The sequence below is a fragment of the Parasutterella secunda genome (assembly GCF_023336895.1).
Taxonomy (GTDB): domain Bacteria; phylum Pseudomonadota; class Gammaproteobacteria; order Burkholderiales; family Burkholderiaceae_F; genus Aphodousia; species Aphodousia faecalis.
In genome coordinates this window covers 1-57,671 of sequence record NZ_JAMBLT010000002.1, presented here as the reverse complement: position 1 = coordinate 57,671, position 57,671 = coordinate 1, and the positions used below count along the sequence as shown (strand labels likewise).

Annotated in this window: 48 protein-coding genes (1 of these 48 running past the window's edge); 27 read left to right on the top strand and 21 right to left on the bottom strand. The window is 46.7% G+C overall.

Annotated elements, in window-relative coordinates; genetic code table 11:
* Nucleotides 1-1,311 carry the 3' portion of a glutamine-hydrolyzing GMP synthase gene (gene guaA / locus M3080_RS02955; protein ID WP_022472618.1) on the top strand. 255 nt of this gene lie to the left of the window's left edge, so 1,311 of the gene's 1,566 nt are visible here — the last part of the coding sequence; its start codon lies off the left edge, out of view; the stop codon is at nt 1,309-1,311.
* A 1,052-nt stretch (nt 1,312-2,363) separates the two neighbouring features.
* On the opposite strand, the gene M3080_RS02950 is transcribed toward guaA, so the two are convergent.
* Together M3080_RS02950 and M3080_RS02945 are read right to left on the bottom strand one after the other, a co-directional pair.
* Complete coding sequence (locus tag M3080_RS02950) at nt 2,364-3,758, bottom strand: ATP-binding protein (RefSeq protein ID WP_249091825.1); 1,395 nt, start codon at nt 3,756-3,758, stop codon at nt 2,364-2,366.
* Nucleotides 3,755-4,441, bottom strand: coding sequence for a response regulator (locus tag M3080_RS02945; protein WP_249091824.1), 687 nt, complete (start codon nt 4,439-4,441; stop codon nt 3,755-3,757). Before M3080_RS02945 ends, M3080_RS02950 begins: the two co-directional genes overlap by 4 nt.
* A 165-nt stretch (nt 4,442-4,606) precedes the next feature.
* On the opposite strand from M3080_RS02945, the gene M3080_RS02940 reads away from it, so the two are divergent.
* Together M3080_RS02940 and M3080_RS02935 are read left to right on the top strand one after the other, a co-directional pair.
* Nucleotides 4,607-4,990: a YgiW/YdeI family stress tolerance OB fold protein gene (locus M3080_RS02940; protein WP_249091823.1), complete on the top strand. Its 384-nt coding sequence runs from the start codon at nt 4,607-4,609 to the stop codon at nt 4,988-4,990.
* A gap of 25 nt (nt 4,991-5,015) precedes the next feature.
* Entirely contained in the window at nt 5,016-5,729 is a 714-nt protein-coding gene (locus M3080_RS02935) for a TIGR00266 family protein (protein WP_249091822.1), read from the top strand.
* A 71-nt stretch (nt 5,730-5,800) separates the two neighbouring features.
* Here the strand turns inward: M3080_RS02935 and M3080_RS02930 are convergent, their stop codons facing one another.
* A complete protein-coding gene (locus tag M3080_RS02930; protein ID WP_249091821.1) occupies nt 5,801-6,874 on the bottom strand; it encodes a linear amide C-N hydrolase in 1,074 nt (357 codons plus the stop codon).
* Between the two features lie 170 nt (nt 6,875-7,044).
* Between M3080_RS02930 and M3080_RS02925 the strand changes: the two genes are divergently transcribed.
* The gene (locus tag M3080_RS02925) at nt 7,045-8,349 is read left to right on the top strand and encodes an amidohydrolase (protein ID WP_249091820.1); all 1,305 of its coding nucleotides are present in this window, start codon (nt 7,045-7,047) and stop codon (nt 8,347-8,349) included.
* A 188-nt stretch (nt 8,350-8,537) separates the two neighbouring features.
* Entirely contained in the window at nt 8,538-9,791 is a 1,254-nt protein-coding gene (locus M3080_RS02920; RefSeq protein WP_249091819.1) for an RNA-guided endonuclease InsQ/TnpB family protein, read from the top strand.
* Nucleotides 9,792-9,830: 39 nt separating this feature from the next.
* Here M3080_RS02920 and M3080_RS02915 read toward each other — a convergent pair whose 3' ends face one another.
* Together M3080_RS02915 and M3080_RS02910 are read right to left on the bottom strand one after the other, a co-directional pair.
* Nucleotides 9,831-11,273 (bottom strand): lyase family protein, encoded by a 1,443-nt coding sequence (locus M3080_RS02915; protein WP_249091818.1) that lies wholly within the window; start codon nt 11,271-11,273, stop codon nt 9,831-9,833.
* A 23-nt stretch (nt 11,274-11,296) separates the two neighbouring features.
* Nucleotides 11,297-11,710, bottom strand: a complete 414-nt coding sequence (locus tag M3080_RS02910; RefSeq protein WP_249091817.1) for a hypothetical protein — start codon at nt 11,708-11,710, stop codon at nt 11,297-11,299.
* 91 nt (nt 11,711-11,801) lie between these two features.
* Here M3080_RS02910 and tadA point away from each other — a divergent pair, with 91 nt between their 5' ends.
* The 3 genes from tadA to M3080_RS02895 are packed head-to-tail and all read left to right on the top strand — an operon-like array spanning nt 11,802 to nt 15,478.
* A complete protein-coding gene (tadA, locus tag M3080_RS09355; RefSeq protein ID WP_249091816.1) occupies nt 11,802-12,662 on the top strand; it encodes a tRNA adenosine(34) deaminase TadA in 861 nt (286 codons plus the stop codon).
* Complete coding sequence (locus tag M3080_RS02900) at nt 12,655-13,575, top strand: S66 peptidase family protein (RefSeq protein WP_022472316.1); 921 nt, start codon at nt 12,655-12,657, stop codon at nt 13,573-13,575. The genes tadA and M3080_RS02900 overlap by 8 nt, the downstream gene beginning before the upstream one ends.
* Nucleotides 13,576-13,588: 13 nt before the next feature.
* On the top strand, nt 13,589-15,478 hold the full coding sequence (locus tag M3080_RS02895) for a hybrid sensor histidine kinase/response regulator (protein ID WP_249091815.1): 1,890 nt from the start codon (nt 13,589-13,591) through the stop codon (nt 15,476-15,478).
* Here M3080_RS02895 and M3080_RS02890 read toward each other — a convergent pair.
* Nucleotides 15,475-16,131 (bottom strand): response regulator transcription factor, encoded by a 657-nt coding sequence (locus M3080_RS02890; protein ID WP_022472318.1) that lies wholly within the window; start codon nt 16,129-16,131, stop codon nt 15,475-15,477. The two genes, M3080_RS02895 and M3080_RS02890, sit on opposite strands and share 4 nt — an antisense overlap.
* A gap of 138 nt (nt 16,132-16,269) precedes the next feature.
* Between M3080_RS02890 and ccsA the strand changes: the two genes are divergently transcribed.
* Both ccsA and M3080_RS02880 read left to right on the top strand, forming a co-directional pair.
* Nucleotides 16,270-17,028: a cytochrome c biogenesis protein CcsA gene (gene ccsA / locus M3080_RS02885; protein WP_249091814.1), complete on the top strand. Its 759-nt coding sequence runs from the start codon at nt 16,270-16,272 to the stop codon at nt 17,026-17,028.
* Nucleotides 17,028-17,216, top strand: coding sequence for a hypothetical protein (locus M3080_RS02880; RefSeq protein ID WP_249091813.1), 189 nt, complete (start codon nt 17,028-17,030; stop codon nt 17,214-17,216). The genes ccsA and M3080_RS02880 overlap by 1 nt, the downstream gene beginning before the upstream one ends.
* 192 nt (nt 17,217-17,408) lie before the next feature.
* Here M3080_RS02880 and M3080_RS02875 read toward each other — a convergent pair whose 3' ends face one another.
* The 6 genes from M3080_RS02875 to M3080_RS02850 all read right to left on the bottom strand — a co-directional run bounded on the left by M3080_RS02875 (nt 17,409) and on the right by M3080_RS02850 (nt 25,427).
* Nucleotides 17,409-19,346, bottom strand: coding sequence for a peptidase U32 family protein (locus M3080_RS02875; RefSeq protein ID WP_249091812.1), 1,938 nt, complete (start codon nt 19,344-19,346; stop codon nt 17,409-17,411).
* Nucleotides 19,343-20,101 carry an ankyrin repeat domain-containing protein gene (locus M3080_RS02870; protein WP_249091811.1) on the bottom strand — a complete coding sequence of 253 codons (759 nt, stop codon included), beginning with the start codon at nt 20,099-20,101 and terminating at the stop codon, nt 19,343-19,345. Before M3080_RS02870 ends, M3080_RS02875 begins: the two co-directional genes overlap by 4 nt.
* 2 nt (nt 20,102-20,103) lie before the next feature.
* Complete coding sequence (locus tag M3080_RS02865) at nt 20,104-20,865, bottom strand: TatD family hydrolase (protein ID WP_283162526.1); 762 nt, start codon at nt 20,863-20,865, stop codon at nt 20,104-20,106.
* 57 nt (nt 20,866-20,922) lie between these two features.
* Entirely contained in the window at nt 20,923-22,755 is a 1,833-nt protein-coding gene (locus tag M3080_RS02860) for an AMP-dependent synthetase/ligase (protein ID WP_249091809.1), read from the bottom strand.
* Nucleotides 22,756-22,906: 151 nt separating this feature from the next.
* Entirely contained in the window at nt 22,907-24,754 is a 1,848-nt protein-coding gene (locus tag M3080_RS02855) for an AMP-dependent synthetase/ligase (protein WP_249091808.1), read from the bottom strand.
* Between the two features lie 397 nt (nt 24,755-25,151).
* On the bottom strand, nt 25,152-25,427 hold the full coding sequence (locus M3080_RS02850) for a hypothetical protein (RefSeq protein ID WP_249091807.1): 276 nt from the start codon (nt 25,425-25,427) through the stop codon (nt 25,152-25,154).
* Nucleotides 25,428-25,792: 365 nt separating this feature from the next.
* On the opposite strand from M3080_RS02850, the gene M3080_RS02845 reads away from it, so the two are divergent.
* The 3 genes from M3080_RS02845 to M3080_RS02840 all read left to right on the top strand — a co-directional run bounded on the left by M3080_RS02845 (nt 25,793) and on the right by M3080_RS02840 (nt 28,834).
* On the top strand, nt 25,793-27,817 hold the full coding sequence (locus M3080_RS02845) for a ribonucleoside triphosphate reductase (RefSeq protein WP_283162525.1): 2,025 nt from the start codon (nt 25,793-25,795) through the stop codon (nt 27,815-27,817).
* A 17-nt stretch (nt 27,818-27,834) separates the two neighbouring features.
* Nucleotides 27,835-28,008: an anaerobic ribonucleoside-triphosphate reductase gene (gene nrdD, locus M3080_RS09270; protein WP_022472328.1), complete on the top strand. Its 174-nt coding sequence runs from the start codon at nt 27,835-27,837 to the stop codon at nt 28,006-28,008.
* A 79-nt stretch (nt 28,009-28,087) separates the two neighbouring features.
* Nucleotides 28,088-28,834: an anaerobic ribonucleoside-triphosphate reductase activating protein gene (locus tag M3080_RS02840; protein ID WP_249091806.1), complete on the top strand. Its 747-nt coding sequence runs from the start codon at nt 28,088-28,090 to the stop codon at nt 28,832-28,834.
* Between the two features lies 1 nt (nt 28,835).
* Here the strand turns inward: M3080_RS02840 and M3080_RS02835 are convergent, their stop codons facing one another.
* On the bottom strand, nt 28,836-29,645 hold the full coding sequence (locus M3080_RS02835; RefSeq protein ID WP_249091805.1) for an MBL fold metallo-hydrolase: 810 nt from the start codon (nt 29,643-29,645) through the stop codon (nt 28,836-28,838).
* A 216-nt stretch (nt 29,646-29,861) separates the two neighbouring features.
* Between M3080_RS02835 and rpsF the strand changes: the two genes are divergently transcribed.
* From rpsF to ahpC, 12 genes are all read left to right on the top strand, one after another.
* A complete protein-coding gene (gene rpsF / locus M3080_RS02830; protein ID WP_022472332.1) occupies nt 29,862-30,266 on the top strand; it encodes a 30S ribosomal protein S6 in 405 nt (134 codons plus the stop codon).
* A 42-nt stretch (nt 30,267-30,308) separates the two neighbouring features.
* Nucleotides 30,309-30,602, top strand: a complete 294-nt coding sequence (locus tag M3080_RS02825) for a primosomal replication protein N (protein ID WP_022472333.1) — start codon at nt 30,309-30,311, stop codon at nt 30,600-30,602.
* Between the two features lie 2 nt (nt 30,603-30,604).
* Nucleotides 30,605-30,877 (top strand): 30S ribosomal protein S18, encoded by a 273-nt coding sequence (rpsR, locus tag M3080_RS02820; protein WP_022472334.1) that lies wholly within the window; start codon nt 30,605-30,607, stop codon nt 30,875-30,877.
* A 20-nt stretch (nt 30,878-30,897) separates the two neighbouring features.
* Entirely contained in the window at nt 30,898-31,347 is a 450-nt protein-coding gene (gene rplI / locus M3080_RS02815) for a 50S ribosomal protein L9 (RefSeq protein ID WP_249091804.1), read from the top strand.
* Between the two features lie 181 nt (nt 31,348-31,528).
* Nucleotides 31,529-31,711, top strand: coding sequence for a hypothetical protein (locus tag M3080_RS02810; protein ID WP_249091803.1), 183 nt, complete (start codon nt 31,529-31,531; stop codon nt 31,709-31,711).
* Between the two features lie 5 nt (nt 31,712-31,716).
* Nucleotides 31,717-33,627: an autotransporter domain-containing protein gene (locus M3080_RS02805; RefSeq protein ID WP_487369338.1), complete on the top strand. Its 1,911-nt coding sequence runs from the start codon at nt 31,717-31,719 to the stop codon at nt 33,625-33,627.
* Between the two features lie 173 nt (nt 33,628-33,800).
* Nucleotides 33,801-35,849: an autotransporter outer membrane beta-barrel domain-containing protein gene (locus tag M3080_RS02800; RefSeq protein WP_249091801.1), complete on the top strand. Its 2,049-nt coding sequence runs from the start codon at nt 33,801-33,803 to the stop codon at nt 35,847-35,849.
* Between the two features lie 130 nt (nt 35,850-35,979).
* Entirely contained in the window at nt 35,980-37,389 is a 1,410-nt protein-coding gene (locus M3080_RS02795) for an amidohydrolase family protein (RefSeq protein ID WP_249091800.1), read from the top strand.
* A 98-nt stretch (nt 37,390-37,487) separates the two neighbouring features.
* Nucleotides 37,488-39,746 (top strand): autotransporter outer membrane beta-barrel domain-containing protein, encoded by a 2,259-nt coding sequence (locus tag M3080_RS02790; protein WP_249091799.1) that lies wholly within the window; start codon nt 37,488-37,490, stop codon nt 39,744-39,746.
* A 174-nt stretch (nt 39,747-39,920) separates the two neighbouring features.
* Nucleotides 39,921-41,288, top strand: a complete 1,368-nt coding sequence (gene dnaB, locus M3080_RS02785) for a replicative DNA helicase (protein ID WP_249091798.1) — start codon at nt 39,921-39,923, stop codon at nt 41,286-41,288.
* Nucleotides 41,289-41,292: 4 nt separating this feature from the next.
* Nucleotides 41,293-41,784, top strand: coding sequence for a DUF456 domain-containing protein (locus tag M3080_RS02780; RefSeq protein WP_249091797.1), 492 nt, complete (start codon nt 41,293-41,295; stop codon nt 41,782-41,784).
* Nucleotides 41,785-41,915: 131 nt separating this feature from the next.
* Nucleotides 41,916-42,479: an alkyl hydroperoxide reductase subunit C gene (ahpC, locus tag M3080_RS02775; RefSeq protein WP_249091796.1), complete on the top strand. Its 564-nt coding sequence runs from the start codon at nt 41,916-41,918 to the stop codon at nt 42,477-42,479.
* Between the two features lie 52 nt (nt 42,480-42,531).
* Here ahpC and recD read toward each other — a convergent pair whose 3' ends face one another.
* From recD to M3080_RS02745, 6 genes are all read right to left on the bottom strand, one after another.
* Nucleotides 42,532-44,361, bottom strand: coding sequence for an exodeoxyribonuclease V subunit alpha (gene recD / locus M3080_RS02770; protein ID WP_249091795.1), 1,830 nt, complete (start codon nt 44,359-44,361; stop codon nt 42,532-42,534).
* 14 nt (nt 44,362-44,375) lie between these two features.
* Nucleotides 44,376-44,828: a phosphatase domain-containing protein gene (locus M3080_RS02765; RefSeq protein ID WP_249091794.1), complete on the bottom strand. Its 453-nt coding sequence runs from the start codon at nt 44,826-44,828 to the stop codon at nt 44,376-44,378.
* 1 nt (nt 44,829) lies between these two features.
* Nucleotides 44,830-48,303, bottom strand: coding sequence for a UvrD-helicase domain-containing protein (locus M3080_RS02760; RefSeq protein WP_249091793.1), 3,474 nt, complete (start codon nt 48,301-48,303; stop codon nt 44,830-44,832).
* Entirely contained in the window at nt 48,300-51,773 is a 3,474-nt protein-coding gene (locus tag M3080_RS02755; protein ID WP_249091792.1) for an exodeoxyribonuclease V subunit gamma, read from the bottom strand. Before M3080_RS02755 ends, M3080_RS02760 begins: the two co-directional genes overlap by 4 nt.
* A 17-nt stretch (nt 51,774-51,790) precedes the next feature.
* Nucleotides 51,791-52,777, bottom strand: coding sequence for a helix-turn-helix transcriptional regulator (locus tag M3080_RS02750; RefSeq protein ID WP_249091791.1), 987 nt, complete (start codon nt 52,775-52,777; stop codon nt 51,791-51,793).
* 116 nt (nt 52,778-52,893) lie between these two features.
* Nucleotides 52,894-54,066 carry an MFS transporter gene (locus tag M3080_RS02745; protein ID WP_249091790.1) on the bottom strand — a complete coding sequence of 391 codons (1,173 nt, stop codon included), beginning with the start codon at nt 54,064-54,066 and terminating at the stop codon, nt 52,894-52,896.
* A gap of 205 nt (nt 54,067-54,271) precedes the next feature.
* Here M3080_RS02745 and M3080_RS02740 point away from each other — a divergent pair, with 205 nt between their 5' ends.
* The gene (locus M3080_RS02740; RefSeq protein ID WP_249091789.1) at nt 54,272-55,054 is read left to right on the top strand and encodes a ZIP family metal transporter; all 783 of its coding nucleotides are present in this window, start codon (nt 54,272-54,274) and stop codon (nt 55,052-55,054) included.
* 52 nt (nt 55,055-55,106) lie between these two features.
* Here the strand turns inward: M3080_RS02740 and M3080_RS02735 are convergent, their stop codons facing one another.
* Entirely contained in the window at nt 55,107-56,711 is a 1,605-nt protein-coding gene (locus M3080_RS02735; protein WP_249091788.1) for a PhoH family protein, read from the bottom strand.
* Between the two features lie 10 nt (nt 56,712-56,721).
* Nucleotides 56,722-57,186, bottom strand: coding sequence for a peroxiredoxin (locus M3080_RS02730; protein ID WP_249091787.1), 465 nt, complete (start codon nt 57,184-57,186; stop codon nt 56,722-56,724).
* 87 nt (nt 57,187-57,273) lie between these two features.
* On the opposite strand from M3080_RS02730, the gene M3080_RS02725 reads away from it, so the two are divergent.
* The coding region (locus tag M3080_RS02725; protein WP_249091786.1) for a CrcB family protein at nt 57,274-57,671 on the top strand (398 nt) is incomplete at its 3' end.

Genomic DNA, 57,671 nt, shown 5'->3' with positions numbered 1-57,671 from the left:
CAAACCATGGCTCAGCAATTGGGTGGTAAGGTGGAAAATGTCGGCAAGCGTGAATTTGGCTACGCCGAAGTGAAAAACCACAACAATTCCGAATTGCTCAAAGGCATCGAAGATACAAAGAACGAAGCCGGCGAATCCATCATGAAGGTGTGGATGAGCCACGGCGATAAAGTCACGCAGTTGCCCGAGGGCTTTAAAGTGATGTGCTCAACGCCTTCTTGCCCCATCGCCGGTATGTGTGATGAAACCCGTCACTATTATGCGGTTCAATTCCATCCTGAAGTAACTCATACGCTTCAAGGCCGTCAAATCCTCAACCGTTTTGTTCTCGATATCTGTAAGGCAGAGCCTTCCTGGATCATGGGTGACTATGTGAAGGAAGCTGTTGAGCAGATTCGTGCACAAGTTGGTGATGAAGAAGTTATCTTGGGTCTTTCCGGTGGCGTTGACTCTTCGGTGACCGCTGCGTTGATTCACAAGGCTATTGGCAAGCAATTGACTTGTGTGTTTGTTGATAACGGTTTGTTGCGCAAGAATGAACGCGAACAAGTTCGTGAAACATTTGAAAAGAACATGGGCTTAAAGCTCATAGTGGTTGATGCCGTTGACCGCTTTATGGGTGAATTGGCCGGTGTCACAGATCCTGAACAAAAGCGCAAGATTATCGGTCGACTCTTTGTTGAAGTTTTCCAAGAAGAAGCCGCCAAGCTCCCCAATGCCAAGTGGCTTGCTCAAGGTACGATTTATCCTGATGTGATTGAATCGGCCGGTGCTAAGACAAAGAAAGCAAAGACGATTAAGAGTCACCACAATGTGGGCGGTTTGCCAGATACTCTGCATCTGAAACTTCTTGAACCGTTGCGCGGTCTATTTAAGGATGAAGTCCGTGAATTGGGCGTTGCTTTAGGTTTGCCGGCTGAAATGGTTTATCGTCATCCCTTCCCAGGTCCGGGCTTGGGTGTTCGTATTTTGGGCGAAGTCAAGAAGGAATATGCCGATCTTTTGCGTGAAGCCGATGCGATTTTCATTGAAGAACTTCGTAATGCAGGTCTTTATGACAAGGTCAGCCAAGCCTTTGTGGTTTTCCTTCCTGTCAAGAGCGTGGGTGTAATGGGCGACGGCCGTACTTACGAATGGGTGGTCAGCTTACGTTCTGTTGAAACGAGCGACTTCATGACGGCGCGTTGGTCTCATTTGCCCTACGAGTTATTGGGTAAGGTTTCCAATCGTATCATCAATGAAGTACGCGGTATCAACCGTGTTTGTTACGATATCAGCGGTAAGCCGCCTGCCACGATTGAGTGGGAATAGGCTGGGAGTAATTCCGCCTGAAAATAAGGGATTGGTTTCTATCATGGATTCCAATCCTTTTTTTATGATTTTTTTTTAACGGTCTTCTTTGTATTTGATCAAAACTTAATAGACTTTTTGTCGATATGCTTAGCTGTCCGCTTGAGCGAGGGAGGAGCTCAAGCGAGGGATTGACCGTTTCCCGGTGTCGGTCAATCATCGTTAGGAATAGTTCCTAACGGTTGATAACAAAGCCGGAAAAACTAACGCCCTGAGGGTCGAAACACAGGGCGTTGGAGGCAAGAGATGAAGCTGTTAAAGAAATCATCTCATGCCGACATGATGCCACGAGTTGAAATTAAATTCAACATCAATGTGCAATTTATTGTACATAAATTGGTGTATGGATTTGTGTTGATTCTCTGGTTAATCGTGTCCGCATGGCCGTCATAAATTGACGAAAAAGGACGAGGTTTATAAAAGCCTCGTCCGTCATGTGAAGAGGTCCTAACTGATACATTAAATTTCTCCAAACACAGAAACGTTTCTTCAGCAACACTAACCTTAACTTTGTCTTTTGGATCGTTTTCGTCAAAACACTATCGTTTAATTTCTCGCAAAAACAGAAAAAGAGGCCTCGATAAAAGAGTTCAGCCCCTCTAACACAGTTGTCTTTGTATTTGATCAAAACTTAGGAGATTTTTTGTCGATATGCTTAGCTATCCGCTTGGGTGGGGGGAGGCGCTCCGAGCGAGGGATTGACCGTTTCCCGGTGTCGGTCAATCATCGTTAGGAATAGTTCCTAACGGTTGATAACAAAACCGGAAAAACTTACGGCCCGAGTGCTGGAACACTTGTGGGCCGTAGGAGGTGTGAGATGAAACAGTCAAAGAACTCATCTCATGCCGACATGATGCCACGAGTTGAAATTAAATTCAACATCAATGTGCAATTCATTGTACATAAACTGGTGTTTGGATTTGTGTTGATTCTGTGGTTAATCGTGTCCGCATGGCCGTCATAACCTGACGAAAAAAGGGCGGGAATTTTCCCGCCCCTCATGCGTGGATAATCTATATTTGTAATGTCACCATTAGCCCTTTTTGATCGCTTTCTGCCAGTGGATTGGCATCATTGAGTGTAATTCGCAACCCATTGCGTTCTGCTAGTGTTTTTACAATAGCCATTCCCAAGCCTGTCCCGGTTTCGCCGGTGCCGAGTACTCGATAGAAAGGATCAAAGACTCGTTCTCGTTCTTCTTTGGGGATTCCCGGTCCATTGTCGTGAATGTTCATCTTGAAAGGAGTAAGAGACTCCAGTTCAATGGTAACCGTTGAACCTTCTGGGCAATACTTCACGGCGTTTTCAATTAAGTTTCTCAAAATACTGAAAAGGTCATCCTCGGCAACATCAACGGTAACATTGCCCTCCTGATCGTATTCGTCAAAACCCAACACTTCAATTTCAATGTTTTTCTTTTCAGCATCAGCCCAAATTTGCTCAATGACAGCAGCAACCGTTTCGGATAAGACGGCTTTTTTCTCGTTATTTTTCACAGATTGTATTTGAGCTCGTTTTAATGAAAGAAGCTGAGAAACCAATCGAGTTGCACGATCAATGCTGATTCGCAGATCTGCGAGCTGCTTTTGGGCTTGCTCATTCATCGTGGCTTTTTCCAGCCGTTCAGCCTGAAGTGAAAGGGCTGCCAACGGAGATCTAAGTTCGTGAGCAGCGTCGGCAACAAAGCGAGATTCTCTTTGTCTTAGTTCATCAATTCGGAATAAAACGCCATTAAATGCATCAACCATTGGCAGCAACTCAGTAGGCAATCCTTGTGTGTCAATTGGAGTTAAGTCATCGGGTTGACGGCGGTTGATTTTGGAGGTTAGTGCGTGAATGGGTTTCATTGAATACCATAAAACGCCGGCCAAAATAATAAACAATGCAAAAGATAAACCCAGTAGCGGAAGAGAAGCCGCTAATGCTGTTTGACGGGCGATTTTCTCAATTTCTTTCATTCGCTGGGCAACAGCAATATGTTGTCCGCCTGAAAGAGTGCGAAGATAAAGTCGGTATTCTGTGCCGGAAATAAAAAGTGTTTGTGCGCCGTCATAAAGGTCCTGATCAAAGACGGCTCGAATGGTTTGACCGCCTTTGTGAAGCGTTCTGACCAGTACGGTTGAACCGGCAGGAGCGATGGCTTGAGGGGAATCTTCATCCAGTGTGAACCAGTCCTCAAAGTCATCATCATCCATCCACAAAGCACTGGGATGTTTGCTGGAAATATCCAATCGAGCCAAAACGCCTGTTACCTCTTCCAATAGGTCGTCTTGTTCATCACAAGCCTCGTTATAAGACAAGGTAAATAAAGACGCTGCGGCCGCCAGACTCATGATGAGAGCTGCCGTGCCTGCCCAAACTAACAGTCGTTTGACAAAACCGTAATTTTTTGGCTGAACCGGACTCATTGCGAGGATCCTTTCTCTACCATCCAACCCAATCCCCGGACATTTTTAATAACACTTGGTCCCAGTTTTTTTCTCAATGAATGAATCAAATATTCGACGGCGTTGCTTTCCGGTTCCTCTCCGGGCTCATAGATACGCTCTTCAATGCGTCTGCGGGAAAGGATTGTGCCGGGTCTGGCCAACAGAGCCGCCAAAAGCGCGTATTCGCGTCTTGATAAGACAATGGGGGTTGAGTCGCCAGCCACCGTAGCGGTTTTTTCAGAAACATTGACGGTGACCAGACCGTTTGTTAAAGCATTTTCTGTTGTTTGGTTTTTGCGTCTCAAAACAGCACGGATTCGGGCAAGAAGCTCACTCATATGGAAAGGCTTAACCAGATAGTCATCCGCTCCGGCATCCAGTCCCTCCAGTCGATCATCCAATCCGTCTCTGGCAGTGAGAATAATCACCGGGATATTTTTCTTCTGTCCTTCTGCATTAGCTCTCAGTGTGCGCAACACCGTCATACCGTCTACTCCGGGTAAGCCCAGATCCAATAGCAAAAAGCCGTACTCATTGACAGAGAGCATCATTAAGGCATCGCGACCATTGGCGACCTGTTCGACGGTATACATCTCGTCGCCTAATGCGCCTTTAATAGCCTGCGCGATCATCGGATCGTCTTCAACCAATAAAATTCTCATTTCAGAACCTCACACATAGTTTTTATTGTAGGTGAGTCAGGCCGAAGGTGTGAGTGATTTTGCATTTGGTTGCTCTGACTTAGGAACGGCTAAGTTTTCTCTATGTTTGCTCTAAGTTTAACCAGGTACACTTGCGGGCAAGATAAAAAAGTTTTCGGAGAAATTATGAAAAAAACAGTCGTTGCAGTTGCGCTTTGTGCTTTGGCGATGCCATTGGCTGTGTTGGCACAATCGCCTAGCGGTTTTAATGCAACGCCATCGGCTCAGCCCCAAGGCTTTGCGTTGACTACATTGAAATCTATTGAAGAGGTCAAGCAAAATAGTTACGACGAACAGTTGGTTGTTTTGCGCGGGCGATTTACCCGTCAGGTCAGCCATGATAAGTATGAGTTTACTGATGAAAAAGGTAACACGATTGTGACTGAGCTCGATGATGACAAGAATTGGTCACACGTGTCAAAAGATGCCCTTATGGATATTTTGGCTGAGGTTGACCGGGATCATTGGAAGGTAGAGTTGGAAGTGCTTGAGGCCAAACCGGCTCGTTAAGTCTAAGTTTTTGTGGAACAAAAAAATGCGTTTTGAAATTACCGGCAGTGTTGATCCGCTTTTAAGCGTTACCCTTGAGAAGGGCGAAAAAGTTTTGGCTGAATCCAATGCAATGGTGGCGATGGATGGCGATTTGAGTCTTAAAGGACGAAGCCGCGGCGGGATCATGAAGTCTTTGGCTCGAAAGCTTTTAAATGATGAAAGCTTTTTCCAACAATATGTGGAAGCCGAAAAAGGACCGGGGAGTGTGTTGTTAGCTCCGAATATTCCCGGTGACATTCGTATTTTGGATGTCGGAGAACGTCAATACATGGTTTCTGACGGTGCCTTTTTGGCAGCCACCGAAGAGGTGGAACTTGAGGTTAAATCCCAGGGTTTGGGACGCGCGTTTTTGGGTGACTCGGGGGGCTTTTTCGTGATGGCCACAGACGGTCGCGGTCAGATTGCGGTTTCAGGCTTCGGTTCCGTGCGCGAACTTGAAGTCAAGGAAGGACAATCCTTAATTGTGGATAATGGCCATCTGGTAGCTTGGGACGCTTCCCTTGACTATGAATTGAGTTTAAATACTTCACATTCCGGTCTTTTCGGCAAATTGGTCAATAGTCAAATAACCGGTGAGGGGATTGTGTTGAAATTCCGCGGTCAAGGAAAAGTGATAGTGTGCTCGAGAAATAAGGGCGGATTTATTGATTGGATTTTTGCCCAAGAAAAAACCGACAAAGCAGTAAAAAATGATTAACTCGCACAAATTCCGGCAGCGATGACTGCCGGAATTTGTTGCTGGTTCAATTTATTTCGTGGTGATTTCGGTTAGCGAATGACTACTTTTTCTATCGGCTCGCTTTTAACTTTATCAATCGGGAGATTTTGATAAGTTACCTGTCCGAAGTTAATCGTTTTTAAGTCGACGCTTCGGATGCGGGCGTTATTCATTGTTTTGTAATAAATCACCCCGTTGGTCATATCGGTTGCACTGCTCCACTGAGTGGCAGAAAGCAGTCCTATGGGGTTGGCTTTATTTTCCTCTTCCAAACCGATCGGAATTTCAAAGGCGTTTAAAATTTTGAAGCTGTACAAAACAGTTTCATCGGCGCTCTTCAGATTAGGAGCCGTGGATACCATGAAAGCAGCCCGGACGAAACGAGAGGGAGGGGTGATATCACCGGGCAGACCAAGTAAGCCGCTGCCGATGCCGGGTGAGCGAAGAGCGGTTCCGTTCCAATCAACCGGTGCCACCGTTCCGGCTTTAAGGTTGATGTAATTATTTAAGTTCGTCATTTGCCAATCAAATCCCGGTGAATTGGTCAGCACTCCCAGAGGGTTATCGAAAATCTTCATTTCCCCGTTGACAATTTCAACAACAATCTGAGCGCCGGATTTATCAGCAATGCGGTAGTGGACTGTACCGGCTCCCTTATAGCGTTCGGACAGACGTATATCTGAAATTCCTTTTCGGGCGTTTGCCACGCTGTCAAAATTACCTAAGACCCAAGCAACAAATTCCATATCGGAAATGGTTTTGTCCTGCTGTTTTTTGTCATAGTCAGGATAAAGTCCATAGCCGGGAAAGAAAAAGAGACCGGCAGAGAGTCCTTTTTCATTGAGTCCTTCAACAACGAAATTTTTATCTTCGATACTTAATCCGACATAACCCCAAGTATTTTTATAACTCAAAGACGGCCCTTGGGCAGTTTGTGTTTGAGTGGCATGGCCGCGGGGGACAACAACCAAGTTGGTCGATAAAACCGAGGAACCCCATTCAATGGAGCGGGCAGTGACGCGGTCACCGTTTTGTGATTGAAGGGTGATGCCGGTGCAAGCAAGCGCCTGTTGGGTAAAGGCGATTGCACAGGAGGCGATCACACCACAGAAGTATTTATTCATTAGAAGCTCCATAAAAAGGATAACAGTTGAATCATGTTAGTGCTTTTTGTCTGATTTGGACGGTGATAAAGGATGCTTTTTACAATTGCTTTCTATTAAAGTGAAAAGTCAATTTAGTTAAAATAATTAGTTGGTAGTTCGCATTTTTACGCGACCAAAGAGGAGCACAAATGAATCAAGATCTTAAGAAAAAAGTTGAAGAACTTATCCCCAATCTTGCTAAGGTTCGCCGTGACCTGCATAAGCATCCGGAATCCGGTTGGACGGAATTCCGCACGGCCTCTATGGCTATCAAGAAGATGCAGCAGTTGGGTTATACCATTACGATGGGTGAAAAGGCAGTCTGCCGTGAAGCCATGATGGGTGTGCCCTCTGCCGACGCCCTCAAGGCTCATATGGAACGTGCCATTGCTCAAGGCGCTGATCCTGAATTGGTGGCCAAGATGGAAGGCGGTATGACCGGTTTCTGGGCCGATATGGACTTTGGCGGTGAAGGTCCTTTCCTTGCTGTGCGTTTTGACATGGACTGCAACGATGTGACCGAATGCGCTGACGCCGACCATCGCCCCAATGTCGAAGGTTTTGCCTCTGTCAATAAGGGCGCTATGCATGCTTGCGGTCACGACGGTCACGTTGCTATCGGCTTGGCTTTGGCAGAAGTTGTTGCTTCCATGCGTGATCAATTCAAGGGCAAGATCCGCTTTATTTTCCAACCCGCTGAAGAAGGCGTTCGCGGTGCCATGCCGATGGAAAAGGCCGGTGCTGTGGTCGGTGTTGACGAAATCTTCGGTATGCATATTGGTTTCCAAGCCAATAACATCGGTAAGGTCATTTGCGGTACGAAGAACTTCTTGGCTACGACAAAAGCGGACATTACCTTTACCGGTGTGCCTGCTCACGCCGGTAACGCTCCGGAAGAAGGTAAGAACGCGTTGTTGTCGGCTGCCACGGCTTTGCTTAACATGCACGCCATTCCGCGCTCCGGCAAGGGTGATACCCGTATCACCGTCGGTAAGTTAAATGGCGGTGAAGGCCGCAACGTGATTCCGCCGAAGGCTGTGTTGGTTTTGGAAACCCGTGGCATCACCTCGGCTTTGGACGAATACATGTTCGGCGAAGTCCGCCGTATTGCCAAGGCCGCTGCCGAAATGTGGGGTTGCGGTTATTCCATCGATATCAAGGGTGGCACCAAGAGCGGTGAGTCCGACCTTGAAGTCGCCAAGGTTGTGGCCGAAGAAGCCCGTGACATGGGTTGCTTCAAGGAAGTCATCGAAGAACAAAACTTCGGCGCTTCCGAAGACTATTCTCACTTCATGAGCACTGTTCAAGCCGCCGGCGGCAAGGGCACCTATGTTCAAGTGGGTTCCACCCTTCGTGCCGGTCACCACAATAGCCACTTCGACTTCGACGAACAAACGCTTGCCAACGCGCTCGAACTGATGAGCCGTTGTGTCTATCGCACGCTCGCTAAGTAATATCAAAGAGCAATAAAAAAGCCGCGGCGATTTAAATGGCTCCGCGGCTTTTAGTTACCCGTAAGTTACCGCGAGTTCCGTAAAGCCCCGCCATTAATGGCGGGGATATAAGGAACGCCAATGTCAATTGGCTATGTTGGGGCCATTTTGGAGCAAAATTGCTTTCAATTCCCGTAAAATCATGTCTCATGTTGTTCCGCCAAGGTTTTCTCTTCAAACTCAAACCCAACGGTCGGCAAGCCCGTCTGATGTCGCGCTTTGCCGGTTGCTGCCGCTTCGTCTACAACAAAGGATTAAGTTGGGCTAAAGAGCAATATGAGAACAAAACCGGCAAACATCCCTCCTATAAGAATCTTTCTGCTTTATTGCCTGATTGGAAAAAAGATCCTGAGATGCTGTGGCTCTCAGAATGCTATTCCCAGTGCCTGCAGCAATCGATGAAGGATCTGTCTCGAGCATATCGCAATTTCTTTTCAGGAAGAACTGCTTTTCCCGTTTTCCATAGAAAGTACGGGGCAAATGACGCCTTTCGCTATCCGCAAGGATTCAAAATTGATGAAACCGGCAAGCAGATTTATTTGCCCGGGATCGGTTTTGTGAAGTACAGACGCAGCCGATACATTGAAGGCAAAGCGAAAAATATCACTGTTATTCGTAAGGCCGACGGCTGGTACGTCTCCATTCAAACGGAATACGAAAAAGAAGTTCCCGTACACCAAGGCGATGAAGTTGGGATTGATATGGGAGTGGCGTGGTTTTGCACGCTCTCGGACGGAATACAGATTGCGCCTTGCAACACGCTGAAAAAACATTTGAAGAAATTGGCGCAATTGCAAAGATCACTATCCCGAAAAGAGAAATTCAGCAGTAATTGGAGAAAGGCTCAAAGGGAAGTTGCGAAACTGCATCAACGGATCGGCAACAAACGTCAGGACTTTATTAATAAAGTCGCGTTGGATTTAAGCAAAAAACACGCGGTGATCTATCGTGAAGACTTGAGAATAAAGAACATGACAGCGAGTGCGGCCGGGACGGTGGAAGAGCCAGGTCATAATGTGGGTCAAAAATCGGGCTTAAACCGAGCGATATTGGATCAAGCGTGGGGGAAATTTTTCCAACGATTAGAGTGGAAGTGTGAACAAAGAGGCGGCCAAGTGATAAAAGTGGCACCTCAGTACACCTCGCGGATCTGTCCGATATGCGGTTATGAGTCAAAAGAGAACCGACGGAGCCAGGCGAGTTTCAAGTGTATGGCGTGTGGCTATCGGGAAAATGCCGACGTGGTCGGGGCAAGAAATATAAAGGTGCGCGGGCAGCGCATGTCAGCCTGTGGGGAGCTCGGCGAAGTAGGCCGAGCTCAAGTGAATCGGCGGATGGAGACAGTCCATGGCGCGGGTCAGCAGCAGGAACCCATCGAAGTGATCAGTGGCGTAAGCCACTGACACAGTAGGGAATCCTCGCCGTTCACGGCGAGGAGGATGTCAATTCGTTTCTACTTCCTGTAAAAAAGGTTCAAACTGACTGTCCAAGTCCGCCATGGATTGATCGATGGCCGCGGCGAGCATCGTTGTTTGTTCTTTCAAAATAGCCATCTCGGACGTTAATTCCGCAAGCATTCTGCTTACTTCTTCGGGATTGGCGCTGCCTTCTGTGCGGCGCCGCTTGAGGATTTCTCTCGGATCAAGGCTTGCTTTAAATTCTTCTTCACTCATCGGGCATTCGGTTGCAAATCCCGGCATTTCCTTTTGAACAGTTTCGGCATAAATGCGTTGCATTTCTTTATAGGGGAAGGTCAGAGGAAGAATGCCGTTGGCTCGGGCGAAACTGACCATGCCGCTGGCGACATGATGACCGACTCTAAAGGGTAGGCCGTATTCGCTCATCAGACGATCGGCAATTTCTTGGCTTGCTGTCCAATCTAGTGAAAGTTCTTCCAAGGCCCGTTCTTTATTGACAACAAGCGCTTTGAGAATTTTGACAAAACGTTCCATCGTTTTGACGCTTTCTTGAGCTAAAGCGGCGTGCACTTTGACGGATTTGCCGTCAATCATGCCTGAGGGAACGTTGTGAGCGCGAGTGATAACGAGATTAGCTTCACTGACAACGTCGCTTGCGTTGCCCCGGCAACTGATTAACAATCCGGGATTACGTTTTTGCGGCATGGCCGATGACACATATGTGTTGCCATTGCCTTCAGAGAGCAAAATCCAAGGACGGGGCTGGGCATATTGGACCATGATGTCGGCAATCATGGAACCGATGTGAAGCGCAATTGAGGCTTGGATCTGAGCAAATTCGACCGGTAAATCCACCATGGCAATCTGCGTGGCATCGAAAGCATTGCGAATCGGCGCATGAAAACCTAACAATTTAGCCATCAACTTGCGGTTAAGGGGCCAGCCGGTGCCATTGAGCACACAAGAACCCATCGGGCAGTAATTCAGTCGGCTGAAAAATTGCGTCAAACGGACACGATCGCGTTTAAAGCCTTCAATAAACCCTAATAAATAGTGGGCAAAACTGGTTGGTTGAGCGGCCACACCATTGGTGTATGAGGGCATGACGGTGTCCTGATGATTGCGTGCAAGCTCGAGCAGCGCGTCGATAACACTTTCCAGGCCTTTAGCCACACTGAGGACTTCGTCGCGCATAATCGCGACACGGAAAGTCGAGTGCATATCCTGGCTGGATCGGCCTACATGTATCTCTGTTACTTCGGAGGTACCCGCAGCGGCGATAAGTTTGGGCTCAAAATCAATGACGCGCTTAACACGGTTGGCGGGATCTTTGCCACTATCGATAACTTCTTTCAGAGCTTTGGCGGCAACATGCGCTAGTTGCGGCTTCAATAGACCGCCCGCACTATTGGCAATAATAGTGGCTTTATTCATTTGGCTTAACCAATAAAATTCGTCGCGAATCATAAGATTTCTCCGTTGAAGAAAGATTATGGAGTCTTAATTGATGTCATTTTTTCAATGATGGCATCAACCGTTTGCGTTTGTAGCTCAGCTTGCATTCGTTGGGTAACGGCACTCTTTATGCCGTTGCCGATGCCGTCCTTGCCTTCGTAAAGTGTTGCTTTAAGGGCTTCTTTCGCACAATCTTTGCCTAAGAGCCTCAATACAACCGTTTGCGCTTTTGAGGTTGTCCGACTGGTAACTTGCGGACTGATCGTAGCGATTTCCCGGGCTGCCTTTGTTTGTCCTAAAGTGACAAAAGCCCATTGAGTAAGAACTTTTGTGTCCGCCTCAGAGGCGTTTTTAACAAGGCATCGTCCCAGTTCGTCGCCATATTGTCCGGCGCAGCACACTGAGCTCAGACCGAGCGAAGTTAGCATCAGAATAATGATTTTTTTCATGGTGGTTCCTTTTGCATTGTATTGTAGTGGGCTTGAATAGGTATTGGGTCTGAAAATCGCTAAAATACACAAGTCAATATGGAGATCGGCTGTGAAGCGTTTTGTAGAACTCACCGTTAGAAAAGGAAGCACATTGGCTTCTCTGGAACGTCATAATCCGGAGGATCTGCACGTTGTGCTTGAGGCCTTTCTTACTTATTTACCGGATGATCTGATTTCAGCTTCAACCGCTCTTACCAAAGCTCAGGAATTCTTGGATGGGGCCGGTGATTGGTTGAGAGAGACGCCGGTATCCATTCTCTTGCAATCGCTAAAGAAGGGACTGATTTTTGAGGCGACGGTCGGTTACCGAAAAAATAGCCGTGACCGCTACACACGCGCCGAGCTTGAGGACGCCGTGCTTCTTGAAGAAGAGAGAAGGGAAACGTTGCGAAACGTGATGCAAAAAGCCCTTCAGCAAAGAAACCGCGAGATTAATTCTAGAAAGCGTCAGACAAGTCCCTACGATCAACAGTTCATGCGTGAGGCGCTTGAATTTGCCCGTGAGGCCGCCCGGGTCGGTGAAGTGCCGGTGGGTTGCGTCATCGTTAAAGACGGCGCCATTATCGGTGTGGGTCGAAATCGTTCTATTGAAGATAATGACCCGAGTGCGCATGCCGAAGTCATTGCGATTCGTCAGGCGTCTCAAGCTTTGGAAAACTACCGTTTGTCAGGCTGCACGCTTTATGTGACACTGGAGCCTTGCGCAATGTGCGCGGGGTTAATTGCCCACGCCAGAATTTCTCGAGTGGTTTTTGGGGCGCGCGATGAAAAGACGGGGGCTTACGGTGGCGTCTTTGATTTACAGACAACGGCAAAATTAAATCACCGTGTGCAAGTGGATTCCGGTGTTTGCGCCAAAGAGGCCGCGGCTCTATTAACAGAATTTTTCGGGGGTAAACGTCATGCCTAATTATCCGATCCGTGTGGGCTTTTGCGCGCCTTCGCGCGCCGTTATGGATATTTCTACACCGGCGCTTGCCAAGCTTTATTTCACGGATCGGGGGGCCGATGTCGTTTTGCACGACACGGTTTTTAAGAATGTGAAGCAATTTGCGGGAACGGACGCTGAACGTGTAGACGGGCTGATGAGTTTGGCGTGCAATAAAGACATTGACCTTATTTTGCCGATTCGCGGCGGCTATGGTCTGTCCCGCATACTCGATAAGATTGACTATGATGCTATTGCCAGGCATTCACCCGTTTTTTGCGGATATTCAGATTTTACGGCTTTTAATCTTGCCTACCTTACCAAAACAGGTCAGGTCAGTTATCAAGGTCCCAATGGTACGGATTTTGTCGACACGCCGGCATTTTTGACTGAAAAAAGTTTCCACTCCGCGCTCTTTAATGAAGAATGGGTCGCGTCTTTTCCGTGTAAAGAAGCCCCTGATTTGGATTTTGAAGGGACGCTTTGGGGTGGAAATCTCTCGATGGTTGTTGCCTTGCTGGGTACACCGTATTTTCCCGATATTGAAGGTGGAATTCTCTTTTTAGAAGACTGCAACGATCGCGCATACCGAATTGAGCGTCACATGGCTCAATTGGAAATGGCGGGTGTTTTAGCTAAACAAAAGGCGATTCTTTTTGGGGATTTCCGTGACGCTGATCCGGCGCATCCCAGGGAAAATGATTTCCTTTTCTCCGATGTGTTGGCCTATCTGCGTGAACGCTTGCCAGGCATGCCCATTTTGCACGGATTGCCTTTCGGCCATTCGCCCGTCAAGATCACGTTGCCGGTAGGGGCACGCGTGCGGATGCGAACCGAAAAGGGCTATGTGGTGTTGTCCAGCAAAGAGCATCCACGTGTTACGGCACGCTTTTAGTATCTAAAAGAAAATGTTGGGCTGGATTAAAGCGCAGTGGTTTCGCTTCGTCACCAATGGGGCTTTTTACAGTGAGAATATGTCCATTGCGCAGTGGCGTCGTCGTCACTCGCGTGTCCTTGTAAGGCAAATCTTAAGTTCTTTGAAGCTACAGCCAGTGTCGCTTGCCGTTGAAATAGCGGGAGCCTGTGTGACGGCTATGTTTTTGTGGCCGGTCGTTAACCCGATTTTATTGGTTTTTTGGCTACTGCTTGTTGGTGTCCATTTTTACGGAGCCATCGACTTTAATCGACGATTCTGGGCCGATCGATACCGTCACGCCCGTATCCACTTTTGGATGAAAGCCTGGATGGTTTTAGCTGTTGTAGGCGGTTTAATATGGGCGCTCGCCGGTATGACATTCGCTTATAACGTAGGCAATGACTCCGCTTCGCAGGTTATTCTTTTTTCTGTCATTTTGACGGTGACTTTTGCATCATGGCCGGTTTATGCCTGTTGGTTGCCAAGTCTTGTGGTCTTTACGCTTTGTTCAATCACCCCTTTGGTGCTACGGCTGGCACTCATCTTCGGCTGGTCCCGCCTGGTGATTGCCGCTCTTTTGATTACCGTTGTTGTGTTTATGTTTTATTCCGGCAGACGCTTTAACGAAATTGTGCAGATGTCGGTTCGCAACGACCAGGAAAATGAGATGCTCGTCAAGCGGCTGACGCTTGAAAAGAACTTGGCAGAAAAACTGCGCCGCGAAACGCAGGAACAAAGTCGTTTAAGAAGTAAATTTTTTACGGCAGCCAATCACGATATTCGACAACCTTTGCAGGCCATTGGGATCTATATTCAGCTGCTGAAAAAAAACGGCGATCCGAAAACGCAGGCCATTGTTGAGCAATTGTCAAAGACCACGCAGGGGCTGCAGACGCTCGTTGCGCAAATTTTGGAAGTTTCAAAGCTTGAAACAGGTCACACCACTTCCAACCTTGAACCGATAAAACTCTCAGCTTTATTGGATGAATTGGCTCTGGAATTTAAGCCGGTTGCTAACGAAAAGGGGTTGGACTTCCGATTAAAAAATCTGGATGTCAATGTCTATACCGATCCTCAACTGTTAACGCGCGCCATTCGTAATCTGATTACGAATGCTATTGCCTACACACAAAAAGGCGAAATTTTATTAGCTGCTCGCTTAATCGGCGGAAAGCGCGTGAGTATTTGTGTGGTCGACAGTGGCGCGGGGATTGAAGAGGCTGAGCAAAAACGCATCTTTGATTACTTTTACCGCAGTGAAAATACACGAACTCACGCGGAAGGCTATGGACTTGGGCTTTCGATTGTTAAGGCCATCTGTGAGCAGCTTCAAATCAAGTTGAGTTTGAGTTCCAGACCCGGACGAGGATCGATTTTCAGAATGCAGCTGCCGGTTCATGAGGCTGAACAGGCGAGAATATTTACCCAAACGCGTCGCAAGGAACAAAGTATCGAAAAGCTCGATGCCACCGTGGTTTTGATTGAAGACAACACGCCTGTTCGAGAAAGTCTTAAAGCCCTGCTTGAAAGTTGGGGAGCAACCGTCATTTCGGCTGAAAAGTGTACAGAGACATTGACACAAAAGATCCAGGATAGTCCCAGAATCGATGCAGTGATCTCGGACTTTAATTTAGGCGAGGCAGAGGCCAACGGGCTGGAGTGTATCCTAAGACTGTCTTTGGCGCGTGGAGTGAGGTTGCCCGCGATTTTGCTCACCGCTGTGCCCTCAGAGGTGATTGAAACGCACTACGTCAGAACTCTTCGTGTGTTGGGTGAGCGGGAAGCAGCGCTTTTTGCCATGCCCCGTATCATGCAAAAACCTGTGAGCGGCGAGGCGCTCAATGAAGCGCTGCGTGAATTAAGCGAAGAGAAAAATCGTTAGATACCCACATCAAAACCGTGTCGGCGGGCTTCAAGCAGTGCTTCTGTTCGATTGCTAGCTCCAAAAGCTCTGTAAATAGCCGTGACATGGGTTTTAACCGTGCCTTCCGAGAGATTAAGTTCCTTACAGATTCGTTTGATAGGCGCGCCTTTGGCAAGCAGCTCCAAAACATCCTTTTGACGTTCGGTCAGATGCACGCTGCCCACATCACCCAATGGTTCTCTTGAGGTCAAAAGCCCTGTTTTTTGGGCTTGGTTTAATAATTTGACCGGAATATAAACGCCACCTTTAAGAACAAAACCGATAGCAGAGGTGAGTAGTCCCGCTTCCAATGACTTGGGGATAAAGCCGGCAGCGCCCATCTGCAGCACCTTCACGATGCTGTGCTGATCCTGAAGACCGCTCATCACCAAAATTTTCAGAGTCGGATGCGCAGCGACAATTTCTTCCATCAGTGAGGTTCCTTGCACCCCCGGCATGGATAGATCCAAAATCATCAAATCGGCCGTCTCACCGTACTGATCGGCAAGCGCTATCGCCTCTTCTTTCGTATTGGCTGTGTAAACCGTATTGTCCTGGCCGTCATAATCTTTTAAAAGCATTTCCAAAGCCATTGTGACAATGGAGTGGTCATCAACAACTAAAAATTGCATCCTGTCTGTCCTAAAATTCAATCTTATTAATTTTAAGCGAAGAGCGAGTCAAAAAACGTCGTTCAAAATGACATTTTGCTTCTTTGCCTAAAAACAGAAAAAAGGCGCAATTTTTAGAAATTCCCGGGCCTTGCTACAATGGCCAACGATAATTTATTCACAATGAACATGGTCAATCCCAAGACTTATTACTTTTCCTTTGCCAAATTTATTCCGATTCTGCTGCTTATTTCAGTGGCAAGCATGGCGGCGGCCTTGCTTTGGATGTTAAGTTATTCCGATACGACAGCCATCGGCCAAGCCGACATTTATTGGGTGTTTTATTTGCACATTGCCGCGGCCGGCGTTGCTCTTTTGTGTTACGGAGTGGTTTGTTTGACCAGTCTGATGCAATTGGCTAACCCTCAGGCTCTCATGCCGATTGTTTTTGCTCATGGCTTTGCGCCCAGCGGTTTTGTCATGACGCTTTTTTCTTTGGGTTCCGGAGCTTTGTTTGGCCGTCCCATGTGGGGGGCGTATTGGATTTGGGACTCTCGATTGACGGCCCTTTTGATTTTGCTTGTGTTTTTTGCGGCCTTTATTTCTCTTTCGGCCTCCAAGGTTAATCACAAACGTGAAGTCAATGATAAAAGGGCCTCCATCTCGGCAATTCTGGGTGTCATCGTAGTGCCTGTCTTGTACGTCTTTTTTGATCTTTTTACGCCGATGGCGCATGACCTGGAAAACAGTCTTATTCGTTCCAATGGTCGCGACGCTTACGTGCTAATGTCGCTTTTTATGCTCAATCTTTTCACTTATTCCTTGGCAATGGCCCTTAGCCGTTGTCGGACAGTGATCTTGGAGCGTGAACGACGGGCCATTTGGGCGCAGGACGCCGCTTTAGAAGGGGAGCTGTGATGCAGGAAGTTTTTTTTCTTTTCAATTTAACCGAGCAAGGCCATAGCGTTGTATTGGTATTTGTATTGGCTGCCGTTTTAGCCGTGGCTGAAATTTGGAGCTTGAAGTCCCGTCGAGCCAAGGCGTATCACGCTTTGCTTCGGGAGGCGCGCGCACGTTTAAGCGAAATGCGTTTGCGTATCGATTAAGTCAATAAGCAAGAAAAAAGTCGTGGCAACGGACCGATCGTTGCCACGACTTTTGTGTCTGAAACAGAATCTGTTCATCCACGCCCTTAATTTAGCATAAGACACTAATGGTTTGTACCTATTTGAGCCAGAGAAAATCCAATGTTTGAGAAAAAACAAACATTCGCTCGATTCAAACAAAATTTCATCTTGCTATAAGATTTTCTTAAGGTTGATCTTGCCAAGGCTTACATCGCTCTTTACTTTACCGAGCAATGTCATCTCACACTTTTTACAGTCAAATGTCGCCCGATAAGTATTGGGTCCGGATTTTAAAATTAAAGGATCAGGCCGGAATTTTTCTTTTAAAGTGGGATCCGCTTTAATTTTTTCAATGTTATCTTTCAAACAAAGTCCCAACGCATAGCGCACACAATGTTTGGTCACCATGAGCGGCACTTCACGTCTGACAGAGCCCGTCTCCAGCGCAGCCTCTGTGATGTGCGCATGGTGGCGTTCATAAAAATGAATTGCTTTTTCATTGAGAACATTGGCTCGGAAGTCCACGGCATCAGGATAGGGGAGGCGTTCCGTTGATTGGGCGCGCTCAAGCCTCTTGAAGTGTTTCTGTCTTTCTTCGGCTAGCATCACGCAAGCTTCGCGTCTCATGTGATTGACAATACTGGCCGGTGCGAAAAAACCATCATCATCTATTTCAAGAGCCGTGATTTCAAAATCCGTATCCCCGGTCTTTCTTAAATTTTTTTCGATGTTCAGTTTGTTCTTTTCAATTTGAGAGGCTTTTTGAAGCGCCAGTTCTTCTGAATAAACCGTCGCACTGTTGCCGCGATGGTCACTGAGCGTCAACGAAAATCTTCTTTCATTGACAGACCATTTTGCTTGTACGCCGATTAAACGTTTAGCGGTTGGTTTCGATAGAGCTTCTTCCCAGGCCTGGTCTCGGTTTCGGTAAAGAATGGTGCCCGGGGCCAGTTGAGGATGTTTTTTCAATATGGGACGCTCGCGCAAAGTCAGACGCCAACGGCCGGGTTCTACTTCTTCTGCACGGTTAACAGCAAAACCCATGAGTGTTTTTTCTCGTGTGAGATAAGTTAGCCCATCGGCGTTGTGCAGCGCTTCAGAAGAACGAACTTCAATGGCTTCAGCTGTTACTTTGAGAATTTTCCCGATTCTTTCACCGGCGTTTTTCGGTGTTTCGAAAACGGCCATGTCATGATGGCGTCCGCGCGTGAAATAATCAGTAAATCCGCGGTTAAAGGATTTTTGAGGGGCGGGTGTGAAATCAATGAGACTTCTTCCGTCACTTGATCGGTGTAAATCGGCTCTTTTCTCAAGAATCTTATCGATCATTTGTCGATAATGAGCCGTGATATTTTTGACATAGACCGCATCTTTTAAACGGCCTTCAATCTTGAAGCTTCTGACACCGGCGTCAATTAAAGCTTCCAAGTTTTCGGTCTGATTATTGTCTTTTAAAGACAGCACATGGCGCTCGTGAATGAGCTCTTGCCCATCTTCGGTGTAAACACTGTAGGGAAGTCGGCACAGCTGTGCGCAGGCACCGCGGTTGGCGCTTCGGCCGGTCGCGGCAAAACTCGCATAGCATTGGCCGGAATAGCTGACGCAAAGCGCGCCGTGAATGAAAAATTCAATCCGAGCGGATTGAAGCGCTTCATAACTTTCGCGGATTTGCTCAAGACTCATTTCGCGGGCTAAGACCACTTGAGAAAATCCGACGCTTTCGAGAAATCGTGCTTTAGCGGCAGTGCGGACATCACATTGTGTGGAAGCATGCAATTGAATCGGGGGAAGGTCGCTATCCAAAATCCCCATATCTTGAACAATAAGGGCATCGACTCCGTTTTCGTATGCAAGCCACGCCAGGCGAACCGCGTCTTTGAGTTCCTCATCGTTAACGATGGTGTTAAGTGTCATGTAGACGCGGGCGTTAAAGCGATGGGCGAAGTCAGTGAGTCTTTTAATATCGGCAAACGCATTGGCCGCTTCGACTCGGGCACCAAAACCGGGACCGCCGATATAGACGGCATCGGCTCCGTGCAAAATGGCTTCAATACCGACATCAGCATTTTTTGCCGGCGCTAAGAGTTCGAGAGCTTGTGATTCTTTCACTGCTTTTGATCCTGTGCAGTCACATCAATTGTGTCGGAAGGCTCTGAGGTGCCTTCAGTCGTGTCAGTCATTTTGCCCGGTTCTTGGACAGGCCATGGGGCGCAGGCTTTGATGGCTAATTTTTTTGCCAAAGTGCTGTCGCCGCGTTTTTTCGCAATATCAGCCGGACTGATCCCTTGGTCATTGCATAGCGTTTTATCAGCGCCGGCTTTAAGCAATACATCAACGGTCGGTGTGGCAATCACGCGGGCAGCCATATATAAGGGCGTGACACCGAGCTCGGTGCGGGCATTAACCTCGGCTCCCTTGTCAATAAGAAAGCGAGTCATTTGAGTTTGTCCGGTGCTTGCCGCGTAATGAAGCGCCGTCCATCCGTAGTTGGCATTAACAGGGGCCCCCATGTCAATGAGTTTTTGGGCTAAAGCCTCATCGCCTTTAATTGAAGCAAGCATCAAAGGGGTTTCGCCTCGCAGAGTCGGCACTTTGACATTAATTTTGAAGCTTCTTAAAAGCACCTGGTTGACACTGACTTTGGCGTCCATGCGAATGGCAAAAACTAAAGGAGTGTCGCCATTGGGAAGATAAAAATTCGGGTCGTAAGCCAATTCCCTGAGCATGTAGGCTACTTTCGGAGCATCGTCTTTGGCGATAGCTTCTTGAAGTTGTTGCGCAAGGGGAACGCCCGGCGTGACCGATTGGGCTAGACAAACTAGGCTTTGAGCACAAAGGGCAAGGGTAAGGCTGAGTTTAAGCATGTTTAAATACGGAAAAAACGATTGGCATTTTGCATCGTAAGAGCCGCAATATCCTCGATGTTCTTTCCTCTCAGTTGGGCGAGAAATTGAGCGACATGAGGGACAAATGACGGTTCATTGCGCTTGCCTCGAAGGGGAACAGGTGCCAAATAGGGACTGTCGGTTTCGATGAAAATCCGGTCATCTGGCGCTTTGCGGGCTACTTCCTGAATATCTTGAGCGGAACGGAAAGTCACGATGCCGGAAAACGAAAGGTAGCCGCCTAAATCCAAAGCCTTTTTAGCAAAGTCCCAATCACCGCAGAAGCAATGCAGGACAAAACCACAGTTTTGAGCCCCATTGGCTTTAAGAATATCAAGCGTGTCGCAAGCGGCTTCACGTGAGTGGATGATAAGCGGTTTATTGGCCAGATTAGCCGCACGAATGTGCGTGGCGAAACGGTTGCGTTGCCAATCAAGCGGTTCCTGGCAGTAGTGATAGTCTAGTCCCGTTTCTCCGACGGCAACCATTTTCGGATCTTGCACTCGCAGGACAATCTCCTCTTCGGTGAGATCGGGCAATGCTTCGTCTTGCGGACTGACGGCAAAGGCGGCATAGAGACCATCGTTTTCTCGAGCCAGTGTGAGTACCGGGGCGATTTCGGCCTCTTCCGTGGCAACGACCACGGCTTTTGTTACTTGGGCTGATTTCATTCGTTCGAGCACCTCAGCTTGGTCATTAGCAAACTGAGGCATGTGAATGTGGCAATGAGTATCGAAAAACATGGACTAATAAATATTTCAAGGGGCCGGCGTGGCCCCTTTAGATGTTAATGAAAGCCCTTAGCGCTTGCGCGGGGAGTCGTACAACTCCTCGATTTCTTTAGCGAAGCGCTCAGCGATTTGCCGACGGCGAAGCTTCATGGTCGGCGTCAGCAGTCCGTCCTCAGCCGTCCAGTGCTCACGCATAATGTAGACATTTCTGGGGACGCAGTACTGCGGGAAATGTCTGGCCGCCATGCGCACGCGTTTGACGACTTTGGCTCGTAAATCGCGGCAAAGGTTAAGCGCGGGGCTATCCGGCGTGATGCCCACTTCTTCGCACAAAAGCTTAAAGAGCATGTCGTTGACAACCACCAGAGCCGTAATGTAGGGACGACCTTCTCCGACCACCATCACTTGTTCGAAGAGGTGATCTTCCTGAATGGCAAATTCCACATCAACGGGACTGATTTTTTCACCGGTACTGGTGACGATAATTTCTTTGATACGGCCCTTAATTCGTACTCGGCCGCCATCGCTTAAATCCACTTGGTCACCGGTTCTCAGCCATCCGTCCTCGGTGAAAGAGGCAGCGGTTTCCTTAGGCAGATTCCAGTAGCCCTTCATCATGCTGGGGCCATAGACCTGAAGTTCCTCATTGTCTCCGGCTCTGACTTGACAACGGGCAAGCGGCAGACCGACTGTGGCCGGGTGGTTGCCCGTGATGCCGTTCATGGAGATGATGGGGCTGTATTCGGTTAAACCGTAAGCCTGGCGGATGTTAAGACCGAGAGCGCAGAAGAATTTGGCAACCATCCCGTTTAAGGCAGCGCCACCACTGATGATGTATTTAAAGCGCGGACCGAAAAGTGCACGCATGGGAGCAGCCACGCGATCAAAATAAAGGGCTTTGATGATGGAGTCCATGGCGGGCAAACCGTCATCTTCAAGCGGTAAATCGTTTGCCCGGCAGAAATCACGCCAGCCAGCCGCAACCACACGGTCAGCCATCAATTGAGCCGAAGCGCCTTGTCTGGCGTACTGAGCTTGAATTTTGGCGTAGAACTGTTCAAGAATTCTCGGCACCGAACACATGATGGTCGGGTGAATATCTTTGAAGTCTTCGGCAAGCTGCATCGGACCGCGGCTAAAGACCAGTGTGGCGCCGTGGGCGACACAGTTGTAATAGGTGGCTGTACGTTCAAACGTATGAGAAAGCGGCAAATAGGATAAGAAGAGATCCTCATCGCTTAAAGGCATCTGTTTGGCCGTATCCTGAACGTTGGAAACGACGGCGCGATGCGTGAGCATAACGCCTTTGGGACGGCCGGTTGTGCCGGACGTGTAGACAATAGCGGCCAAATCCTCTTCGGTCGGGCCGGCGGGCAATTGGCTTACATCGAAAGTCTCTCCCGCTTTGAGCCACTTGTTGACACCGCAGTAATGAACGGTCTTACTTTCGCCTTCTTCCTCTTCGGTTGTAAAAACAACTTGCTCGAGCGTCGGCACCGGTGTGTCGGAATTGAAAATGGCGTTCCAACGGGCTTTTGTGGTGGTCACTAAGAAGCGGCAGCCGCTGTCACTCATAATGTAGGCGGCCGATTCCGGCGTATCAATAGCGTGAAGGGGAACGGGAACCAGGGCATTAGCGAGAGCGGCTTGGTCAAAAGTGAGTGCGTCCAGTGAATTGATTAAAAGCATGGCGACGCGATCGCCGCGCTTTAACCCCATGGTGGCAAAGGCTTTGCGCCAACGCATGACACGTTCGCCGAATTCTTTCCACGTCACACTTGTCCACTTTTCGTGCTCGTAGTCGTAATAACGGTACCCTTCTTTTTCTGGTTTAGTCGCGAGGGTGTGCGCGAGCATTTCGGGCAAGGTTTTGAAATCATCAATATATGTATGACCGACCATTTTGACGCTTCTTCGGAAAGTTTTACTAAACAGATTATTGTACATAAAGATTTTGCGAAAAATACTTCGTTTTTTATGTGATTTTTTCGATGAAATAGGGCAAAAGAAAAGGCAGGTGGTGCCTGCCTTTTCTGGATGCGTCGATTGCTGATTAGCCGGCGTGAGTTTCGTAGAGCTTATTGATATCGTCTTGGAAACGCGCTTTGATAATTCGACGTTTTAATTTGAGTGTCGGCGTCAGCATGCCGTTTTCAATGCTCCAAGGCGTAAGCGTCAAGATCAAAGCGCGGGGAACACCGTATTGCGGGAAGCCCCGGGTGAGTTTTTTCACCTTGCGCAAAAGCGTTTGGTGAACAAGCTTTGCGTTCAGTGACTTCGGATCATTGGGGTCTAAATTGAGCTCTTTAGCTAATTCTTTCCAGCGCTCCAATTCAAGCACTGCCACAAGACTGATATACGGTAGGCCTTCACCAACGGCCATGACTTGAGCAAACATCGGATCACTTTCAATCGCCATTTCCAGATCGGCCGGCGGAATCTTTTCACCGGTACTCGTCACGATGATTTCTTTAATACGGCCTTTGATGCGGACATGACCTGAAGGAAGAATGTCAGCTTGGTCTCCGGTTTTAAGCCAACCGTCTTCCGTGAAAATGTCTGCCGTAGCATCGGGTCGATTCCAATAGCCCTTCATCACGCAAGGGCCTTTCACTTGCAGCTCATCATTGTCACCGAGTCTGAGCTGCATATTCGGCAACAGCATACCGACCGTGGAGGGGTCGTTTTGGTGTTCTTTATTGACAGTTAGAATCGGACTGGTTTCTGTCATCCCGTAACCTTGGAAGATCTGGATGCCCAAACCGATAAAGGTACGAGCCACGGTTTGATTTAAGGCGGCGCCACCCGAAATAAACGCGTGAGGCTTGATCCCGCCAAAGACTTCACGAAGCGAGGTGCCGACCTTTTCATCCAACCAGTCTGCCATTATGCCGTCAAGACATTCGCGCCAGGTATGTTCAACAGGCAAACCGTTTTCCTTACAAAAACGACGCCAGCCGACTTCAACCGCCCAATTAAAAACGTATCGCGTCAGTGCGCCTTTTTTTGCGAGTTTGTCATTTAATTTAGCGTACACGCGTTCATAGATACGCGGAACAGACATGAGGATCGTCGGCCGAACATAGTGCAAATCGTCAATGATCTGAAGAATGTTGCGGTTAAAGTAGATCTGATTGCCCATTCCCATGGCTAGGTAATAGGTGGTCGTACGTTCAAAAGTGTGTGACAGAGGCAGGAACGAAAACCACTTATCGTCCGGATTCGGTCGGATATTGCCCATTACGCCTTTGGCGTTTTCCAGGATATTTTCATGAGTGAGCATGACGCCCTTGGGACGGCCGGTCGTGCCTGAGGTGTAAACAAGGGCGGCCAAGTCCTGAGGATCAATGTCAATATCGGTGATCGTGACATTTTCACTGGCTTCTAACCACTCGGCCAGTGTGCAGACATTAATGTCGGCGTTATTGACACGGTCGTCTTCGGGAATTGAGTCATCCGTGATGATGACGGCTTTCAAGTTCGCCAGGGTATCGGCTTGGCGGATGCCCTTCCACTTGAGGTACTTGGCTGTAACCAACACTCTGGCTTCACTGTCATTGAGAATGAAGGCGCTTGACCCCGGGGTGTCAACAGCGTGAAGGGGAACGGGGACTAAACCGCAGGCAAGTGCCGCCTGGTCAAAGCAAATGGCATCGATGCAATTGGGTAAAAGCATGGCCACCCGTGACCCTTTTTCCAAATTGAATTTGCAAAAAGCTTTTCGCCAGCGTTGGACTCTTTCATAAAGCTCCCGGTATGTCAGCGTTTTCCAAGACTTTTCGGAGGCAACATACTGGGTGAGAGCCGGCAGATCATCGTGACGGCCCAAATGATGAGTGAGCACTTCGGGTAAAACACGGATCTTCAGAAAATCTTCATAGCGGGATTGTGTGGTTTCCATGGCGCTTGCTATAGCAGATATCGATGACAATGACTCGCTAAGAATACTGGTATTTGCCCTTAATGTTAAGAGAATCATCCGAACGGATTACTCTCAAGGAATGGTTAGTGATTCCTGTAAAAGCGGAAAAAACGATTAAATCAGTATTGAAAATTAGGTGAAAAACCCTAAAAAAGCCGAAAATTTTATAAGAAAAACAATAAGATGTTATTGCAATAGCGCCTTTTTAAGATAGAATTAAGAACAGATTTTCCAAGCATGTAAGCTCCTCAATTGTAAGAGCGAATTCAAGGCCTGGTCAGCAATGAATCACTCTCTTACCATGCTTAGCAATGGATGGGTTATCGAAGTCGGGCAACGAATTTCGGTAACCCATTTCATTTTTGAGAATCGTGAACTACTTTGCGATATCGCTCAATTTCTTAGCAGCCATTCCGTCTTGATAGTTTCCGGAAAATTGCACCTCGATTTTCTTATCCAAGAGTAAGCCATTAAGTTCGGTCTTGTCTGAGTCCATCGTGCTGAATGAATAAATCTTAGAATCCGCTGTTTCGATCGTAACGGTGTTCATGGAGGCATCGACAACTTCTCCCTTAACAGAATGTGACGGCCCCATCAAAGAACAAGCGGATAGCAAACCGGCGGCAGCGACAGTCAAAATTATTTTTTTCATTTTCAAAATCCCCTTTTGGTTATTTAAAGCGCAACTCAACAGGTCCGAAGAGTGCAGGCAAACCTTTTTGCCTAATTTTCCTTGCTAAAACAATAAGTTTGTTCATTTTTAAACAATTCATTGTTTGTTTTTATTGTGCGAACACAACATGTTGTATTCAAGGGAAAACCCTATATTTTTAAAATTTATCCCATTGTTCTGTAAATCAAGCGTTTTTCAAAACTGTGGATAAGTCACTAATCTAAATGTAGTGCGTTCCCCAAAAGTGCTTAATAAATAGGCAGAAAAATCACAGTACTTCTTTAAAGTTAATCGTGCAATCGCTCAGTTGTTGGGAGCGATATTCGTTTTTTGGAGTACCTCTGATGTTTGAGAAGAAGTTATCGCACTTGATCAAGCGCGATGGCAGTGTCAAAGATTTTGACGCAAGCAAGATTGTTGCCGCCATCGCCAAAGCAGGAAAAGCGACCGGAGAATTTGACGAGTCACGTGCAGGCCGAATCACCGAAGAGCGCGTGTTGCCGAGCCTGGTTGCTCTCAATTTAGTCACGCCTCATATTGAGCAAGTGCAGGACGCTGTGGAACGCGCCCTCTTTGAGGAAGGTTTTTTCAAAACGCTTCGCGCCTATATTGTCTATCGTGAACAACGTCAGAAGGCCCGTGATGCCAGACAGAGTTGGGTGAATGTTGAATCTTCCATCAATGAGTATCTTCAGCAGCTTGACTGGCGCGTGAACGCCAACGCCAATCAGGGTTACTCCTTGGGCGGTTTGATTTTGAATGTTTCCGGTAAAGTGGTGGCCAACTATTGGCTCAACTACATCTATCCGGCTGAAATCGGTCGTGCTCACCGCGAAGCCGATTTCCACATTCATGACTTGGATATGCTCTCGGGCTACTGCGCTGGTTGGTCATTGCGTACTCTTTTAACGGAAGGGCTCAATGGGGTACCGGGTAAAGTTGAAGCGGGCGCCCCGAAACATCTTTCATCGGCTACGGGTCAGATTGTCAATTTCTTAGGCACGATGCAAAACGAATGGGCCGGTGCTCAAGCGTTCTCCTCATTTGATACGTATTTGGCACCTTTTATCAAGAAAGACAACGTGCCCTATGAGGAAGTCCTTCAAAGCATCCAGGAGCTTATCTATAACCTCAATGTTCCTTCCCGTTGGGGTACGCAGACCCCCTTTACCAATCTCACTTTCGACTGGACGTGCCCCGAAGATCTAAAGGACCAGCACCCGATTATCGGCGGTGAAGAAATGCCCTTTACCTATGGCGACTGCAAGCGCGAAATGGACATGATTAATCGCGCCTACATTGAAGTGATGACCAAGGGTGATGCCAAGGGTCGTGTTTTCACGTTCCCAATTCCGACCTATAACATCACGCCTGACTTTGATTGGGACAGCGAAAACGCAGACAGATTGTTTGCAATGACCGCCAAATACGGTTTGCCTTATTTCCAGAATTTCATTAATTCGGAATTAAAGCCCAATATGATCCGTTCGATGTGCTGCCGTCTGCAGTTGGACCTGCGTGAACTTCTCAAGCGCGGCAACGGTCTTTTCGGTTCCGCAGAACAGACGGGCTCGCTCGGTGTCGTCACCATCAACTGCGCTCGTTTAGGCTATCTCTTTAAGGGCAATGAACAGGGTCTTTTTGATCGCTTAGATCACCTCTTGGATTTGGCCAAGACGAGTCTTGAGATCAAGCGCAAGGTTATTCAACGCCATATTGATCAGGGACTTTTCCCGTACACGAAACGCTACCTCGGTACGCTTCGTAACCACTTCTCCACGATCGGTGTCAATGGTATTAACGAATGCATCCGCAATTTCACAAATGATGCCAATGACATCACCGATGATTGGGGTCATGCTTTTGCCTTAAAGCTTTTGGATCATGTTCGTGCCCGTATGGTTGAATTCCAGGAAGAAACCGGTCACATGTATAACCTTGAAGCTACTCCGGCCGAAGGCACGACATACCGCTTTGCCAAAGAAGATAGAAAGCGCTTCCCGGATATTATTCAAGCCGGTACCGAATCCAATCCCTACTACACCAATAGCTCTCAGCTGCCGGTGGGTTTTACTGATGATCCGTTCTTGGCGCTTGAAATGCAAGACGACTTGCAGCGCAAGTACACGGGCGGTACGGTGCTTCACCTTTACATGGCCGATGCCATCAGCTCATCAAAGGCTTGTAAGGAATTGGTGCGCAGAGCCCTTTCAAGATTCCGTCTGCCGTATCTGACGGTGACGCCGACCTTCTCGATTTGCCCCAAACACGGCTATATCTCCGGTCGTCATGATTTCTGTCCGATCTGCGACGCTGAATTAATTCGTGCCAAAAAGGCACAGGCGGCTTGCCAAAAGGCTGATTGCTAATTATTGAGAGAAAGAAAATGGATAAAAAAGACGAAAAAATCGAATTAAAAGACAGTGAACGCCAACCCTGTGAAGTTTGGACCCGTGTGATGGGCTACCATCGACCGGTCTCATCTTTTAACACCGGTAAGAAAGGTGAATTCTACGAACGCAAGTGTTTTGTAGAAAGTAAGTGTGGTTTGTCTAAATAACCTCTAAATCTGAAAGGCGCCGTGAAGACTTTCTTTTCGGCGCCGTTTTGTCTTCGTGTTGCTGTAAGGATTGCCGTTTATGCCTGAGGAAACTTCACGCTTGAGTGCTGAACACTTAAAGATCGCAGCCATTACCCCTTACACAAGTATCGACTACCCGGGGTATTTTTCAGCCGTGGCCTTCATTCAAGGCTGCCCTTGGCGCTGCCGCTATTGTCACAATCCGCACATGCAACCGAGGGAATTTCCTCCTCAATACCTGCATAGCAGTTGGGAAGAATTGGTCGCTTTACTAAAGCGACGTCAAGGGCTTTTAGACGCGGTGGTTTTTTCGGGCGGTGAGCCGACGCTTGATCCCGCCTTGGCCGATGCCATGTCCAGAGTTAAAGAAATGGGTTTTAAGATCGGACTGCATACCTCGGGCTGCTATCCGGAACACGTCAAAAAGGTGATCGGCTTAGTGGATTGGGTGGGGCTTGATGTAAAGGCGGCGCTCTCAGAAGAAGTTGCATACCGTTGGATCACGGGACTGGAAAAGTCCAATCCCGCTCAAAATGTTTCGGAGTCCTTGGCTATTATCCAGGCGGCTCAAGTGGATTATGAGTGTCGAACAACCGCCCATCCGGTCTATTTACCCGATGAGAAGATTTTAAGTCTTGCCCGTGAACTTAAGGAGCGAGGAGTGGAGACATTCGCACTGCAGGTTTACCGCAAGCCAAAGGAATTGGATCTTCCTTTTGCCAACGTTGGGCACGAGTACCCGGAACCTGAAACACTGGACGCGTTAAAGGTGATGTTCACTCATTTTGAGCTGCGTCGGGAATAACTCACAACGTCAAACGCTGTCCGCAGCCGGCCCAATCCACATCATCAAAAGCTCGGGCCATGGCTGCGGCCGCTTTAAAACCCGTGCAGTGGTTGGGACGCCAATGTTTCACCGGGAATGCCTTTAACGCTTCAATCCATATGGGAAGTTCTTCATCTTTGGCGGCGCTCAGGTGCGTTCCGCCTAAAACGGTGTCAAATTTCTTAACCCCAAATGTTTTCTGTGCATACCGCAAAATGTTAGGTAATCCCGCATGAGCGCAGCCTAAGACAACGCTTATTCCGTTTTTCCCTTTGACTAGAAGCGAGAGGTCATCGGCGAAAGTGTCCGGGATGATTTGCCCGTCCTGCGTTTCTTCCCACATATTTTTCGAATTGACAAAACGACGGTCGCGGTCGTTTTGAGGAACTGTGAAAGCAATAATCTCATCGGTTATTTGAGCCCAACTGTCAATGGGATTGGTCAAAATTGAACTAAAAAGCGGCCCGCCACCGCCGTTTCGTTTCTGGTCGGCATCGGCCCAGCGTTGAACGGACATAGAACGCGCTCCCCAGCGTTTGGCGGTGGGTGCGAGCAGTACAGCATCCACTAAGCCTCCCGTGTGATCAAAATGCGCATGAGAAAAAACAATATGCTCGATGGTTTTGGGGTTTATTTGAAGCGCTTTGAGGTTGTGCGTAAAAGCGTGACCTTCGGAGCCAGTGTCCAGAAGAAGATGAGTTTTGTCGCTTTCCAGATAAAGCGAGTACCCCCATTCAGCTCTTAAAAGGCGGTTTGTACAAAAATTTTCAACGACAACAGTCACTTGCATGGCTAAAAATCCCAAAAACAGTGTTATTGGTGCTAATATAGCGCCGCTTTGGCAATCTATGAAGAAAAATTCCGCTAACTCTTTAAAAAGTCAGCGAAAAAGGTGTTCTTTTGGCTTGCAAAAGCCATGATTGTTGATTACAATCACACTTTTTCTGTCCTTGCCACACCGGAAATAGACGCTCCGGGTGGCTTTTCCCGTAAGGAGACAATTCCAATGCGTCATTATGAAATTTGCTTTATTGTGCACCCGGATCAAAGCGAGCAAGTTCCCGCTATGATCGAACGCTACAAAGCTCTCGTCGCTGAACAAGGCGGCAAGATGCATCGTGTGGAAGACTGGGGTCGTCGTCCCTTGGCCTATCCGATTCAAAAGTTGGTCAAGGCTCACTATGTTCTCATGAACGTTGAATGCACGCATGAAACGCTCGCTGAGATCGAAAACGGCTTCCGCTTCAACGACGCCGTGTTGCGTCACTTAACGATCAAGATGAAGAAGGCTGAAACGGCTCCTTCTCCGATGATGAAGATCGTCGAACGAGAAGAACAAAAGAAGGCCGCTAGCGAAGCTGCTCAGGCTCAAGCCCAAGCTGCTCAAGCTCAAGAAGCTGCCGCCGCTTAATTAATTTTTTATCCCTGTCGGAAACAATAAAGAGATACGCCGGTGAACACGATCAGATTAACGGGCGAGTTCACACAAAAAGCCCAGATGCGGTACACACCCGCGGGGCTGGCGGTTTTAGAAGTGGTGTTTCACCACATGAGTGTGGTTAAAGAGGCTGGAAGTGATCGAAAATTGGTTTTCGATTTTGCCGGCAAAGCCTGCGGCGATATCGCCTTGGCGCTCGATAAAGAACCGTTGGGATCGGTTTTTGAGATCTCTGGTTTTTTAGCTCCCCGCTCACAGCGTTCCCGACAAATGATCGTACATATTACGCAATACTCACAAGGAGTTTAAAAATGGCTTTTGGTGCAAAGGGCAAGGGTAAGCCGCGCCGTGGCAACCAACAAAACGCGCTCTTTAAGCGCAAGAAGTTCTGCCGCTTCACGGCCGAACACGTCGAAATGATCGACTACAAGGATGTGGAAACGCTCCGTGACTTCATCCAAGAAAACGGCAAGATCATGCCGGCTCGTTTGACGGGCACGAAGGCTCACTATCAACGTCAACTCGACACGGCCATCAAGCGCGCTCGTTTCTTGGCTTTGTTGCCGTACACGGACAATCAATAATCGAGTGAGGAGTTAATCAAATGCAAGTTATTCTTCTTGAAAAGATTACCCACCTCGGTGAATTGGGTGACATCGTTAAGGTTAAGGATGGTTACGCTCGTAACTACTTGATCCCCACCAAGCGTGCTAAGCGTGCTACGCAAGCCGCTATTGCCGAATTCGAACAACGTCGCGCTGAACTTGAAAAGGCTCAGGCCGAACGCATCGCCGCTGCTGAAGCGATCGCTGCCAAGTTGAACGGTGACGTGGTTGAAGTGGCCAGCAAGGCCGGTGTTGACGGACGCCTCTTCGGCTCTGTCACGAACTCTAACATCGCTGACGCTCTTCAAGCTCAAGGTTTCGATATTAAGAAGGCCCAAATTCGTTTGCCCAACGGCCCGATCAAGGCTTTGGGTGAAACCCCGATCGTGATCGGTTTGATGACGGACATCACCGCCGAAATCACCGTCCGCGTCGTTGCTGAAGCTTAAGTTTTAGTATCGTAATCGACACAGAAGGCTCGGTTCCTTTTTGGGAATCGGGCCTTTTTTGTAATCTTTTTGCAAAAAAAATGTGAATTTTTATGTCTGATTGACATTAGTCAAGACGAAAGTTTGGGGGGGGGTAGGCTCCTGGTATCGCGCTACATGGCGCAGATTTCTGGAGATTCAAATGCATTTAGTTAAATCTGCTTTAACTCTTTCTTTAGCCGCAGTATTTTGTTCAACGGCTTACGCTGAAAACTACGAGTTTATTTATAACGGAACAGGATCTGTTGGGTATTTTACTAACGGGGAAAATCTCGGAGAAAACGATACAGCCTTTGTTGCGGCAACAAAAGAAAATGGTGCGTAGGTTTTATCAAAGTCGGAGACGCAACTACGACGGCAACCAACTATGGTTCAATCACTGTTCAGGGGCTTTCTAAAGAAGAAGGTTATACCAAATATGCAACAGGTATGATTGTACAAAATGGTACTGTTATCAATGAAGGTAAGATAACAGTTACAGCTGATAGTTCTTGGAATGGCGAAGCTGCAAAAGCAATTGGTGTTGATCAGCAGGGAACCGCCATTAATAATGGAACCATTATTGCAACAAACGCTTCTGGTATGGTTTTAAGTACGGCTGCAGATGGTCAAAAAATTACGAATGGAAAAACGGGCGTAATTAATGTTAGTGGTTCCGGGGCCTATGGCATCAGTATTCATAGGGAAAAAGGGAGCGATAACGGTGCATCGTTAACAGTTAACAACGAGGGAACCATTATTGCTACTGATGGTGCAATAGGGGTAATTGTCGATTCAACTGGTGATAACGGTACTTTCTCAAATTCAGGATTAATTCAAAGTGAAAGTACTGCAATCTCAATTTCTGCATCAAACTTTATGTTGGAACTGTCTGGAGATTCACATATTGAAGGGAATATTTTATTAGCAACAGATAGTACCATTCATGCCGATAAACTGAATAAGCAGGAAACAATAAGAATCAATAAAGCGGGCACTATTGATGCAGATGGAAGTGACTTAATTGTTAAAAGTTCATATCCTTCCAACACCTTAAAAGTTGGAACTGTTGATGCAGATGCTTCTTCAAGTGTTAATTTCAGTTTCGACAAATTAGGTTCTGAGAGCAAGAAATTATTAGAAGTTGAAAATGTAACGGGTGACGGTAGCGTTGGTGTTGAATACACTGCTTCTGTAAGTGACGCTTTGGCTGCAGGTGCAGATAAAAATGATCTCTTTGCTGGTATTAAGTTAGGCGCAGAAGGTGAACCCGACACAGTTTACGTTTCTAATGATGGTTCGGCCTGGGGCAATTCTGGTTACTACACCAAGGATAAGGAAACCGGAGCGATTTCTGAACAACTGACTGGTACAAACACTTTGTTGAGTTCAGCAACGGACTTGGCTATCACCAATGCCTTAATGTGGCGTTCTCAATTGTCTAATTTGACGGACCGTATGGGTACGCTTCGTACAATGCCTGAAACAGCTGGAGCTTGGGCTCGCTACAACGGTGGTCGTTTGGATGGTCGTGGTATTCAACACGATTACAACACGGTTGAAGTGGGTTTTGATAAGGCTATTTCCAACAACGTCATGTTGGGTATTAGCTTCGATTACACAAAGGGTGATACAGACTTGGATGCCGGTACTTCTGATAACAACACCTATACGTTAGGTCTTTATGGAAGTTATTTCAATGAGTCTGGTTGCTTCTTGGATGCCATGTTGAAGGTCGGTCGTATTGATACGGATTACGATCTTAATAACGGCATCTCTGAAAAGGGTGACTATATGTTGACCGGTACCATTGTCGGTATCGAAACAGGTCATCGTTGGAATATCCAAAACTACTTCATCGAACCGCAAGTTCAATTGACCTACAGCTACTTGCGTCCTGAAAACTACAACACGAACCTTCGTGAAGTGAAATTTGATGACATGAAGAGCTTAATTGCTCGCGTGGGCATCATGGGCGGCATGAAGTTTGCTGAAGATCGCGGTTCCGCCTACGTGAAGGCTTCTTATAACCATGACTTCTTGGGTGACATCGAAGGCAATTACAGTGGTGTTACTGCTGCTGGTAATGCGGTTCGTGTCAATGTTGATGATGAATTGGATGACAACTGGGGTGAAGTGTCTCTCGGTGCTTCCTACCAAGTCACGGATTCTGTTAACACATTTGTTGATGTTGGTACCGGCTTCGGTGGCGATATTGATCAAAAGTGGCGTGTGAACTTGGGTGCCCGCTACGTCTTCTAATTGACTTAACTGCCTAACTTTCAAGGCTCGGTTTCTTTTGGGAAATCGGGCCTTTTTTGTAATCTTTATGCAACAAATCTGTGAATTTTTATGTCTGATTGATATTAGTCAAGACGAAAGTTTGGGGGGGGGTAGCATCGGGGCAAGTGAAAACCACGTTTATGGAGATATAAATGCATTTAACAAAAACTATTTTAGCTAGCTCGATTTTGATGGCTATTTCAGCTTCTTCATTAGCAATTGAAATTCCAGCCTGGGCTCCCGAAGGAGAAGGAACAACAGTTGGAGCCCCCGCTCAACTTACACAGTTTGATGAGGATTCCTATTATGTGAAGACCAACTCTAGTAGTACAAGTGAAGGTTTTAACTCGGGAAGTGCAACTTTTGATAAGAAGTTGTGGATTGAACAAGTTAATTCTGATCATCGTGCTTATGGTCTGTTAGCTGGGAATGGTCAAACTGCAACAAATGCACAAACTGGACTCATCTATGTAAAGGGTACGACAGATGGCTTTTGGAAAGTAAAAGCTATGATGGCCCAAAATGGTGGAAAGATTGTCAATGAAGGGACCATTGTTGCTGATAATGCCTATGGCATGATGATTACGAATACGGATGGTAATACTCTAGAAAACCATGGCACCATTGTCGTCCTAAATAATGGTGTAGCAATGGACTTTGCCGGCAGTAGTACTTCCAACGTCAAGTCAGGTTCTGTACTTAATACAGGGGATTTGATTGTTCAAGGCGATGGTAATTTAAAGGCAATTCGTATTGCAGAGGGTGCAACAGGGGTTAGCTTTACCAACGAAGGCTTGATTTCTGCGACAGGAGAACAAGCAAAGGCTATTTCAGTTGAAAATAATGACGTAACAGTTACCTTGCAAAAAGGTTCCCAGGTTAACGGTTTGGTGGATCTTGAGCAGGATACGGTTCTTAATGTGAAAGATCTGGAGTCTGCACAAACAATTTCTTTGAATGACTTTGCAGGAGCAGTAACAGTTACTAATAGCCAAGTGACGTTCGAACAAGGTAGTGACAACGTATTGGAAATTGCATCTGTCAAGACTGACAACGGATCTCAAGCAAACTTCAAATTAAACGCAGCAGGAAATGAAACTGCTCCTGTTTTAACTATTGGAAGTGTAGAAGAGGGTTCTAACCTTAGTTACGGATACGCTGCTTCTGTTTCAGATGATTTACAAGCTGGAAATGTAGTTGCTTCTGATTTATTGAATGGGATTCAAATTAACGGAGAAAGTGCTAAGTTAGCTTCAGTAGATCAAGGTTTGATGGGTGATGCCGGTTACGTTGATGAAACAGGTTTCCATGCAACCCGTACTAATGATCTTCTTCGTTCAGCTCAAGACTTGGCTATCACCAACGCCTTAATGTGGCGCTCTCAATTGACGAACTTGACTGATCGTATGGGTACGTTACGCACGACGCCTAACGCCGCCGGTGTTTGGGCTCGTTATAACAATGGTCGTTTGGATGGCCAAGATATCCAACACGATTACAACACGGTTGAATTGGGTGTTGATAAGCGCATAGCTGATAACGTCACGATTGGTTTAAGTTTCGATTACACAAAGGGTGATACGGATTTGAGCGCCGGTAGTTCCGATAACAATACCTACACGGTTGGTTTCTACGGCAGCTACTTTAATGAATCCGGTTGCTTCTTAGATACGATGTTAAAGATCGGTCGTATTGACGCTGACTATGATTTCCGTACAAGTGCCGGTAAAGAAAGCGCTGATTACATGTTAACCGGTGCTATCTTTGGTATCGAAACGGGTCATCGTTGGAATATCCAAAACTACTTCATTGAACCGCAAGTTCAATTGACTTACAGCCATTTGCGTGCGGAAAATTACACAAGCTCCATCGGCCGCGATGTTAAGTTTGACGATATGAGCAGCTTGATTGGTCGCGTTGGTGTCATGGCCGGTATGCAATTTGCTGAAAACCGTGGTTCCGCCTATGTCAAGGCTTCTTACAACCATGACTTCTTGGGCGATGTTGAAGGCAATTACGAATTTAACGGTTCTGTACGTCAGTTTGATGACGAATTGGATGACAATTGGGGTGAAGTGTCTCTCGGTGCTTCCTACCAAGTTACCGATTCTGTCAATACGTTTGTTGATGTCGGCACCGGCTTCGGTGGTGATATCGATCAAAAGTGGCGTGTGAACTTGGGCGCCCGTTACGTTTTCTAATTGACTTAACTGCCTAACTTTTGGGCTCGATTTCTTTCGGGAAATCGGGCCTTTTTTGTTGTAAAAAATTATTTTTAATTAAAGAATTTAGGCCTATGATGAAAAAATAATCATTAAGGAGTGTTCTTTTATGTATGACCTAATTATCCGAGAAGGCCGAGTCATTGATCCGTTGAATCATATTGACGAAGTGGTGGACGTGGCTGTCGAAAACGGACGCATCGCTGAAGTTGCTCCGAGTATCACAAATGCCTCTAAAAGCGAATTAAACGCAAAAGGAAAGATAGTGATGCCTGGAATTATCGATATGCATACACACATGAGAACGCTTTTTGGTCATCCTCATGCCCAAAGAATGATTGCTTTAGCGGGAGTGACAACCACTTTGGATATGGCGGGACCTCTTGAGGATATTTTGGATTCTATTCCGGGTAGTGGCGCTGGTGTGAACATCGCTATCTTACAAGCGGCACAAGAAGGGGAAACGATTTCAACCTCTAGACCATCCGAAGCTGAGCAAAAGTCTTTTATTGAACAAGTGCTCGACCACGGAGCGATCGGTGTTAAATTATTGGGCGGTCATTATCCGATGGATTTGGATATCAGCGCCTCCTTTATTGAGAAGGCCTCTATGCTGAACGCTTGGATCGGCTGGCATGTAGGTAACACACAACATGGCTCGAACATTGAAGGTTTAAAGGACGCTTTGGGAGCGGCAAACGGTCATTTTCTCCATGTTGCCCATGTCAACAGTTACTGTCGTGGTCAGGTCAGAAATGAATTGGATGAGGCTCTCGAAGCGGTCAAGTTATTGAAATCCAATCCTCAAGTTTTCTCAGAATCCTATTTATCCGCCCTTAATGGAACACGCTTGACAATTGAAAATGATCATCCGGTTAGCAAGGTGACAGAGACGTGTTTGAAAAAAGTTGGGTGTACTCCTGATTTTGAAGGGATGAAAAAAGCTATTCTGACAGGTCGCGTGGGTGTTCTATGTGATGACGGGCGTATTGGTAAATTAATTAATGGCGAAGAGGGGTTCAATTATTGGCTATCTCATAAGACAGTGACTTCCGGATCATTTGCAGTGAATCCCGCAATAAGTCGTTTTATTTTGGCTCAAGCCAAACGTGATAACGGATCATTTGTGGTTGACTCATTTTCAACGGATGGCGGGACCTATCCGAGAAATGTTATTGTTGAAAATGGCCTGTGCTTGGTGCAATTTGGGGCTATCACATTAAATGAGTTTGTTGTGAAGGCGAGTTTAAACGGGGCGCGGGCTTTGGGATTGCCAACTAAGGGACATTTGGGTATAGGTGCCGATGCGGATATTTCCATTTTGGACTATGAGCGTAAGAAAGCCTATGCAACAATCGTCAATGGTGAAGTTATCATGCAGGACGGAGCGCTCTTCGGTAAAGGGACGACTATCATTTGTGATGAACGTGGAGATAAATATCTTAAGGGTAGAGGGATACGAACTTATATAAAGAAACCTTTGGATCTCAAAGTTATCGAAAGTCGGTTTGTACCATAGAACTTTAAATTTAGATTTATAACAGCTAGTTGGCTCGGTTCAGAAGAATCGGGCCTTTTTCCTTATCGTTTTCCTTTAAAAAGCGTTGATTTTATTGCTTGATTGATATTGGTCAAGACAAAAGTTTTGGGGGGGGGCAGAATCAACTAAAACCTTTCTTTTTTCTTACAGAGGATGATATGAGAAAGTCTTTATTGGTTCTCGCTATAGGCATGGCATTAACTGGTAGCGCTTTTGCGTTAACCGTTGATGATTTAAATTCTCCATACGAAATGGATATTTCTGCTGGTTCAGAAGGCCTCATAGTTACAGATGCGGGTAAGGTTATTAATAATTCAATTTACATTGGAGATCCAAGTACCTCTCTTAATGAAACATTTAAAAATGACGGTCAGATTACCACAGGGGTTTTAGATATTTTTGCAACGCAAACTCCTACATTTAACGGATCTATCACTGCAACGGAAAAGTTCATATACCGAGGAATGGGAAACACTGTATATGATGTAGCCTTGAACTCAGTTGTTGAAACCCCTTTATTGGTTATTTGGGATGAAAAGAAAACACCTGTGGGATTAAAAGTTTCAAAGCAAGAAACCGTAAATGGTATTCAGGCAATAGAAGTTGTATCCCAAGGAGGCAAAACCGGTTTGATTGTTGATGGGCAAGACCTTAAATTGCCAGAGAATATTTGGTTACGTCATCTTGGAACCGACAATGATGCTCGTGTCGAATTATATGCAGGATCCAGTGCCTACTTTACAGACCTCTATGCAGAAGGTGAATCAACAAAAATTCAGCTGAACGGATCCTCCAGCGCTGTCGTTGAAAACATCTATGTGGCAAAAGGCGAGGGTTCGCACTTAAATATCCAATCTGAGCTTGGTGGTGATTTGGATGCTGTAAATCAAATTACTTTGCACAACATAACCGTTGGTGAAGGTGCTTCGATTCGTGCTTCTGTATATACACTAGCCTCAGATTTCGAGAAAGAAAGGCCAGATCTGATTATTAAAGGCGACCATTTAACTATTAATTTAGAAAAAGATTCAAAAGCTGATTTTGGTGGTTACAAAGAAGATGAGGATCATACGTGGCGACCCGAAGACATTATCTTTTCCGTTGATTCGTTAACTGTCAATATTGCAGATTCAAGAAGTGATAACAGAATTTATTTTTCAGGGGTAGAGGGGAAATTAAAAACTGAATCAAAAAATATCACTTTAATTGCCGATGCATCGAACAACACAGGAAATGCGACAGATGATTTAAATCAGTTGGCTAACATCGCTTACACAAATACCAAGATAGATACTAACGGAGACGGTTTGAGGGACAATAACTTGCAATGTTTAGGTGGTATCAACATTGTTCAAGAAGCTTCAGACATTTACGATGGTGCGACGGCGACAGTTGCCGAAGGTTGTCCTAATTGCACTATCACTAACGTGCGTATTCAAGACAATCCTAATGTTCACGGTATTGCCGAAATGGCAGCTTTGGGTTTACATATTTGGCGTAACGAAATCGATGATATGCACCGCCGTGTCGGTGAGTTAAGAGATAGTTCAGCGCAATCCAACGGTCTTTGGACACGTGTCTATCACGGTAAAGCGGAATACGGCGATCAAAACGTAACCAATCGCTATACCGCTTTCCAATTTGGCTACGACCGCCAGGTTCGTGATGGCTTCTGGTTAGGTGGCGCGTTCTCATACACCGATGGTGATAATAATTTTGACTACGGTAACGGCGACAGCAATCTTTATACATTCAGTGGCTATGGTTCTTGGCTCTTTGGCAATGGTGTTTATTTAGACTTAGTCGGGAAAGTCGGTCGGATGAAGAATGCCTTTGACATTCGTTTCAATGACATTAAATCCACGGGCGACTACCACACCAACGCCGCTTCGCTTTCGGCTGAAATGGGCTGGCGTTATTTCGCCACCGAGGAACTTTATTTAGAGCCTCAAGTTCAAATGTGGTACGGCCATGTGTTCGACGCTGATTATCATACGTCAACCGGTATTAAGGTTGAGAATGACTCCGTTGACTCCTTGGTCGGTCGGGTCGGCGTGAAGATGGGCTACAAAGATAGTCAAGGCCGAGGTGGAGTCTTCTTAAAAGCCTCTGTGTTGCATGACTGGGAAGGGGATGCCAAGTTCCGTTACAGTAAGGGCGCAGATGTTTCCAGAACGCTAACAGAATCGCTTGGCGGAACCTGGTATGAATACGGTTTAGGCGCTGATTACAACGCCACTGAACAGGTTCACTTGTATGCAGATGTAGAAGCCGCAAACGGTGGAGAAGTGGATACGGACTACCGCTTCAATGTTGGTGTCCGATACGCTTGGTAATTAATAATATTTATTAAAAACAACAAGATATTCCCGGTGGCGAGAATTTGCCATCGGGAATTTATTTCTCAAAAATAATTCGTTTGCAGAAACATTTTCTTTCAAGAGCGGACAAGGTCGTCTGCTAAAATAACTCTCCTATTTATTGAACATTAATCTTTGCTATCCAGAAGAATGCCTGAAGAAAAATCCACTGATACCGTACGCTTACCGCCGCATTCGACCGAAGCCGAACAAGGTTTACTAGGAAGTCTTTTGATTGATAACCGTGTCTTTGACATGGTGAATGACGTTGTCTCGCCTGAAGACTTTTACCGGGGGGATCATCGTCGCATCTACGAGCATATTGTTCAGCTTATCAGTCAAGGACGTCCCGCGGACGTTTTGACTGTTCACGATTCAATGGCCGCTGTAGGTTTGGGTCAGGAAGGAACCAAGAGTTTTTTAAACTCTTTGGCCATGAACACGCCCAATTCGGCCAACGCTCGTCGTTACGCTGAAATCGTGCGCGACCGAAGCATTCTTCGCAGTTTGGTCAATGTCGGCTCCCAGATTGTCGATTCTGCCTTGGACACCAAGGGAATGGAAACAAAAGACATTTTGGATCGGGCAGAAAGTTCTATTTTCAAAATCAGTGAAGACGCCCAAGTTGCCGGGGCCGGATTAAAACCCGTGAAAGGCGCATTGGCGGCGGTTTCTGAGCAGATCACGAAACTTTATAACTCCAAGAGCCAAAATCCTGTCACGGGTGTGCCGACCGGTTTTATTGATTTAGACCGATTGACAAAGGGCATGCACCCCGGTGAATTGATTGTTGTGGCAGGGCGCCCCGCCATGGGTAAAACAACCTTTGCGATGAACATCGCCGAATATGTGGCCCTGCGCGCTGAGATGCCTGTTGCGATTTTCTCCATGGAAATGCCGGCGGAACAATTGGCTATGCGTTTGATCAGCTCTTATCAGCGCATTCGTTTGGAACATTTAAGAAATGGCCGCTTAGAAGGTGACGAATTCCAAAAGATGGGGGCGGCGGTAGCCGATATTGCCAATTCGCATAATATCTTTATTGATGACTCTTCGGGTTTGACGATTACTGATGTTCGATCCCGCGCAAGACGCTTGTCGCGTGAAGTCAAACAATTGGGACTCATTGTTGTGGACTACATTCAGTTGATGTCGGGTGATGGACGGGGAGAGAACCGCGCGCAGGAAATTTCCGATATTTCCCGTGGGCTGAAACTTTTGGCCAAAGAGCTCAACTGTCCCATTATCGGTTTGTCTCAGTTAAATCGTTCATTGGAACAACGTCCTGACAAACGCCCGATGATGAGTGACTTGAGAGAATCCGGTTCTATCGAGCAGGACGCTGACGTCATTATCTTCCTTTATCGTGACGTTGTTTATAACCAAGATTTAAAGGATACGGACCAAGAACGCGATGCAGAAGCTATTATCCGCAAACAGCGTAACGGTCCAACCGGAACGGTGGAGCTCACATTCTTTGGTGAGTTCACACAATTTAAGAATAGGGCAAGAGTATAAGACTATGGATGCATTGATAACCTACGGTTTGTACGCCGTATCGTTTGTGTTAATTCTTGTTGGGTTGGCCGGAACCATTATTCCTGCTTTGCCCGGTATTCCGATGATCTTTGCGGGCGGCTGGCTCATTGCCTACCTTGAAGATTATCAATTCTTCGGTTGGGGAACGCTCATTGCTTTGGGCGTGCTGACGGTTATCTCGCTTATCATCGATTGGGTGAGCCAGACCATGGGAGCGCAGAAAGCGGGGGCGACAAAATTGGGTTTGACCGGTGCCTTTGTCGGCACAATCGTCGGAATCCCCTTTGGTTTGGTCGGTATTTTCCTTTTCCCCGTTATTGGGGCTTTTGTGGGTGAAATGATCGGTCACCGCGATATGCGAAAAGCAGGCAAAGTCAGTTTGGCCACTTGGATCGGTATGATTGCCGGCATCGCGGCAAAACTTGCCATTGCCTTTATCATGATCGGCATTATGTGCGTGATGCGGTTTGTTTAGCTTTGTCATGGGTCACTGGAAACATCCGTGGCCCAATTCCAATCATTTCCATAGTTTCTGACATTTCTTTACGTTTAAAAATTTTATTCTCTGTATCATTATTGATAATCATTATCAATTAGGAGAATAAAATGTCTCTTTTAAATACCAAGGTATTGCCCTTTAAAACAGAAGCGTTTGTAAATGGACGCTTTGTTACTGTAACGGAAGAAAGCCTTAAAGGACACTGGTCTGTCATTTTTTTCTATCCGGCAGACTTTACTTTTGTGTGTCCTACGGAGTTAGAAGATTTAGCCGAACACTATGAGGAATTTACTAAGCTTGGGGTCGAAATCTACGCAATCAGTTGTGATACACATTTCACTCATATGGCTTGGCATGAATCATCGCCGGCGGTCGGTAAAGTGAAGTTCCCGATGTTAGGCGATAGCACCAAGGCGATTGCTCGTAATTTCGATGTTTTGATCGAAGCCGATGGTATGGCTGAGCGAGGAACATTTGTAATTAATCCTGAAGGCGAGATCGTTATTATGGAACATCACGACGGTGGTATCGGTCGTGATGCAAAGGAACTTCTTCGCAAAGTTCAAGCGGCTCAGTACGTTGCCGAGAATCCGGGGGAGGTTTGCCCTGCTAAGTGGGAGCCGGGTAAGAAAACGCTAAAACCTTCAATTGAATTGGTTGGAAAAATCTAATCGTATTTTAATATTAAGACGATAGGGCTCCATTGACGGAGCCCATTTTTTATCATCGACCTAGAAGGCGATCTGCCAAGCCACTAGAGCGTTCTGTCTTATGTAAAACAGAGGCTTCAATACTCTTAAACGTTCCGAAGACCGCCGCTTCTTTTTGAGCACGGGTAACGCCCGTATAGAAAAGTTCCCGGCAGCACAAGGGATTATCATCTGCAACAGGCAAAAGCACGGCAACGTGTTCAAACTGTGAGCCTTGCGATTGGTGAATCGTCATGGCAAAAGCTGTATCGTGTTCGGGCAAGAGGCCGACAGGAATGCGTTTATGACGGTCACCGATATAAAGATCATATCGGGTAGAGTCGTCCGCTTGAGGGATCACGATTCCCACATCACCGTTGTAGACATCAAGAACCGGTGTGTTTTTTCGGATGATGACCAGGCGTCCAGGATAAAAAAGGGAATCTTCTTCAGCGCCTACATGTTCCCGAACAATGCTTTCCATTAACCGATTAATGGCATTGACGCCATTCGCCCCCTCGCGCTGCGAAGCTAAGATTCGAAATTTCTCCGCTTCATCCCACAGTTTTTTAAGAAGTTTTTCATCGGCTATCAGATTTTCCAAATCCTTCAGGTAGTCGTTTAGCGCTTGCAAATAGCTTTTGATATGTGGGCGAATCCAGTTAATAAGAGACGGATCAACAAAACCTGTTCGGTAAAGGCGGATGCTTACCTTATCTTTGCCGTCTTCGGCTTTTTTAAATTGATTGATAAAGTCTTCACCATTAAAGCTAGAGTTGGCTGATTTGATGGCTTGAGCCAAACGGCCGACATTGGAGTCGCTTGTGAAACGGTGGCTGATGGTCAGTTCTGCCATATTATTGGCAAGCGCTCCATCTTCTGCGGTCAGATCAGCTAAGACAGAACCCGGCCCCACGGCAGACAACTGAAATTTATCGCCCAAAAGAATCAGACGGGTTCTTTTCGGATCAATCACTTTTAATAGTCTTTGGGCTAATCGCAAATCAATCATGGAGGCTTCATCCACGATCATAACGTCAATATCCAAAGGATCCTTTTCACTGGGCATTACGCCTTTAACATTTCGTGTCAAAAGCCACTTATGAATAGTTTGGGCGGCAAGTGTTTTTTCTTGAATTCGTTTCAATACACGACTGAAGAATGATGGGAAACGTTGGCATGATCCCATAAGAGACTGCATGATGCGGCTTGTGGCTTTACCCGTGGGAGCTGCCAGAGCCACTTTAAGCGAAGCGTCTTGAGCTAGAAGGCATTCCAAAAGTTTGGCAACAACCGTTGTTTTGCCTGTACCGGGTCCGCCCGTAATAATGAAAAAGTGTTTTTTCAAGGCCTCTGCAACAGCCCCCTGTTGTTCTGCGCGTGAGGGATCGTCATCGGAGGATTCGTTATAGCGCAGGGTATCCAAGTGCTTGAGTGTTTGGGTTGCCGCAGTCGCTAAACTGAAAGAATCTTGTTGTGTAAAAGCCAAAATTTTGGTGGCGACATCACGTTCTTGTTCAAAGTGACGCTGCATGTACAGACGGTTAACTCGTTCGCCGATGTCGAGAACAAAAGGAATCTCCTCGTCAATATTTTCCCGGTCTGACTGTGGTTTTTGCGCGAGCAGACGTTTTTCAGTTAAAAGTTGAATTTCTTCGCCTCCAAGGAAGGCTTCGGTCTTTTCCCATTGTATGCACACACTTCCTTTTTCATCAGCTATGGCCAAAGCGTCCATTAGTTTGAAAAGGCATTCGGGCGCGTTTTCGTTTGTGCCGAGAGCCCTTTGGCGTGTTCGCCAAAGTGAAAGGCCAATCGCCCGATAGGCGAGCTGCATGGGGCTGAGTTCTGTTTGATTGTCTGCCATGGTCGCTTACCTGTCTAAGAGAAGTGATTGCCGGCGATATCGAGACACGTGATGGCATTGTCTCTCCACATTTGAACCACGATATCACGATCATCGATGGCAAAGATAACGTCCGCAAAAGGTTCAATCAGTTCCCGGTACATTTTAAGCTTATAGTCCGGGTCGCTCAGTTCCGGATAATGGCTCAGGATCAACTGATCATAATGAATATTGTTCTTGGTGAGCCATTCTTCGGTTTGTGGTTTAAAGCGGGCAGGGCGGGCCGATAAAAGAATAACCTTGATTCCTTTTTCTTCTGCCATGTCGATTAGCGCTTTACAGGCAGGCACAACTTTGTCAAAAACACACGCCGAGTGAAACTCTTCCCGGCGCTTCGGTCGTTCACGCATAAAGTGAACCCTATGTTCGCAATCGCAAAGGGTGCCGTCCAGATCAAAAACAATGGCTTGTGGTTTACGTCGAATCATATTAAATCGTTCCTTCCAATTGAGCGGTTTGAGCGTACGCGTTCACTGAACCTTCGTGATAACCATTTTCAAAAAAATCGTCCAAACAGGCGATCAATGCCTTGGGCGGACGGGCAGTGAAAACACCGAAAGGTTTGGGATCGTCTTTGCGTATTCCACGGATGAAGGCATAAATGACGCCGCCCATTTTTTTATCGGTGTTTTCAATGCCGCAAAAACGCAGGTGACGCCTGAGAGCGACCAGATAAATCAGGTACTGAAGGCTGTAATGATGTTTTTGAATTTCTTCGAGCATTCTTTCATGGGAAAAGCCTTCCGCCGTATCGGCTAACTTTGTGCCCTTCCAATCCAAAACAAAGAACCGGCCGTCGAATTCAAAGGCAAGGTCAATGGCGCCTGTGAGGTAGCCGCGCAACTCTCTGTCATTGTCGATTTCAATGTGATACAGGGGATCAAAATGCTTTAAAAGTTTGCTCAAATTTTTGGCGCTCACCGGACGATGGCCTTCGGCCGGATTGCCGATCGCAATCGTGAAATTCATTTCGGCGGTTTTTTGTTTAGCGCTTAAATCACACAACCTCAAATCCGTTTGAGTTCCAAATACAGTTTTATCAACTATCTTTGAGCAAAGCACGTCCTTTAAAAGTTTGTTTAAAACCGGCAGATATCCTTCAATGCCATAGGGCTGTAAATGGTATTGGAAAGGAATCATGAGACGCGTAAGGTTTCGATTAAGCGTTGCCTCGGATTCCGCAGAGCCGTCAGCGGCCTTTTTCACAATATCAAACCCGATTCGCTCAAAAAGAGCATGCAAAAAGGTACCGCTTTCAAGTCCCCGTTCAAAATCCATAATGGTCAGTTTCTGAGGATCTTTCTGCTGCTCACTTTTTTCAAAAGATTCACGATTCATCAATTCACTTTCATCGCTATCTTCTTTTTCTTCAATAAGGGTCAAACGTTCCGTTGTTTCTGCTGCTCCTCGTGCAATGGCTGTATAGCTCGTCGGAAACCATGACGTCGGAATCACTCGGCCGCACGCGGCACTGAGTTCTTCATCGGTTTCATTATTGTCTTGACGTGTTGCGCTTTGTTTGTGCCATGAAAGGCATTGCGTATCATCGGCTATTTTCTGCACGGCCAGTCCTTCGGGCGCGTCTTTGAGCCAATGAGTCAGACAGGTTTCAAAATCGCTTTGGCTGGCTTTTTCTTTACCTGTTAATGTCTTGGCATAGGCATTGCTGGTAATTTTGAAAGCCTTGCCGCTTTTATAGTACGTAAGAGGCAACACCAGGCGTTGTGAAGCTCGAGTCATGGCCACATAAGCCAAGCGCAAGTTTTCCAAATCCTCCTCATGGTAGAGCGTTTCGTCAATGTTCGGATAGACCGGATAAAAACTGAAAGTAAATGAAATCCGACCGTTATGAATGCTCTTAAAGACACGAGTTTTATGGTGACCGGCGGCCCCCAATTCCAAAGCATTGGCAAAGGGTAAAAAGATGACTGGATACTCGAGCCCTTTACTCTTATGAATGGTCATGACATTGACTAAGTCCGCATCGCTGTCAAGCCTTAATTGATACTTTTCATCATCGGGTGGATTTTGAATTTGCTGGCTCAGCCATCGGGCCAAACCGGAAATGCCTTTTAAAGATAAAGAAGTCTCCTGCAGCACTTCCATGAGATGCTGATAATTGGCGAGCTGTCGTTCTCCGTCTTGAAGCGGCAAGAGTCTTTTTTGTGTGCCGCACTCACGCATAATTTTAGCTATGGCGGCGGAAACCCCACGCTTATTCCATATCGTGAGGGCTTCTTCAATAAGCTCTCGGGCCTTAAGCGCAGCCTTATCGTCTAATTCCGACTGTCCCTCGCGGTCGAAGGCTTCCGGGATGATCGCGTTGATGCTCTCGCCCATCAGTCTTGTGCTTCTGGCTAAGCGCAACGCTTTAATATCCCGGGGTGACTCAAGCGCTTCGATGATAAGGAGCATCTCTCGCGCTTCTTCGGTTGAAAAAATGCTGTTTTCATCTTGAAAAAGAACACGAATGCCTTTTTTAGCCAAGGCAGCCCGAAAATCCGGCACGTATTTTTTCACGCGAAATAAAACAGCGATGTCGCTAGGTTTGAGCCTTTCATTTTTAGACTTATAAACGTTGCCGGATAGTAAAGCGGCAATCTCATTGGCAATGAGGTTGATTTGCTGATTGCGGTCACCGGTAGGATTTAAAGCCGCTTTCTCTTTAGTCCAAATTTCAAAGGTGGGTAGCGCTTCAAACGAATCGCCTTTTTTGAGTAAAAGGGGACCTTTATTGGATCCGGCTGATATCGCACTGTAACCCATGCCGGCATCTAAAAATGGGGTGGCCGACTCGGTAAAGAAACGATTGATTCCTTCGATGAGGCTCGGACAGGAGCGATAGTTTTTCTTTAGCTCATAAATTTCACCGATATCGGCCTGTGCGGCCAGATAGGTATTGATGTCGGCATTTCTGAATCGATAGATCGACTGTTTGGGATCGCCGACAAAAAAGACCGATTTGGCGCAGCTATCCTCGTCGAGGAAAAGACGCTTGAAAATGGTGTACTGAATAGGATCGGTGTCTTGGAATTCGTCAATGAGAATTCCGTCATAGCGGCTTTGAACACGCTCGACAAAAGCTCGGTTGTCGAGTTCCTCGTACATGTCTAAGAGCAAGTCATCAAAGGAGCGGATGCCGTTTTCACGTTTTTTACGCTTCAATGTCTCGGGTGCGATCTCGATAAATTGTGTCAGCAATGAGCGAAGGCTCTTTTCCAAATTAATTTGATTGTCCGTTTTTTTCCATTCTTTCTTAGCGTGCTGCCCGGTTTTCGGATCAATGAAAAGAAGGTCATCAAAGAGTTTAACGGTTGCATTTTTGGGCGCTGAATTTAGCGCAATAAGAATCCTGTCCCAAGGCTCCGTATCAAGAAGCAGTTTCTTAAACTCATCGTCATCCGAGACCGTTAAAGCCTCTCGTAAAAACTCTTCAATGACTTCCCGTCGAAGGTCGCTATCGTCTCCGATTTCAAAGTCAAAGCCTTCAGAACTTGAGAACTTGTGTTCTTCAAGCATCTTTTGGCAAAAACTATGGATCGTGCAGATCGAAGCATCATCAAGCCGATCGATAGCATCTTGAAAAACACTGGGATCAATCTTTGCCTGCCGCCACTTTTTGATCAAGGCAATGAGTGTCGGATCGTATCGTGTGTCATCATCACGACAATCTTCATAGGCTTGTTGCGCACGAATTAAAATCTCGCGCACGCGCATCTTCAATTCAGCCGTGGCGGCTTTGGTGAAAGTTACCAGCAACAGTCTTTCAATCGGAATCCGTTCTTCAACAATCAGGCGCAAGACAATATGAATTAGTGAGTATGTCTTACCTGTGCCGGCACTGGCTTCAATGAGTTTTCGGCCACAAAGAGGCGAATCGATGACATTAAATTCGTTTCTCATTGTTGGGAGCCTCCGAGCATTAATTTTTCAAAGTTTTCGGTGAGCAATTGCATGGCTTTCGTTCGCTTGCCATTGTCCTCTTCCGGGAAAACAGCATCCGGTTTTATGGCTTGGAGTGCATTGTCTAAAAACGCCGTGCTGTACTCTTTGATTGTTTCATAGTCGCGACCGCGCCACATGGCCGCTTCAACCGAATTGTCATACTTTGAGGTGATGACACAGGCCTTTTGGATAGTCTTCACCATCAGCTCAATTAAGCTAAACAGGAAATTGCGGGCGATGGGTCCTTCAATGGCTTTGAAAATACTCAAAACCGGTTTTTCGTTCATATTTAAAAGCAGTAAATTGACCGGAACACCCATTGCACAGAGGATGGCCGCTTTGGCTTGAGCGGTGACGACGCCGCTCTTGGAATAGGCTATTTCAAGCAAATACGGTGCATCGTTTTCAACACTGCTTTGCCAAGCCGTGGGATCTTTTTCCCTTTGCTCATCATCGACGTGAAAATAAATTGTTTGGATATTCTCAGCCAAAAGGGTTTCAAAGGGGGGAAGATCTTTGAGAGGCAAAGAAATCGTTTGCGTGTCGCTTTTACCCAAAGAGAAAATTTCATCTCTTACCGCATGGGTTTCTTTGGCTTTTTCAACTTCCTCTTCGTACTGTAGGATCCGTGTTTCTTGAGTCCCTTTAGTCGGATCCAACGCTATTTTGTTCAGAATCACTTCACTGGAATGACCGTTAGCGAGCGCTTCCATGAGTTCTCGTCTCAGTAACGACAATTCAAGCCCGTCTTTACTTCCGAAAAGGGGAACGCTATCTTGAAGTCCGTTTTCGTATTGTCGGAAATCCAATCGCTTTTGAAGCCACACAGCAGGATCTTTGTAAAAAGCCAGAACATCTTCCAAATAGAGCGTGGAAGAAAAGAGTTTGTCGTCAAGGGGACCGGTCAGCATCTGAGGTTCTAAACCCTGATAATTGGTTTCTCGGGCTTTTTTCAGTGCATCGAGTGTCTCAGCCATGAAGCTTTTCCAGTAACGCGTTGTGCTCAATCGGAAATTGTCTGCAGCGGTGTCTGTAAGCGTAATTTCAGCCGTAATCGCATCAGCCATGCGCTTTTTGGCTTCAAGCTTTGTTTCGTTATCTTCGATGGCAGCATTTTGGGTAAGAAAATCGAGCAAATCGACTATGACGGGCGAAGCGTTAAGGGGCGCTTTCTTATCGCTTCCGATGCAATAGGAGCATACAAAGCGATCGCGAGCGGCAAGGAAAAGATCGAGAAAGACATTTCGATTATCTGATCGGCTGTCACGATCATTTTGTCGTTTAAGTGCATCGGTGCCCATCAGGTCAAATTCTTCAAAACGCTGATTGCCCGGGAAACCGGATTCTTCGCCTAATCCTAAGACAATGATGACTTTGTAGGGCAGCCCTCTGAAGGTATTCATCGGTGCGAGGGTCAATCGGCCGATCGCGGGATTTTTGTCTGAGGGTTCGCTGATTCTGTCTTCAAGGGCCCGCCAGTAAACATAAAGGGGCATGGTAATCGGCTCAGGAACGGTAGTCAGTGCCAGTTCCTGCACTCTCAGATCATTTCTGACACTCATGAGCGCCATCTTGTCGGCGCTGTTGCCGAAAAAGCTTTCCAAGAGGTTATGAGCCCACAACGATAAATCAGCAGGCAGTGCCTCATCGCCTAAAGCTTTCATGCTATCGAAAGCTTCTTTAAGTTTATGGGCGAGTCGGCACAGTTTTAAAAAGAGTGACTGATTATCCGTTAAACCGGCAAACGGGTCGCTGCCGTGCTGCACAGGCAAGATGTCATCCGTGCAGGTTAAAGAGCCTTCTTTAAAAACATAGCCCCAACTTAAGCGTTCAATGGCGCGCTCCAGCGTTCCTTCAATGGCTTCGTTTAAAGAGGCCTGAGAAAAATCCGGATGAGTCGCTTTTAAATGCTCTGCATTAATTCCGCTTCTAAAACCGGCCGTAAAAAGCCAATCGTGCAACACATTAAGATCATCGAGATTTAAATCCAGAGCCTGAGCGACAGCAGGAAGTTCCAGCCATGCATTGAGTGCGGGCAGGGTAATGCCATTCATGAGCAATTTACCCAGGTCAACAAGGGATCGTGCGCTCATATCAGCATCGGTTGCTGTTTGACCGAAGATTTGATAATCCATTCGGTATTGCGGCGGCAACGCTTGCATGCAGGCTTCAAAAACAGGGGCCGTTTTATCGATTTCGGGTGTTGTGATCAGTACATCTTCGGGTTTGAGCGCTAAAGAGCGATCAGCGAAGAAGGCCTGAATCATATTGATGGCGTTTTGGACTTCACGGGTTAACGTTGGCGCCTTAATAATTCTGACGGATGGATCTGAAGGCGACAATTTTTCAGGCAGCCACTGCGCTGAGTTTTGTAAAAGGGCTTTTTGAGCTGAGTGAAGCAGCAGTTCAGAGTCCTGTACGAGATCCAATCGTTCTGTCTGGGCTTGCGTCCAAATATTGAGTTTTTGCAGCGGGGCGGTCGTTAGATCAGGAAGTTTTTCAGGCTCATGGTCGGCATTTTCTTGTCCGTCAGGCGTAAATGTCCAGAAGCGGTTGATCATCGCACGTGTGGAGGCGGCGTTTTTTCGTAAAAAATTCAAAGCATCGCTTTTTTCAGAATCAAGATCCGAATAAGAATCAAACCAGTACTCCACACAGGGATTCATGAGATAAACATAAACCTTGTGACCATGTTCGGACAGCAACTTAATGATTGGAAGCATTAAGGGAGAAATGCCGCTTGGTTCGAAAAAGTGCAGTGTCTCCGGTTCATTGGCAAATTTAATTTCGAGAGACTCGGGGTTTGCATAAAGTCTCAATGTCTCACGGCCGTTCCAGACGGCGGTTTGTGAAAGCTTCTCCCAAATTGCTTTTTGCCAAATAAAGTCAGGATGCGCTTCGAGGGCTTTTTTCTCGCGAGAGAGTTGTCCGTCGTCAATTTCTCTATAGATCGTTTGGGGCTTAACGCCAGAAAATCCCATCCAGTCAGCAACCCAGTCAAATCGGTAATTGACGTATTTATCAAAAACCGAGGCTATTTTGCGGGCAAGCTCATAGCGAGCCAGTGCTTTTTCCTTATCCGTCACGCGGTGACTGAAGAAGGTTCTAAGCCGCTCATGGTGGTCGATGAATTTGTCATCGAGCACAGACCAGATAACCCAGAGAAAATCCTGTGCTTCTTCAGGCTCTCCGACACCGATGCCGGCATAGTTATGAAACCACGATTGTGTTGTCCAAAAATCCACTCCGGAGCAAATTCCGTTAACCTGCGCAAGGTGCTGCCGAAGTCGATTATTAATGGCACTGGTGGCGGAAATAACACGGACGCGCTCAAAAGGATCGGCTGATTGTTTTTTATCTTCGGTAATTTCAGCCGTTAAGTAGGCTTCTAAAATCTCGTAAGCGTTGCTGTAGATGGTTTTTAACATCGTTGGCTCTTTTGTATTCAGTCAATCGGCTTTTTTTCAATTCGGACAATACCGGCTATATCTTTCCAAGTATTAACCCAACCGCTTAACAATAGGCTGTCTTCAATTTCAACATTAAGCTCATAGTGTCCGTTATTGAGCTTCTTTATCGTTTGAGTACGATTGAAAGGAGCCTCAGTCAGATTGAGCGCCGTGGCTTCATTGGTAAACTCAATCGTTAACAAAATAGTACGGGTGTTTTCGTTGGAGTAATTGAAGTGGTGTTCTTTGACATACGTCTTAATATCAAAATTTCTCTCTTTTTGTGCCAACTCATTTAAAAGCGTTGCGTCACTTATCCGATGCAGAGCCAAATGACGAATGTCCGTGTAGCCGTCAAAGCGGCAGACGAGGTATAAACGGATATCCTGCTGAACAAGTCCCATGGGTGAAACGGTCTTTGTCTTTTCGTGCCCTTCGGCATTGTGGTAGACAATTTTCAGTTTTTTATTTTCAAAAAGGGCATTGGAGACCGCCTCAAAAATTCTCGGTTTTATATTGGGCGGAATTTGAGGAAGGCTATTGGAGACCACCGCAATTTTGTTTAGCCATTCATTTTCATGGGTAATGCGTCCCTGAATGTCGTCAAGTGTTTGTCTAGCCGCATCAAAAAACGGTTGCATTGCTTTATTCAATTTCCCAGGCAACTGGTATCTCAAATTGGCTTCGATTAATCGAAGCATGAGCGCTTCTTGGGCTGAGAGATTGGTAAAGGGGAAGGGTGATGTATCCGTTCCCATACGGTAGCTGAAAGGCTTGGAGTTGTCATTTCTCTCAAGCGGAAGGCTTCCGCTTTCATAAAGCTGCTTTAAGTAACGCTGAAGCGTGAGAGTTTGAATATTGATTCCGGAGGCCAGAAGACTATTTTGAATTTCTTGCGTGGAAATGAAACGATGACGAGGAATACGTTTGATCACTTCCAAGTAAAGCAGAGCTTGGTTGATTGCGTTCATTTGTCTTGCCATTTGAGTTTCTCTCCACGAAATGATCGCATTCATTCTATCAATTTAAGATGGAAGTAATATTTTCAAAAAGGTACGGACTACCAAATTTTGATTAAACGGCGGAAACTTTGGGCAAACTACCTCACGTGTACTTTTTCGGCTGATTTTGCCGCATGGATTTTCCAAGTTGCAAACAAAAGCAAAAAGCCGATACCGGCTAGAACACCGCCCGGTACGCAAGACCAGTTTTCCTGATAACCTGCCTCAATTGGAAGACCTCCCAACCACGCGCCGACGGCGTTGCCGAAATTAAACGCGACTTGTCCCATGGCGGCGGCTAAAAGTTGTCCTTCTTTAGCATTTTGGAGAATGAGAACTTGCTCCGGTCCCGAAATAAAGAAAACGCAGCCTGCGGCGATGACGGTCAGGGCGATGGCAATCCACGTTAACTGTGCACTGAAAAATAAAAGGATAAGCGAGCAACAGAGAACCGCTTGACCGAGACAGGCCAAGGCGGCATTACCGATACGTCTTGATAGTTTGGCGGCCAAAAGGTTTCCGCAAACCATACCAAAGCCAGCCAATGTAATCACAGCACTCATCAATGAAGCCGGTATGGAGGCTAAATTTTCCATGATGGGATTGACATAGCTGTAATAGGCAAAAAATCCCCCATTGCCAAAACCGATGGCGCCCAACACGAGCCACGGAGTCAAATGAGTTAGAAACCTAAACTGAGCAGAAAAGCCGTAATCAGGCAGCGCCGGTAATGCAGGAATCCAAAGTTTTATCCCAATGAAGACCAGTGCTGCGACCGCTGCAACAATCATGAAAGCAAGCCGCCAGGTCACCGCCCATGAAAGGAAGCTTCCCAGTGGCACACCGATTAGATTAGCGACAGTCATGCCGGCAACCATTAAACAAACATCTTTAGAGGCTTCGCCTTTTTTGGCCAATTGTGTGGCCACAATGGCTCCTACGCCAAAATAAGCTCCGTGAGGCAGTCCTGCAATTAGACGTGCACCGAGCATGCTCCAATAGTCAAAGGCAAAGACTGTTAATGCGTTGCCAAAAAATATGAATCCGACAATCAGCAAAAGCAACGTTTTAAGCCCAAGATTTCTAGCAAAAATAACCATTAAAAGTGCGCCGATGCAAACGCCGCTCGCATAAGCCGAGACAAAATGACCGGCTTGCGGAATACTGACATTGAGGTCTGCCGCTACACCGGAGAGGATGGACATCATGCAAAATTCGGCAATGCCTAAAGCCAATGTTCCTAGACTTAAAGCGATCAGATGTTTTTTCACAGGTCTTCCTTTCTTTGTTGAGTTTGCCAGGATACTCTGATCGGATTGTGCTGTAGGGCTTTTTTCTAATTAATTTTGTCTATCTGAATGATTGTTTCTCATAGAATTGAGTCCCATGGACTTTAAATCCCCCTTTAGGTTTGCAACAATTTCACCATTAAAACTGTTGTAAGTGCTTGAGATGGAAACAGCTAATCTGATAACAATGATAGGGTGGGCCGCAAGCGGTACCGGCTTTACCTTTATGATGACCGCGCTGGGAGCCGCCAGTGTTTTCTTTTTCAGAAAAACAATTTCTGAAAATGTACATCGTATGGCTTTAGGGCTTGCAGCCGGTATTATGATCGCCGCTTCTGTCTGGAGTCTTTTGATTCCGGCGATGGAAGCGGCCGAGGAAGCGGGAGGCGCAGGCTGGTTGCCGGCTTGCGGAGGCTTCATTTTAGGGGTCGCTTTTTTACTTTTGCTCGATGAGCTGCTTCCGCACTTGCACCCCGGCTCCAAAAATCCCGAAGGTCCGAAGTCCCATCTATCTCGAGCTTCTTTGTTATTTTTTGCCGTTACGCTTCACAACATCCCCGAAGGTATGAGCGTCGGTTTACTTTTTGTCGTAGCCGGTCAAACAGGTGATCCTCTGGCGCTTTCTGCGGCTTTTGCTTTAGCGCTGGGTATGGGTATTCAAAATATTCCTGAAGGCGCGGCAGTCTCATTGCCCTTACGTCAAGAAGGCTATAGCGCAAAGAAAGCATTTGCTTTTGGAGCCCTTTCTGGACTGGCAGAACCCGTATTCGGCATTTTGGTTGTGCTCTGCGCTTCTTGGATTGCACCTTTTATGCCTTGGCTTTTAGCTTTCAGTGCCGGCGCCATGATGTATGTGGTGGTCGAAGAGCTGATTCCCGAAGCCCATTTAGGCGAACACTCTAATATCGGAACATTGAGTGTGATGGCGGGTTTTGTCTTAATGATGGCGCTTGACTGCGCTTTAGGTTAATTGAAAAAAAGCACCTGAGTAAAGTCTCAGGTGCCGAAATATCCCTTAGTTCTTAAAGAGATTCACTTGCGAAATCAGCCAAACGACTTCTTTCTCCGCGCTGTAAGGTGATGTGGCCGGAATGCTCCCACCCTTTGAAGCGATCGACCACGTAAGTCAAACCTGAAGAGCCCTCGGTGAGGTAGGGGGTGTCGATCTGAGCGATGTTGCCCAGACAAACAATCTTGGAACCTGGACCCGCACGGGTGATGAGCGTTTTCATTTGTTTGGGTGAAAGGTTCTGGGCTTCATCGATAATCACGAACTTATTTAAAAATGTCCGACCTCGCATGAAACTCATACTCTTAACTTTGATGCGGCTGCGGATAAGGTCATTGGCAGCGTGCCGACTCCAGTCGCTTCCTGAGTCAATGTTATTGAGCACTTCCAAGTTATCTTCAAGCGCTCCCATCCATGGCAGCATCTTTTCTTCTTCCGTTCCGGGCAGAAAACCGATTTCTTCACCTACACTAACGGTTGCTCGCGTGAAAATAATTTCAGAAAAGCGTCGCATATCCAACGTTTGTGTCAAAGCCGCGGCAAGTGTAATCAAAGTCTTACCGGTGCCTGCCTGACCCAATAGAGTGACAAAATCAATATCCGGATTCATCAATAGGTCAAGCGCAAAACATTGTTCACGGTTTCTGGCGGTGATCCCCCAAACCGAGTGTTTGCTTTGCATGTAGTCGCGCACAACGCAAAGGGTGGCGGTTTTGCCCTCAATCTTTTTGACCTGAGCGAGGAAAGAATCATCGGGTAAATAGACAAAAAGGTTTGTAAACCAATCTTTAACCAATGGACCGGTAATTTTGTACCAAGTACGTCCGTCTTCTTTCCAACTTTGCATCTTTTTGCCGTGAGTTTCCCAGAAATCTTCAGGAAGCTGCATACGGCCCGAGTAAAGCATATCGGTATCGTCAAGCGTTTTATCCGAGAAATAGTCCTCGGCAGCAAGACCCATGGCCGTTGCCTTGATGCGCATATTGATGTCTTTGGAAACCAACACAACGGAGCGTTCTTTTTCCTTATTTTGCAGAGCTTGAACGACTCCCAGAATTTGGTTGTCAGCCTTGCCTTGAGGCAGTCCTTGAGGAAGCTGTGCTTCGAGTGTTTGCGTTTGGAAAAATAGTTTGCCCTGAGCCTCGGTGTTTCCCAAGGCGCTTAACTCAATGCCTTCGGTGATATTGCCGTCGCTGTGGCCTAAAAGTTGGTCAAGATAACGGGAGACCTGTCGGGCGTTGCGCGCGACATCGCTCATCCCTTTTTTATGACCGTCGAGCTCTTCAAGCGTAATCATCGGCAAAAATACATCATGTTCCTCAAACTGAAAAAGCGAGATCGGATCATGCATGAGTACGTTTGTATCAAGCACAAAAAGCTTTTTGCCGTGTGTCTTTGCTCGATAGCCTTTTTGTTTTTTCGGTGAGTTCTCTTTTTTCTCGAGTAAGTCAGCCGCTTTGGGTGATTTGACACGCTTGACGGCTTTGTTTGTTTCAGAAACGACAGGTTTTTCTTTGACTGCTGTTTTGAAACTTTTTGGGTTGGATGCAGGCTTAACCGTCATTTCACCTTCTTTCAAAATTGAACCCATCGCTTTGGGCAGGGGAGGCAGCGGCATGCTTTTCTCCTTATTGCAACGATTTCAAATGTTCAAGAACAGCCTGAGCGTGCCCGGCCACTTTCACTTTTCGCCATTCGGCGCAAACGACACCTTGAGGATCAATGAGGAAAGTGCTGCGCTCAATGCCCATGTACTCACGACCGTATAGCTTTTTCAGTTTAATGACGTCAAAAGCCTTGCAAAGCGTTTCTTCGCTATCGCTAATTAACGCAAAGGGGAAACCCTGCTTGTTGCAGAAGTTGGTGTGACTTTTGATTGAATCTCGGGAAACACCGATCACTTCACAGCCGGCCTCTTTAAATTGCGTGTAAAGCGCGGCGAAGTCGCGGCCTTCCATCGTGCAGCCGCTGGTATTGTCTTTGGGATAAAAATAAAGGACCGTGTAGCGGCCTTTGAACATTTCGGAAGTGATTTCTCCAGTGGTAGCCTGGGCAGAGAATGGAGCAATCGGCTGATTTAAAGTAACGCTCATCGCAAATCCTTTTAATGTAAACGCTTAAAGCTTAACAAAGCTTTTGCTTCTTGGCGTACAATCATCGCAATTTTTTGTGAATTAGCTATGACAAAAGACGGTCCTCTTTGGTTAGTGGTTGTTAGTGTTGCTACCGGTGCCACCTTAGGTGCGATGATCCGGTGGTGGCTTACCTATGCCTTTAACGGCACCTCTTGGTTCCTATCTTCTCCCCTGGGAACGCTTTTGTCTAATCTTTGCGCGGCCTACCTGATGGGGATGGCTCTGGCCTGGCTTTCGACCCGGCCGGAAATCAGTCCAGCCGTCAGACTTTTTATCATCACCGGTTTTCTCGGTGCCTTTTCCACACTGACGGCGGTTTTGGGAGAAAACCTGCACTTTATGCTGACCGGTCAGTGGTTGGCTTCTCTTGAACACTTCTTGATGCATATCGGCGGTTCTTTTATTGCTTTGATTCTCGGTGTGCTAACCATTCGCGGGCATCT

Bases quoted from the DNA above. Each gene is read 5' to 3' on its own strand.
- M3080_RS02935 (WP_249091822.1), top strand. From the start codon at position 5,016: ATGCGTTTTGAAATTACCGGCAGTGTTGATCCGCTTTTAAGCGTTACC.
- M3080_RS02850 (WP_249091807.1), bottom strand. From the start codon at position 25,427: ATGAAAAAAATAATTTTGACTGTCGCTGCCGCCGGTTTGCTATCCGCT.
- recD (WP_249091795.1), bottom strand. From the start codon at position 44,361: ATGGCAGACAATCAAACAGAACTCAGCCCCATGCAGCTCGCCTATCGG.
- M3080_RS02915 (WP_249091818.1), bottom strand. From the start codon at position 11,273: ATGATTCGCGACGAATTTTATTGGTTAAGCCAAATGAATAAAGCCACT.
- M3080_RS02750 (WP_249091791.1), bottom strand. From the start codon at position 52,777: ATGGCAAGACAAATGAACGCAATCAACCAAGCTCTGCTTTACTTGGAA.
- M3080_RS02930 (WP_249091821.1), bottom strand. From the start codon at position 6,874: ATGAATAAATACTTCTGTGGTGTGATCGCCTCCTGTGCAATCGCCTTT.
- M3080_RS02860 (WP_249091809.1), bottom strand. From the start codon at position 22,755: ATGGTCGGTCATACATATATTGATGATTTCAAAACCTTGCCCGAAATG.
- M3080_RS02890 (WP_022472318.1), bottom strand. From the start codon at position 16,131: ATGCAATTTTTAGTTGTTGATGACCACTCCATTGTCACAATGGCTTTG.
- M3080_RS02795 (WP_249091800.1), top strand. From the start codon at position 35,980: ATGTATGACCTAATTATCCGAGAAGGCCGAGTCATTGATCCGTTGAAT.
- M3080_RS02780 (WP_249091797.1), top strand. From the start codon at position 41,293: ATGGATGCATTGATAACCTACGGTTTGTACGCCGTATCGTTTGTGTTA.
- M3080_RS02910 (WP_249091817.1), bottom strand. From the start codon at position 11,710: ATGAAAAAAATCATTATTCTGATGCTAACTTCGCTCGGTCTGAGCTCA.
- M3080_RS02880 (WP_249091813.1), top strand. From the start codon at position 17,028: ATGCAGGAAGTTTTTTTTCTTTTCAATTTAACCGAGCAAGGCCATAGC.
- M3080_RS02735 (WP_249091788.1), bottom strand. From the start codon at position 56,711: ATGCCGCTGCCTCCCCTGCCCAAAGCGATGGGTTCAATTTTGAAAGAA.
- M3080_RS02835 (WP_249091805.1), bottom strand. From the start codon at position 29,645: ATGCAAGTGACTGTTGTCGTTGAAAATTTTTGTACAAACCGCCTTTTA.
- M3080_RS02810 (WP_249091803.1), top strand. From the start codon at position 31,529: ATGCATTTAGTTAAATCTGCTTTAACTCTTTCTTTAGCCGCAGTATTT.
- M3080_RS02920 (WP_249091819.1), top strand. From the start codon at position 8,538: ATGTTGTTCCGCCAAGGTTTTCTCTTCAAACTCAAACCCAACGGTCGG.
- ahpC (WP_249091796.1), top strand. From the start codon at position 41,916: ATGTCTCTTTTAAATACCAAGGTATTGCCCTTTAAAACAGAAGCGTTT.
- ccsA (WP_249091814.1), top strand. From the start codon at position 16,270: ATGGCCAACGATAATTTATTCACAATGAACATGGTCAATCCCAAGACT.
- M3080_RS02800 (WP_249091801.1), top strand. From the start codon at position 33,801: ATGCATTTAACAAAAACTATTTTAGCTAGCTCGATTTTGATGGCTATT.
- M3080_RS02895 (WP_249091815.1), top strand. From the start codon at position 13,589: ATGTTGGGCTGGATTAAAGCGCAGTGGTTTCGCTTCGTCACCAATGGG.
- M3080_RS02840 (WP_249091806.1), top strand. From the start codon at position 28,088: ATGCCTGAGGAAACTTCACGCTTGAGTGCTGAACACTTAAAGATCGCA.
- M3080_RS02730 (WP_249091787.1), bottom strand. From the start codon at position 57,186: ATGAGCGTTACTTTAAATCAGCCGATTGCTCCATTCTCTGCCCAGGCT.
- M3080_RS02940 (WP_249091823.1), top strand. From the start codon at position 4,607: ATGAAAAAAACAGTCGTTGCAGTTGCGCTTTGTGCTTTGGCGATGCCA.
- M3080_RS02755 (WP_249091792.1), bottom strand. From the start codon at position 51,773: ATGTTAAAAACCATCTACAGCAACGCTTACGAGATTTTAGAAGCCTAC.
- M3080_RS02855 (WP_249091808.1), bottom strand. From the start codon at position 24,754: ATGGAAACCACACAATCCCGCTATGAAGATTTTCTGAAGATCCGTGTT.
- M3080_RS02845 (WP_283162525.1), top strand. From the start codon at position 25,793: ATGTTTGAGAAGAAGTTATCGCACTTGATCAAGCGCGATGGCAGTGTC.
- dnaB (WP_249091798.1), top strand. From the start codon at position 39,921: ATGCCTGAAGAAAAATCCACTGATACCGTACGCTTACCGCCGCATTCG.
- M3080_RS02900 (WP_022472316.1), top strand. From the start codon at position 12,655: ATGCCTAATTATCCGATCCGTGTGGGCTTTTGCGCGCCTTCGCGCGCC.
- rpsR (WP_022472334.1), top strand. From the start codon at position 30,605: ATGGCTTTTGGTGCAAAGGGCAAGGGTAAGCCGCGCCGTGGCAACCAA.
- M3080_RS02945 (WP_249091824.1), bottom strand. From the start codon at position 4,441: ATGAGAATTTTATTGGTTGAAGACGATCCGATGATCGCGCAGGCTATT.
- M3080_RS02870 (WP_249091811.1), bottom strand. From the start codon at position 20,101: ATGCTTAAACTCAGCCTTACCCTTGCCCTTTGTGCTCAAAGCCTAGTT.
- rplI (WP_249091804.1), top strand. From the start codon at position 30,898: ATGCAAGTTATTCTTCTTGAAAAGATTACCCACCTCGGTGAATTGGGT.
- M3080_RS02865 (WP_283162526.1), bottom strand. From the start codon at position 20,865: ATGTTTTTCGATACTCATTGCCACATTCACATGCCTCAGTTTGCTAAT.
- rpsF (WP_022472332.1), top strand. From the start codon at position 29,862: ATGCGTCATTATGAAATTTGCTTTATTGTGCACCCGGATCAAAGCGAG.
- M3080_RS02925 (WP_249091820.1), top strand. From the start codon at position 7,045: ATGAATCAAGATCTTAAGAAAAAAGTTGAAGAACTTATCCCCAATCTT.
- M3080_RS02760 (WP_249091793.1), bottom strand. From the start codon at position 48,303: ATGAGAAACGAATTTAATGTCATCGATTCGCCTCTTTGTGGCCGAAAA.
- nrdD (WP_022472328.1), top strand. From the start codon at position 27,835: ATGGATAAAAAAGACGAAAAAATCGAATTAAAAGACAGTGAACGCCAA.
- M3080_RS02740 (WP_249091789.1), top strand. From the start codon at position 54,272: ATGATAGGGTGGGCCGCAAGCGGTACCGGCTTTACCTTTATGATGACC.
- M3080_RS02950 (WP_249091825.1), bottom strand. From the start codon at position 3,758: ATGAGTCCGGTTCAGCCAAAAAATTACGGTTTTGTCAAACGACTGTTA.
- M3080_RS02765 (WP_249091794.1), bottom strand. From the start codon at position 44,828: ATGATTCGACGTAAACCACAAGCCATTGTTTTTGATCTGGACGGCACC.